Annotated in this window: 39 protein-coding genes and 1 tRNA gene (1 of these 40 running past the window's edge); 20 read left to right on the top strand and 20 right to left on the bottom strand. The window is 64.9% G+C overall.

All coding sequences use genetic code 11. The features are described 5' to 3' along the window. Together B215_RS0114345 and B215_RS0114340 are read left to right on the top strand one after the other, a co-directional pair. A protein-coding gene (locus B215_RS0114345) for a GumC family protein (protein WP_019370339.1) crosses the window boundary here: on the top strand, positions 1 to 1,998 show its 3' portion. It extends 180 nt beyond the left edge of the window; 1,998 of the gene's 2,178 nt are visible here — the last part of the coding sequence; the start codon falls outside the window, past its left edge; its stop codon occupies positions 1,996 to 1,998. Next, on the top strand, positions 1,976 to 2,707 hold the full coding sequence (locus B215_RS0114340; RefSeq protein ID WP_019370338.1) for a hypothetical protein: 732 nt from the start codon (positions 1,976 to 1,978) through the stop codon (positions 2,705 to 2,707). Before B215_RS0114345 ends, B215_RS0114340 begins: the two co-directional genes overlap by 23 nt. Here the strand turns inward: B215_RS0114340 and B215_RS0114335 are convergent. The 10 genes from B215_RS0114335 to B215_RS0114290 all read right to left on the bottom strand — a co-directional run bounded on the left by B215_RS0114335 (position 2,642) and on the right by B215_RS0114290 (position 16,120). Further along, complete coding sequence (locus B215_RS0114335) at positions 2,642 to 3,985, bottom strand: O-antigen ligase family protein (protein WP_019370337.1); 1,344 nt, start codon at positions 3,983 to 3,985, stop codon at positions 2,642 to 2,644. The genes B215_RS0114340 and B215_RS0114335 overlap by 66 nt on opposite strands. A gap of 56 nt (positions 3,986 to 4,041) precedes the next feature. Further along, entirely contained in the window at positions 4,042 to 5,172 is a 1,131-nt protein-coding gene (locus B215_RS0114330) for a glycosyltransferase (protein WP_019370336.1), read from the bottom strand. Positions 5,173 to 5,198: 26 nt separating this feature from the next. Next, complete coding sequence (locus B215_RS0114325; RefSeq protein WP_236704477.1) at positions 5,199 to 5,861, bottom strand: sugar transferase; 663 nt, start codon at positions 5,859 to 5,861, stop codon at positions 5,199 to 5,201. Positions 5,862 to 6,061: 200 nt separating this feature from the next. After that, a complete protein-coding gene (locus B215_RS20190) occupies positions 6,062 to 6,967 on the bottom strand; it encodes a cell wall hydrolase (RefSeq protein ID WP_236704476.1) in 906 nt (301 codons plus the stop codon). Positions 6,968 to 7,135: 168 nt separating this feature from the next. Further along, positions 7,136 to 8,203 (bottom strand): LacI family DNA-binding transcriptional regulator, encoded by a 1,068-nt coding sequence (locus tag B215_RS0114315; protein ID WP_019370333.1) that lies wholly within the window; start codon positions 8,201 to 8,203, stop codon positions 7,136 to 7,138. Positions 8,204 to 8,208: 5 nt separating this feature from the next. Then, entirely contained in the window at positions 8,209 to 9,690 is a 1,482-nt protein-coding gene (locus B215_RS0114310) for a tryptophan halogenase family protein (protein ID WP_019370332.1), read from the bottom strand. Further along, the gene (locus tag B215_RS0114305) at positions 9,687 to 10,721 is read right to left on the bottom strand and encodes a cupin-like domain-containing protein (protein ID WP_019370331.1); all 1,035 of its coding nucleotides are present in this window, start codon (positions 10,719 to 10,721) and stop codon (positions 9,687 to 9,689) included. The genes B215_RS0114310 and B215_RS0114305 overlap by 4 nt, the downstream gene beginning before the upstream one ends. Next, a complete protein-coding gene (locus tag B215_RS0114300) occupies positions 10,714 to 11,433 on the bottom strand; it encodes a SapC family protein (protein ID WP_026009271.1) in 720 nt (239 codons plus the stop codon). The genes B215_RS0114305 and B215_RS0114300 overlap by 8 nt, the downstream gene beginning before the upstream one ends. After that, entirely contained in the window at positions 11,430 to 12,950 is a 1,521-nt protein-coding gene (locus B215_RS0114295) for a tryptophan halogenase family protein (RefSeq protein ID WP_026009270.1), read from the bottom strand. The genes B215_RS0114300 and B215_RS0114295 overlap by 4 nt, the downstream gene beginning before the upstream one ends. Before the next feature lie 134 nt (positions 12,951 to 13,084). Beyond that, complete coding sequence (locus B215_RS0114290) at positions 13,085 to 16,120, bottom strand: TonB-dependent receptor (protein ID WP_019370328.1); 3,036 nt, start codon at positions 16,118 to 16,120, stop codon at positions 13,085 to 13,087. A gap of 226 nt (positions 16,121 to 16,346) precedes the next feature. Here B215_RS0114290 and B215_RS0114285 point away from each other — a divergent pair, with 226 nt between their 5' ends. Then, positions 16,347 to 17,561 carry an MFS transporter gene (locus tag B215_RS0114285; RefSeq protein ID WP_019370327.1) on the top strand — a complete coding sequence of 405 codons (1,215 nt, stop codon included), beginning with the start codon at positions 16,347 to 16,349 and terminating at the stop codon, positions 17,559 to 17,561. Positions 17,562 to 17,609: 48 nt separating this feature from the next. Here the strand turns inward: B215_RS0114285 and B215_RS0114280 are convergent. Further along, positions 17,610 to 17,686 (bottom strand) — tRNA-Pro (locus B215_RS0114280). A 188-nt stretch (positions 17,687 to 17,874) separates the two neighbouring features. On the opposite strand from B215_RS0114280, the gene pnuC reads away from it, so the two are divergent. The 3 genes from pnuC (at position 17,875) to B215_RS0114265 (ending at position 21,422) form a co-directional block, all read left to right on the top strand. Beyond that, a complete protein-coding gene (gene pnuC, locus B215_RS0114275) occupies positions 17,875 to 18,426 on the top strand; it encodes a nicotinamide riboside transporter PnuC (RefSeq protein WP_019370326.1) in 552 nt (183 codons plus the stop codon). Continuing rightward, a complete protein-coding gene (locus tag B215_RS0114270) occupies positions 18,423 to 18,941 on the top strand; it encodes an AAA family ATPase (RefSeq protein ID WP_019370325.1) in 519 nt (172 codons plus the stop codon). The genes pnuC and B215_RS0114270 overlap by 4 nt, the downstream gene beginning before the upstream one ends. A gap of 189 nt (positions 18,942 to 19,130) precedes the next feature. Then, positions 19,131 to 21,422: a TonB-dependent receptor gene (locus B215_RS0114265; RefSeq protein WP_019370324.1), complete on the top strand. Its 2,292-nt coding sequence runs from the start codon at positions 19,131 to 19,133 to the stop codon at positions 21,420 to 21,422. Between the two features lie 94 nt (positions 21,423 to 21,516). On the opposite strand, the gene B215_RS0114260 is transcribed toward B215_RS0114265, so the two are convergent. After that, positions 21,517 to 22,476, bottom strand: a complete 960-nt coding sequence (locus B215_RS0114260) for a CsgG/HfaB family protein (RefSeq protein WP_019370323.1) — start codon at positions 22,474 to 22,476, stop codon at positions 21,517 to 21,519. Between the two features lie 153 nt (positions 22,477 to 22,629). Here B215_RS0114260 and lepA point away from each other — a divergent pair, with 153 nt between their 5' ends. Continuing rightward, positions 22,630 to 24,438, top strand: coding sequence for a translation elongation factor 4 (gene lepA, locus B215_RS0114255; RefSeq protein WP_019370322.1), 1,809 nt, complete (start codon positions 22,630 to 22,632; stop codon positions 24,436 to 24,438). Positions 24,439 to 24,699: 261 nt separating this feature from the next. On the opposite strand, the gene B215_RS0114250 is transcribed toward lepA, so the two are convergent. The 4 genes from B215_RS0114250 to B215_RS0114235 form a co-directional block, all read right to left on the bottom strand. Continuing rightward, positions 24,700 to 24,897 (bottom strand): hypothetical protein, encoded by a 198-nt coding sequence (locus tag B215_RS0114250; protein WP_019370321.1) that lies wholly within the window; start codon positions 24,895 to 24,897, stop codon positions 24,700 to 24,702. Between the two features lie 8 nt (positions 24,898 to 24,905). Next, the gene (locus tag B215_RS20185; protein ID WP_236704475.1) at positions 24,906 to 25,784 is read right to left on the bottom strand and encodes a beta-carotene 15,15'-dioxygenase, Brp/Blh family; all 879 of its coding nucleotides are present in this window, start codon (positions 25,782 to 25,784) and stop codon (positions 24,906 to 24,908) included. Positions 25,785 to 25,870: 86 nt separating this feature from the next. Beyond that, positions 25,871 to 26,641 (bottom strand): bacteriorhodopsin-like, encoded by a 771-nt coding sequence (locus B215_RS0114240; protein ID WP_026009269.1) that lies wholly within the window; start codon positions 26,639 to 26,641, stop codon positions 25,871 to 25,873. A 324-nt stretch (positions 26,642 to 26,965) separates the two neighbouring features. Then, entirely contained in the window at positions 26,966 to 29,443 is a 2,478-nt protein-coding gene (locus tag B215_RS0114235) for a TonB-dependent receptor domain-containing protein (protein WP_019370318.1), read from the bottom strand. 299 nt (positions 29,444 to 29,742) lie between these two features. On the opposite strand from B215_RS0114235, the gene B215_RS0114230 reads away from it, so the two are divergent. The 6 genes from B215_RS0114230 (at position 29,743) to B215_RS0114205 (ending at position 39,356) form a co-directional block, all read left to right on the top strand. Further along, positions 29,743 to 34,614: an autotransporter domain-containing protein gene (locus B215_RS0114230; protein ID WP_019370317.1), complete on the top strand. Its 4,872-nt coding sequence runs from the start codon at positions 29,743 to 29,745 to the stop codon at positions 34,612 to 34,614. A 184-nt stretch (positions 34,615 to 34,798) separates the two neighbouring features. Then, entirely contained in the window at positions 34,799 to 36,058 is a 1,260-nt protein-coding gene (locus B215_RS0114225) for an NF038122 family metalloprotease (RefSeq protein WP_173644881.1), read from the top strand. A 204-nt stretch (positions 36,059 to 36,262) separates the two neighbouring features. Beyond that, positions 36,263 to 37,045, top strand: a complete 783-nt coding sequence (gene modA, locus B215_RS0114220) for a molybdate ABC transporter substrate-binding protein (RefSeq protein WP_019370315.1) — start codon at positions 36,263 to 36,265, stop codon at positions 37,043 to 37,045. After that, positions 37,042 to 37,731 (top strand): molybdate ABC transporter permease subunit, encoded by a 690-nt coding sequence (modB, locus tag B215_RS0114215; RefSeq protein ID WP_019370314.1) that lies wholly within the window; start codon positions 37,042 to 37,044, stop codon positions 37,729 to 37,731. Before modA ends, modB begins: the two co-directional genes overlap by 4 nt. Further along, positions 37,721 to 38,332 carry an ATP-binding cassette domain-containing protein gene (locus B215_RS0114210; protein ID WP_019370313.1) on the top strand — a complete coding sequence of 204 codons (612 nt, stop codon included), beginning with the start codon at positions 37,721 to 37,723 and terminating at the stop codon, positions 38,330 to 38,332. The genes modB and B215_RS0114210 overlap by 11 nt, the downstream gene beginning before the upstream one ends. A gap of 13 nt (positions 38,333 to 38,345) precedes the next feature. Then, positions 38,346 to 39,356, top strand: a complete 1,011-nt coding sequence (locus B215_RS0114205) for a nucleoside hydrolase (protein WP_019370312.1) — start codon at positions 38,346 to 38,348, stop codon at positions 39,354 to 39,356. Positions 39,357 to 39,518: 162 nt separating this feature from the next. On the opposite strand, the gene rpoC is transcribed toward B215_RS0114205, so the two are convergent. Further along, a complete protein-coding gene (gene rpoC, locus B215_RS0114200; RefSeq protein WP_019370311.1) occupies positions 39,519 to 43,802 on the bottom strand; it encodes a DNA-directed RNA polymerase subunit beta' in 4,284 nt (1,427 codons plus the stop codon). A gap of 113 nt (positions 43,803 to 43,915) precedes the next feature. After that, the gene (gene rpoB, locus B215_RS0114195; protein WP_019370310.1) at positions 43,916 to 48,070 is read right to left on the bottom strand and encodes a DNA-directed RNA polymerase subunit beta; all 4,155 of its coding nucleotides are present in this window, start codon (positions 48,068 to 48,070) and stop codon (positions 43,916 to 43,918) included. A 352-nt stretch (positions 48,071 to 48,422) separates the two neighbouring features. On the opposite strand from rpoB, the gene B215_RS0114190 reads away from it, so the two are divergent. From B215_RS0114190 to B215_RS0114180, 3 genes are all read left to right on the top strand, one after another. Then, complete coding sequence (locus B215_RS0114190; protein WP_019370309.1) at positions 48,423 to 50,714, top strand: TonB-dependent receptor; 2,292 nt, start codon at positions 48,423 to 48,425, stop codon at positions 50,712 to 50,714. Between the two features lie 241 nt (positions 50,715 to 50,955). Further along, positions 50,956 to 51,513: a hypothetical protein gene (locus tag B215_RS0114185; RefSeq protein WP_019370308.1), complete on the top strand. Its 558-nt coding sequence runs from the start codon at positions 50,956 to 50,958 to the stop codon at positions 51,511 to 51,513. Between the two features lie 59 nt (positions 51,514 to 51,572). After that, a complete protein-coding gene (locus tag B215_RS0114180; RefSeq protein WP_236704474.1) occupies positions 51,573 to 52,145 on the top strand; it encodes a hypothetical protein in 573 nt (190 codons plus the stop codon). 94 nt (positions 52,146 to 52,239) lie between these two features. On the opposite strand, the gene rplL is transcribed toward B215_RS0114180, so the two are convergent. Together rplL and rplJ are read right to left on the bottom strand one after the other, a co-directional pair. Continuing rightward, positions 52,240 to 52,617: a 50S ribosomal protein L7/L12 gene (gene rplL, locus B215_RS0114175; RefSeq protein WP_019370306.1), complete on the bottom strand. Its 378-nt coding sequence runs from the start codon at positions 52,615 to 52,617 to the stop codon at positions 52,240 to 52,242. A 57-nt stretch (positions 52,618 to 52,674) separates the two neighbouring features. Next, positions 52,675 to 53,190 (bottom strand): 50S ribosomal protein L10, encoded by a 516-nt coding sequence (gene rplJ / locus B215_RS0114170; protein WP_026009268.1) that lies wholly within the window; start codon positions 53,188 to 53,190, stop codon positions 52,675 to 52,677. A 489-nt stretch (positions 53,191 to 53,679) separates the two neighbouring features. Here rplJ and B215_RS20180 point away from each other — a divergent pair, with 489 nt between their 5' ends. The 4 genes from B215_RS20180 (at position 53,680) to B215_RS0114145 (ending at position 57,646) form a co-directional block, all read left to right on the top strand. Further along, complete coding sequence (locus B215_RS20180; protein WP_019370304.1) at positions 53,680 to 54,438, top strand: hypothetical protein; 759 nt, start codon at positions 53,680 to 53,682, stop codon at positions 54,436 to 54,438. A gap of 825 nt (positions 54,439 to 55,263) precedes the next feature. After that, the gene (locus B215_RS21680) at positions 55,264 to 55,518 is read left to right on the top strand and encodes a hypothetical protein (RefSeq protein ID WP_201785392.1); all 255 of its coding nucleotides are present in this window, start codon (positions 55,264 to 55,266) and stop codon (positions 55,516 to 55,518) included. Continuing rightward, positions 55,515 to 55,775: a porin gene (locus B215_RS21575; protein WP_160327956.1), complete on the top strand. Its 261-nt coding sequence runs from the start codon at positions 55,515 to 55,517 to the stop codon at positions 55,773 to 55,775. Before B215_RS21680 ends, B215_RS21575 begins: the two co-directional genes overlap by 4 nt. Before the next feature lie 65 nt (positions 55,776 to 55,840). Then, positions 55,841 to 57,646: a methyl-accepting chemotaxis protein gene (locus B215_RS0114145; RefSeq protein ID WP_019370300.1), complete on the top strand. Its 1,806-nt coding sequence runs from the start codon at positions 55,841 to 55,843 to the stop codon at positions 57,644 to 57,646. Positions 57,647 to 57,671: the final 25 nt, after the last annotated feature.

Raw genomic sequence — 57,671 nt, 5'->3', positions numbered from 1 at the left:
CTCACGCCGCTCTATTCTTCCACCACCCGCCTGCGCATCGTGCCGCGCAGCGCATCGCCGCTCGATTTCGATGCCCGGGCCGATACGCCGCTGGACCAGTCGATCATCGAAACCGAAGTCGCAAGCATCGGCTCACGCGATACCGCGCGCGCGGTGGTGCGCGAACTCGGCCTCCAGTACGACTCGGAATTTCTGTCGCCCGCCTGGCAGAAGCGGCAGCGCGCCGGCGGCACGGCGAACGAAGCGGCGCTGGTGGAACATGCGACGAGCAAGGTGCTCGACCGGCTCTCTGTAGCGCGTCAGGGCAAGAGCTATGTCGTCCAGGTCGGCTTCAGCTCGGAGGACCCGGTAAAGGCCGCGAAGGTCGCCAATGCCCTCGCCAATGCCTATATCAGCCGCAGCGTCGAAACGATTGTCGAAACCGCGTCGCAACAGTCCGCGTCTTTGGGTCAGCGGCTGAGCGAACTCGGCAATGAAGTGCGCGAGGCGGAAAGCAAGGTTGCGCAGTACCGCGCGCAGACCGGCATCGTCGAAGGCGGCGGCGGTACCGTGAGCGACCAGCAGGTAGCGCCGCTCGCGGGGCAACTCGCCACGGCCGAGGCGCAGGCCGCCAGCGCGCGATCCGATCTTGCCGTGGCCGAACGCCAGTCGAGCGGGGGCAGCAGCGATGCGGTGGGCGCGGTACTCGGTTCGACGGTGATCGCCGATCTGCGTCGCCAGCGCAGCGAGGCCGAAAAGGAGTGGGCGGTCGCCAATTCCCGCTACGGCGCCAAGCATCCGCAGGTGATCGGCGCTAACGATCGCATTCAGGCGCTGGACCAGCAGATCCGCCAGGAGCAGGCGCGGATCATCGAAGGCCTCCGCGCGGCATCGCGGGCGGCGGACGCGCGCGTCACCAGCCTGCGAAGCCAGCTGAGTGCGCTGCGGGGCGAGATCTCGCAAAACAACCGCGCCTCGGTGCAGGCGGACAGCCTCGAGCGTGAGGCGGCGGCCAAGCGCGCCGCCTATGAACGGCTGTCGCAAGCCAATCAGCAGAACAACCAGGCCAAGCGCATCGACGATAGTCAGGCGCAGGCCCGGATCATCGAGCGCGCGACGGTTTCCGCCAGCCCGAGCTTCCCCAACAAGAAGGCGATGCTCGCGGCCGGGCTGCTGGTAGGGCTGCTGGTCGGCTTTGGCGGCGTATTGGTGGCGGAAGGCACCCAGTCGCGCGTCCGTACGCCCGAGGATGTCGAGCTGTTGCTGGGGCTGCCGTTCCTCGCCTCGGTGCCCGATCTCGGCCGCCGCCGCTGGGGCTTTGGCGGCGCGCGCGTGTCGCCTGCGACATCGCTCGTCGAGAAGCCTGCCTCCGCCTATGCCGAAAGCTTCCGCACGATCCGGCGTGCCCTGCAGGCGAAGGAGGGCGTGCGCCCGAAGGTAATCGCCATCACCTCGACGCTGCCGGCCGAAGGAAAGACCACGACGGCGCTGTCGCTCGCACGCGTGATGGCGATGAGCGGCGACCGCGTGCTGCTGATCGATTGCGACGTCCGCCGGGCGAGCTTGCTGTCCACGATCGAAACGCCGATCGCGAACGGGCTGGTCGAGCTACTGGAAGGGCGGTGCTCGCTGTCGGAAGCGCTGATGCCCGATGTGGTCGATCAGCTCACGCTCTTGCCGGTTGCTCGCGCCTCGTTCACGCCGGTCGACCTGTTCCATGGGCCGGAAATGGATGCCCTGCTCGCCGCAGTGCGCCGGGACTATGACTATGTCGTGCTCGATACACCGCCACTGCTCGGCGTTGCCGATGCGCGCGCACTCGTGGCGCTTGCAGACACCGCGCTGTTGCTGGTGAAGTGGAACGCCACGTCGGTTGCGGCGATCGACACTTGCCTCGCCGGCGTGGAGCAGGACGGGACGCATGTGGGCGGTGTGGTGATGACCATGGTGGATCGCCGCGCGGAGGCGATGGGCGCGCTCTATTATTCGCATCGCTATGGCAACTATTACCAGAACTGAACGCTCAGCGGCTGCATCGCGACGCGCGACCGCGGCCGGCCGACGCAACGCTGCGCCGCGCTGGCCGGCGATACTGCTCGCCGGCGCGATCGCCGCTGCGACGCTGCGGGGCGCGCCGGTCGCGATAGAGGCCTGGCAGATCGATCGTGCGGCACGGGCGCTTGCCGCCGATCTGGACGCGGCGGAGCAGCTGGCGGCGCGCTATGACGATGCGACCAAGCCTGTACCGCCGCGCCTGGCGCTCGCGCTAGCGGCAGCCTGGAGCCGGTCGGCGGCGGCGTCGCAGGATGGCGCCTATCGCGCGCTGGCTCTGTCCAACGCCGGTGGCTTTCTTGCGCAGGCGCAATCTGCCCGACCCGTGTGGCCATCGTTGCGGGTTGCGGAGGCGTATCAGGCGATGCTGCTTCCAGGGCAACAGCAGAAGGCGCTCACCGCGTTCGCCGCGAGCTATGCCGGCGGCCGGTTCTTGCCGTACGAGGGGCTGTGGCGCGTCGCCTTCGGGGTACGCCACTGGCAGCAACTGGACGCGAAGACCCGCGCGAGCATGCTGGAAGAGGCGGTGCTGCTGACGCGGATGGACGGCGGGCTGCGGCGGCAGATCGAAGCGATCCTGGGAGACAGCCCGGCCGCCGTCGGCTTTCAGCTACGCCTCGCTGCGGCGCGGCGGGACGGCGGTGCGGAGCGCACGGCCCCAGCACAGACCGAATAACAGCGCGGCAAGCGCCGCGATGGCGGGCACATTCAGCGCGATGTCCAGCATCGCGGCGCCGGCCACCAGCGCCAGGGCAAGCAAGGCGGAAAGCGCCGGCAGATCGATTTCGGTCCGCCAGGCGACGCGAACGATCGTCGCGGCCGGGATGACAAGACCCAGGCCAAGGAGCACCACGCAAGGCCAACCGGCTTCGATCGCCAGTTGCAGCACCACATTATGGGCCGCGCCGAACATCCAATAGTCGGCGACGTTGGCGGGGCCCAGATGCTGCTGGTTCCATTCGACAAAGCCCCCCAGCCCATGACCCCAGATCGGCGCCTGCATAGAAGCCGCGCCATAATAGCCAAGCACCTGCATCCGGCCGTCCAAATCGTCGGCGATCAGGCCGGTACGCCCCAGGATCGCGGGGCCGGCAAGCATGCCGAGCACCGCGACAAAGCCGATCCCGATCGTGACCAGGGCCACCACGCGCGCGGTGCGGGGCCAGTGATCGCCATTGCGGCTGAGCGCCGCGAACAGCAGCACAAGCAATGCCGCGATCGTCAGTCCGGTGGAAAGGCGCGACTGCGTCTGTGCGCATAGCACCGCCGCGCAAAGCACCACCATCATGCTGAACGCCACGGAATAGCCCATTCCGATTACCCGACGCCCGAGCCACAGCGCCTCCAGCCGGTCGCCAGCCGTGCCCGCAGCGAGAAGCGCAATCATTCCCAAAGCGGCGCCGGCCGCGTTCCAGTTCCCGATAGTCGCGGCGAACCGTACCTGCCCCTTGGTCGTCAGAAATCCCAGTTCTGCCAGCGCACCGGATTCGCGCAGAATGAGCAGGGCGACGACATAGGCGCCACCGGCGACAACCAGCCAGGCAATCGTTCGCCGCACGGCATGACGGCGATAGCCGAGCGCGGCGGCGGCGAGAAACAGCGCGATGTGCGAGAGCAGCGAGAGCATGGCGCCGTCGAACAGGTCCGGCGCGACGCGATCTGGAATGGCGAATGCCGCGCGCACGGCGGGCGCCATCGGCAATGCCGCCCAGGCAGCCGCTGCTGCGAGGAACAGGAGCGGCAGGGTCGTTCGCCGCCAGAACAACGCATCGATCCGCCCGAAGGCGAAGACCGTGAAGGCGAAGCAGAGATCGGCCATCGCGGCCATGGCGCCATAGCCGGCGGTATTAGCGCCATGAAACGCCAGCTGCCCGATAACCAGGAAAGCGATGACGATCGCTGCCGCTTGCCTGCCGCGTTCCGCCGAGGGCGGCGCGCGAAACTCGACGGTCATGTCTCCGGGCCGGGACGGAAAGGGGGTCCCGAAGCCCGCCGATCGACCGGGTGCGCTCATGCGGCGGCTTCCAGCGATGCCGCAGGTACGGGGCTCTGGTTCAGCTGCTGATGCGCGCGGGCGACGGTGGCCAGGAAGCCGGCACGAAAATTGGCAACGCTGAACCGCGCCGCTTGCGCCACGGCGTCGGCAGGATCGAACCGCGGCAGCCAATCCTCCAAGGTCGCCACCGCCGCTTCGAGCGCGGCGGCGGTCTGTTCACGATAGAAGAGCCCCGTCCGGCCTTCCACCACGGTTTCAAGCGCGCCGCCCCGGCCATAGGCGAGTACCGGCCGGCCGCTTGCCTGCACTTCCACAGGGATCATGCCGAAGTCTTCCTCGGCGGTGAAGACGAGCGCGCGGGCCGTCGCATAGGCCTTGCGCAGCGCATCGAAGTCGAGCCGTTCGGTGAAGCGGATGTTCGGGGAGGCGATCCGCTGCAGCTGCGCGCGCATCGGGCCGTCCCCGACGATGTGGAGCGGGAGGCCGTTGCGGCGGAAAGCCTCCACCGCGAGATCGGGTCGTTTGTACGGTACGAGCTGGCCTGCCCAGAGATAGGCGTCTTCGGGCTCAGCTGGGGCAAACAAGCTGGCGTCGATCGGCGGGTAGACCACGCTCGCTTCGCGACCCCAGAATTTCGCCACGCGCTTTCGCACGAAATGACTGTTCGTCATGATCGCATCGCTGCGCGAGGCACTGACCATGTCCCAGCGGCGCAGTCCCGGCGCCAGCAGCGGCATCGTCCAGCGCGTCAGCAGGCCGCCGGCGTCGCGATACTGGCCATATTGGTCCCAGATGTACCGCATCGGCGAATGGCAATAGGTGACGTGCAGGGCATCCGGCCGCGTGATCACGCCCTTGGCTGGGCCCGCCTCGCAACTGATCACCAGATCATAGGCGCTGAGATCGAGCAGTTCGAGCGCGTGCGGCATCAGCGGCAGATATTTCTGATACTGCTCCTTCGCGAAGGGCAGGCGGCCGATAAAGGTGGTCGTGACCTTACGTTCACGGATCTTCGCCGACATCCGCGTCGGATCATAAACGTGGGTGAAGATATCTGCCTGTGGATACAGATCCAGGATCTGTTCAAGCACGCGCTCGCCGCCGCGCATGGCGACGAGCCAGTAATGGATGATGGCGACACGCATGGCGCAGGCTCAGACGCAGCGCAGCATCAGCACGAGCCGCTCGCGAGAAACACTGCGGGGATCGTGAGAAGCATGATGCGCAAATTGAAGGTCAAGCTGCGGCGGCGAAGGTACAGCAGATCTAACGCTACGCGACGACAATAGCTGGTGTCGTTGCGCCCGCTGACCTGCCAAAGGCCTGTGATTCCAGGCTTCACGCTGCAGTAGGCGGCGAAGTATCGACCATAGCGCGCGATTTCCGAAGTCACGATCGGGCGCGGGCCGACCACACTCATCGTGCCGATCAGCACGTTGGCGAACTGCGGCAGTTCATCGAGGCTGCTCTTTCGCAGGAAGCGGCCCAGCGGCGTGACGCGCGGATCGTTTCGCAACTTGTGGTTCATCATCCATTCGGCGCGCGCTTCGGGGTCTATTTCCAGAAGCTCCGCCAGCCTGGTTTCCGCATTCACCACCATGGTGCGGAACTTGAAGCAGCGAAAATAGATGCCGCCCATCCCGATACGACGATGCGCAAACAAAATCGGACCAGGATCGCTGATAAACACCGCTGCTGCCAGAAAAAGCAGCAGAGGAGAAAGTATAACCAGCGCTACGATCGAGACGATGATGTCTGCGATACGGATCGCGATCTGCGTGGATGTCGCCTGATGACCTTCCATCGGCGCTTGAACCGTTTTCGACAGGTACACGGTTTCCCCCCTCTCGCCAAGCCCCCGGCGAAACACCTCGAATCATGTTGCAGAGCAATGATAGTAAAAACGAGAGTTAATAAAAAGTAGATTCTTGCGAAGATCGCTCTTTATCAATTTCGTTTGTAAACAGTAATAAACCTTTGCTTTCCCAAGGCCGTTGGCGACGCCGCTGGCGGCGCGCGGTGCCAGAACGAAACTCAGTCCTGACCGGGGAGGGGAAGGCGCCGCGTGCTGCGTTGCAGCGGAAATGCCGGAGCCGGCGACGGCTTCGGCGAGGCGGTGGGGGTGGGCAGGGGCATGGGCGCCGTCGCTGCCGTAACTTGCGCCGAGGCCTGTTTTTCGACCGGCGGGTCCGTTTTTGCTGGCGGTGCGGCTGCGGCGGTATCGACCGGCAATGATCCCATGATTGCCGGCAACACCGGCGGCAGAGGTTCGGCAGGACGCGGTGCGCCGAAGATGAACCCCCCATAGGCCTGATGCGGGGCGTAGAAGATGTGCGTGCCGATCATCGCAATCTTGCGCAACTCGGGCGCCCATCGGGCAAAGACATAGGACGCATGATAATGCGTCGATTGGCCGACGGGCGCGGAAACCGCGCCGTGCAGCGCTGCATTGGCGATGGCCCTGGCAATCAACCAGCGCCGCGGCACCGGCGCGCGGGCGAGCGAACCATCGCAGGTAAAGGTGAACTGGCAGCCAGTGCGGCGCTCGGCGCCCTGATACACCACATCGCAGATTCGCTTGGGAAAGCGTGGGTGCCGCACGCGATTGAGCACCACCTGCGCAACTGCCCGCTGGCCCGCCACCGGCTCTGTCGCGGCTTCGTAGTAGATGGCGGCTGCCAGGCAATCGGTTTCCCGCTCCAGTTCGGCGGGCGGTAGCCAGGCGGCATCGAAGGGCGGAGCGGGCGGGCTGAAGCCGCGGTAGAAGGGCAAGGCATGGTTGCGAGCGCGGGCCACGTCCGGCGCGAGATCGAGCTTTTGTTGCGGGAGAAACGCGTCGATCGGCAACAGGGCCGCAGGATCTGCGGGACGCTCGGCAGGCGCATTTGTCGGCACTGGTGCCAGCAATTCGAGCGGCCCGAAACTGGCGAACAGCAGCACCGCCGCTGCCGCCGCCAGAGCCAGCGCGAAACCGAAAATCGCCAGCGAAGAACGCTGTGCGTGCGAGATCATCGCCTTACACCCCCATTCACCGCACTTTCCCCGATGGCCGATTAGGTGCGCCAAGATGAAGGGATGTGCAAGTGCGCAGGGCAAGCTGCGCCCGGATCAGGGCGTGTGGTCGGGCAGTATGGGACCGGTGGACTGGCGGACGACAAGGCTGGCGGGGGTGATGAAAGGGCCATCGGGCACGGGGCGGCCGGATTGTTCGGCGATCAACAGTTCGACCGCGCGTGCCGTCACATCGGCAATCGGCTGGACGATGGCGGTGAGCGGCGGCCGGACGAAGCGCACGATCGGCGTATCGTCGAAGCTGACAAGCGAAAGATCGCCCGGCACGTCCAGCCCCCGCTCATGCGCGAGTTCCAGCGTCGCCAGCGCCATTTGATCGTTGCTGGCGACGATCGCGGTGGGCCGCGGGATTCGGCTCAGCAAGGCGATCGCCGCCGCACGACCCGATGCGAACGTGAAATCCCCCTGTGCCAGCAATCCCTCGCATGCCAGCCCCGCCGCCGCCATCGACGCGCGCCAGCCGGCGACCCGCAGGCCGCTAAGTTCATAGTCATCCGGCCCGGCGATGAAGCCGATGTGGCGATGGCCCAAGGCGGTCAGATGCTCCGTGGCGAGCCGTGCCGCGCCCTCATCATCGATCGATATCGGAAAACCGCTGCCGGGCTTCAGCGATCCGATCCGCGCAAAGCTGATCCCATGCGCCTCCAGCAAGCGGGTGATCAGCGGGTTCTCGGAATGCGGCGGCGTCAGGATCACCCCGTCCGGCTGCAACGCTGCGATCGCGCCGAGCAATTCGCGTTCAATATGGTCGCTGTGCGTGTCGACCAGCTCGACGATCAGGCGATAGCCATATTCGGCGCAGGTCAGCATGCCCCCGAGCAGCATCTGATCCACCCAGTCGGTGCCTTCCCGACTCCGCCACCCGTCGATCGTCCGCTCGCGATCGTTCAGCGCGACGATCAGATAAGAGCGCGATCCCCCCATGCGCTGCGCGGCAATGGAGGGAACATAGCCAAGCTTGAGGATCGACGCCTGCACCCGCTCCATCATTTCGGGGCGAACATTGGGTTCCTTGTTGATCACCCGGCTGACGGTCTGCAGCGACACGCCGGCATCAGCCGCGACATGCCGGATGGTGACGGACTGACGACGGCGGGGCGGCATCGGCGTCAGGCCACCGCGCCGCAGAAGCGCGCGACATAGTCCGCATGGGGCGGCAGGCCGCGCACCGTCGTCGCCACGTTCTGGCGCACGCTCGACAGCAGTTGGGCAAGCTCGCCGTCGGAAAGGCGGGCGGTGATCGGATGGTAGCTTTCCGGCACGATGCCCTGGCCCAGCATCACCTGCACCCAGCTGTTCTCGGCGAATAGTTCGTCGTTGCGGCGAAAGACGCGGGCTGTTTCGCGGAACAGAGCGATCTTGTGTGCCAGGCTTTCGGGTATCTCCATGTCCGCGCATTGCCGCCAAAAGGGAGTGTCGCGACGTTCGGTGACCTTATAGTGCAGGATCAGGAAGTCGCGGATCTGCAGCATGTCCGTCATCTGCTGATCGTTGAACTCGGCAATGTCGTGCGGGCTGACGGGGTCGCCGGGGAGCAGGCGGATCAGGCGCAGGATGGCGCGCTGGATCAGGTGAATGCTGGTCGATTCCAGCGGCTCCAGGAACCCGCCGGAAAGGCCGATCGCGATGCAGTTGCGATGCCATTGCTTGCGCCGAGCGCCGGTGGTGAAGCGCAGCATGTTGGGTTCGGTAAGCACCGTGCCTTCGACGTTTGCGAGCAGCCTCTCCCGCGCGACGTCATGATCAAGGTAGCGGCTGCAATAGACGATGCCGTTGCCGGCGCGGTGCTGGAGCGGAATGCGCCATTGCCAGCCGGACTCATGCGCGATGGCGCGCGTAAAGGGCACGGGCGGGCGCACGCTTTCGGTCTGCACGGCGACGGCGGCGTCGCACGGTAGGTAATGGCTCCAGTCGTCAAACCCGACATGTAGCGCGCGTTCGATCAGCAGCGCGCGGAAGCCGGTGCAATCGATGAACAGGTCGCCCTCGATCCGCTGCCCGTCGTCCAGCACAAGTGCGGCGATGTCGCCGCTTTTCCCGTCGAGTTCTACCCGTTCGATGCGCCCCTCGATGCGAACGGCTCCGTCGCCTTCGGCCATGCGACGCAAGAACCGACCGTACAAGGTCGAATCCAGCTGATAGGCATAGTTCATCCGGTCATCCGGCAGATGCGCGAAGCGGCCTTCGCGCGCGGCCACCAGTTCCAGGCAATAATCGTCATAGGGAGCGTCGTTGCCCCGGGTCCGTCCGTCCAGCCAGAAATGCTGGAAGCCGGCCGCCCAGTGATCCTTGCCGGTCAGGCCGAACGAATGGAAATAGCTGTCCTGCGGGCCCTTCCATCCGTCGAACTGGATGCCGAGCTTGAACGTCGCCTGGGTGGCGGCCATGAACTCGGCTTCGTTGATGCCCAGCAGGCGGTTGAAGGTGATGATCGGCGGGATAGTGGATTCGCCGACCCCGATCGTGCCGATCGCGTCCGACTCCACCAGGGTGACACTGACGGCGCGGCCCAGCGTGCGCGCCAGCGCCGCGGCGGCCATCCAGCCCGCGGTGCCGCCGCCGGCAATGACGATCCGGCGCGGTGCCCTCATCGGCTGAGCGCCTTCATAAGGAACCCGCGCAGGCGGGCCGCCAGCGTCGGCGTCATCGGATCGAGGATGCCGCGGCCGCCCTCCGGAATATGGGCGACGACGCTCTCGTCATTGGCAAAGACGTAGTGATCGAACATGTCGCGCCAATGTGCCTTCTGGTCTGCGGGCAAGTCGCGGATCGCCATCATCGCGTGGTTCAAGGCCTCTTGTGGCTGGCCCATCCATCGGGGTGCGTCGCGCCACCAGTAATTGACCAGCACGTTGAACTTTTCGGTACCCTCGACATGGTGCCACCACAGTGCCGGGATATATACGGCGTCGCCCGCTTGGAGATCGGCGACCTGCGCACTCGCCAGCGCCTCGGCGAAGCGGGGGAAGCGGTCGAGATCCGGCGCATGGAAATCGACCATGCTGATTGCGCGCCCGGCGGGAGTGTTGTCCACCGGACCGAGATACAGGTTGCGGAACTGTTCGCGCGGGAACAGCGTAAAGCGGCGGCGGCCGACCGCGCAAACCGCAAGATTGTGGGGCACGTCGTTGTGCGCGGCGATGCGCGTACGGGTGCCGATCCAAAGGCTGGTGATCAGATCGCGCGTGCCCAGATCGATGTGATTGGCTTCGTGCAGACCCCGAAAATAGGCCATCGCGTCGATGGAGGCGAGATAGATGGAGGGCGCATCGGGTAGCTCGGCGAATTCGGTGATGCGCGCGAAGATTTCCGGGAGCTTCGCCTCCATCATCCGGAAGTTCATCGCCATTGCGTCGTCGTAAAACAGCCGCCCGTCGCTGTTCGGCGCCGTGACCGAAACCGGGAAGGGGCGATCACGATGATGGGCAAGAAGATAGTCTTGTGCAGCAGCGGCGGAGCGGCGGCCGGCGTCGACCAGCGGCCAATCGTCAGCGAGTCCGCGCACGACGAACGGGTGCTCGGCCGTGCGCAGCATGGCGTCCAGCGCGGCCGCATCGGCGACCGTCACTTCGGGCACCGGCGGAAGCGAGGCTAGCAGCCCGTTCGGATCGGCTTCAGCCATAAACGGTCGGCTGGTTGCGCCGGGCGATCAGGGCGCTGAAATTCGCGAGCGACGCGATTGCCATGTAGATAGGCAGCAGGTGCCCGGCGGCGTTCAACTCGCTCAGCACGGCTCCGTCGAGTGACGCCAGGCGATCTTCGTCAATGATGTGGAAACCAACCAGGCGGTTGGTAGAACCGTCCGCCAGCGTGACCTCCAGCGTGAATGGTTCGAGCAGTTCGTAGCGCTGAAGAGCGGCGAAAAAGGCTCCCGCCTCGCGGTAACCATGATCTAGCGCGCCCAGCTGCTCGGCGATGCGTTCAAGATAGGGCGTCGGCTGTCCGTGCGGATCGAAAACGCGTATCCCTTCACCGCCTCGGGCGATGCGCGGCGAGTCCAAGTCAACATGCACCTGTTTTTCGCCATCCTCATCCGGGCCGCCCCCGATCAGGAAAGGCTGGATGTCCATCGCCAGCGGCCGGTAGCGCGCGTCCCAGCGGCCATCCGCCAGGAACAGGTTTTCGCCACTCTCGAAGCCGAACATGGCGAAGGCATGGAACCGATCGCGCTCCTCGTTGAGGCGGAACAGGATCGGATATTCGGCCTGCACCTCGCGAAACTCGGTTGGTACCGTGATGCAGCACATCTGCGCATCACCCAGCGCGGCGTCACGCTGCTCCAGGATGCGCAGGTCACGATGCGCTTCAGCGGTGAGGATGGCATGGCGGGTCATGACGCGCATCTTTCCAGAAAGGGTGGTCGCTCGCCGCGCAGGGCGTCGAGATAGGCACGATTGGTTGGCAGGCTCGCGGCAAGCGCACGGCTGCGCTGGTCGAGCTGCCGCAACTGGTTCGGCAGGTCGGGACGCACCGGCCGTTGCACGGGAGAGGGTTGGGGGAAGGGGAAGCCCATGCCCCACAGGATGTAGCGATAGCTTGCTGCAGGAAACAGCTCATCCTGCATCGGCAGATCCAATGCGGAGGGTGCCCGGTATCGCCATAGCTGTAGCGCCTCGACCAGGCGCTCGGGCATCGTCGCGGCGGCGCGGTGCGCGCGCCAATAGGGTTCTTCGCGGCGGCTGAGCACATAATGGAGCTTCAGGAACTCGACAATGCGTTCCCACCGATAGCAGGCGAGCGCATTGAAGCGGCGCGCCTGTATCGGCATCAGCGCGGGATCAACGGGGAAGTCTTCGAGCAACGCATCCAGCGACAGCTCGATCATCACGATCGCAGAGGCCTCCAGCGGCTCCATGAACCCCGCCGACTGGCCGATCGCGAGGCAATTCGCCTCCCACGGGCGTGCCCGATAGCTTGAACGGAAGCGCAGTGCGCGCGGTGCAGGCATCTCCGGCAAGAACGCGCGGCAATAGTCGGCCAGCACCGCCGTGGCCGCTGCCTCGTCCATGAACGCCGAGGCATAGACGCACCCTATCCCCCGCCGGCTCGGCAGTCCGATGTCCCAGATCCAGCCGGCGGCATGTGCCGTCGCCACGGTCTGCGACGCGATCGGGCTGTCCGGGGCGACGGGCAACTGCACGGCCAAAGCGCGATCGTTGAACAAGGTGGCGGAGGCATCGACCACGTCGACGGCGAGTGTGTCGCCGATCAGCAGCGCCGACTGGCCGGTGCAATCCAGAAACAGGTCGCCTGCGATCCTACCGGTCTCTCGGGTCTGCACCGCCGCGATGCTGCCGTGTTCGGCACGTTCGACACTGAGGACATGATCGCGCACATGCCGTACGCCCAGCCGCGTGGTCGCCTGGCGGGTGAGAAGCACTGCCAGCTTGGCCGCGTCGAGGTGATAGGCATAATTCAGCGCGCCGGCATAGTCGGGCATCGCCCGCTGCCGCGGTGCGAGATCGGCGGCGCACACCTGCGGCTGGGGGCAGGCGGCCACAGCATAGGGGCGACCGCCCGGAAGGTCGGCGGGGTCGAGTTCGAGCGGCGGGACGAAGGGGTGATAATAGCGCTCGTCGGCCGCGCCGGTCGCCCAGCCATCAAACCGCGTCCCCTGTTTGAACGAACCGTCACACGCGAGAAGCAGCTCGGTCTCGGAGATGCCGATCCGCTCCAGGGTTCGGCGGATCGTAGGCCAGGTCCCTTCCCCCACACCGATTGTCGCCACATCGGGGGATTCGATCAATGTCACTGCTATTGCGCCGGCCGTCGCAGCAGCGATGCGACAAGCGGACAGCCAGCCCGCAGTGCCGCCGCCCACGATCACGACATGGCTGATTGCCCTATCCACCGCTCATCCGAATCCCGGTTCTGCCCCAAATGCCTTCCCGGCACACGGTAATCGCATCGGCGGCACGATAATCGGCGAGCCGCTGGAAAGGCCAGCTTTTCCGCAAGGAGAAGCTGGCCTTCCCGGGGGGGAGGTTAGAAGGTGAAGCGCACACCGGCCGAATAGCGTGCATCCTGCTTGGTGACGAACGTCACGTTGCGGTCCGAACGCAGATGGCCGCTCCGGTTTTCGCCCAGCAGGTTGATCGCTTCGGCGAAGATCGCGACGCTCTTGGTCACCGCATAGCTGGCGCTCGCATCGAGCTGGCCATAGGTGTTGATATAGACCGGGTTGATGCCCGCACCTGCCAGATAGCCCTTGCGCCAGTTGTACGCAGCACGCGCCTGAATCCCGAACTTGTCGTAGAACAGCACCGCGTTCGCACTGTCCGACAGGCCGGTAATGGCGAACTGCGACACGCTGGCGGGGAGCGTGTTGTCATAGTCGCGATTGCCGTTGACGATCGTGTAGTTGAGGATCGTGCCGAAGCCGGTGTCCCAGAAATTGTGCTGGATGGCGAATTCGAAGCCGTCGACCGACGCGGTCTGATCGCTGTTGAACGGCGTGCTGACGATGAAATTCACCAGCGGATCGTCCGGCTGCGCCACGATGGTGCCGTTGACCACGCCGCCCGGATAGTTGGCGGCGATATAGTCGCGCACTTGCGCGAAGGTGGCATTCGCACCCAGCGCGTTGATCGCCGCCTGGTAGCGCGGCCCATAGCGCGTGACGCCATTGAACGTGCTGACGGGAGAGGTGACGCCGGGGACGGTGGTGTTGATCTGCGTCTGGCCGATATAGTTCGACACGTCCTTGTGGAAGAAGCCTACGGACAGATAGCTGTCGGACTTGTAATACCATTCCGCCGACAGATCGATGTTCTTCGATTTGTACGGAATGAGATTGGGGTTGCCCACGCCGCCGGTGCCGCCGCCGATCCGGAACAGCTGGTCGAGGCGACGGCCGCCCTGCAGGCTGCCATAATCGGCGCGTGTGATGGTGTGGCTGTACGACGCGCGCAGCTTGACGTTTTCAATCGGCTGGAAGTCGAAGTCGACCGAGGGCAACCAGTTTTCATAGCTTCCCTTGAACGTCGTGAAGCCGCTGCCCGAGAACAGGATGTTGAATTCGTTCTGCGAATTCTGCCGCGCGCCTACCGGCGTCGGTACCAGCGCAGACGCCGACACGTCTGTGTTCTCATAGCGCAGACCCACGATGAAGTGGGCGGGACGCGAGAACAGGTCGAGCTTGCCGTTGAACTGGGCGTAGGGCGCGACGGTCTTTTCGCGGATGCGGGAGTCGGTGTTGTACGGAATCAGGCACTGACCGTTGCCGCCGCAGATATTATAGGCCTTGTCGAGCAGCGAGACCATCGCCGGCACGTCGAAGCCGAAGAAGGACTTGGCGATCGCCGGATCGTCGGCGCCGGTGATGCCGGAGAATTTGTCCGGAATGCTGATCTGGCGGAACAGGCTGTCCGGGATCAGCGCCGCTGCCGCCGCGCGCTGTGCCGGGCTGTCGCCGCCAGTGCCGCCCCAGGTATCGTTCTGCAGTACGCTATAGGCCGACCGCACCTTGTTGTCGGTATAGTCAAAGCCGAGATCCAGGCTGTCGAAGAAGCCGTCTCCATGATCATAATGGCCGCGTAGCTGGACCTGGTTGATCTCGTCCCGGAAATAGGAATTGCGGAACGCACTCCCCGTGGGGACGATGTTCGCAGGATTCATCGGATCGATGCCGGGCTGCATCGCGTACGAGATGATCGGAAACTTCTTGTCGAAATTGATCGTCTGGCTTTGCACGCCGAACACCGCGGCGCCCACCGAGTTGCTGTTGCCATATGGGTTGTCGGGCTTGGACTCGGCGGTCGAGTGGTGGGCGTCGATCGAAACGGTGACGCCGCCCGGTGCCTGCCACGTCAGATTGCCGCCGAGCGACTTGTTCACGCTGCGCGCAGAGGTTTGGGAGGCCGAATAGGAGAGGTCCTTCGTCTCTGCCGCGGTGAAGCGTTCGGTGTAGAACACCGGACCTGCCACGGGACCATCGGTCCACGCGCTCGAGGTGTCGTTGTGGTTGTACCAGATGCCGACATTATTATCGCGAACTTCGAACGTGTTCTGCGAATAGGTGTAGTCGATCGTCGCCGTCAGCGTGTCGACCGGGCGGAATTGCAGCACCGCCTGGCCATTGATGCGCTCGCGCCGGCCGTTGACGATGTTGTAGCTCGCATTCTGCGGCACCTGATATACATCGGTGGCATCGGGGCGGTTCGTGATGTTGGCGTAGCGCGGATCGCCCTGCTGGGCGAGCGAGCCCCAATTGTTCTCCGATCCGAGATAGCCGTCGCGCCAGCCCACATTCGCCTGGTTCGCGCTGAAGTTGCGGCGTTGATAGGCGCCGGTGACGAGGATGCCGACGCGGTCGTCCAGGAAGGTGTTCGAGAAGATGCCCGACACTTCGGGCGTGATGTCGTTCTTGCCGTTCTGCGAGGTGTCGATCACGCCGCGGGCGGACAGCGAGCCGCGCAGACCGGGCTTGTCCAGCGGCCGCGGGGTGCGGATGTTGATGGTCGAACCTATGCCGCCAGACGCCACCGTCGCGCGACCCGACTTGTACACTTCCAGCGCCGCCACGCCTTCGGAGGCAAGATTGGCGAAATCGAAGGAGCGCGATCCCGGCGCGCTGTTGCCGTCGCCGATCGTCGAGGTCGGCATCTGACGACCGTTCAGCGTCACGAGATTATATTCCGGGCCGAAGCCGCGCACGGTGACGAACTGGCCTTCGCCGTTCGACCGATCGATCGACACGCCGGTGATGCGCTGTAGCGACTCAGCGAGGTTCGTATCGGGGAACTTGCCCATGTCTTCGGCGCTGATCGCGTCGATCACGCCCTGGGCGTTGCGCTTCAGGTCGATCGACTGGCGCAGCGACGCGCGGATGCCGGTGACGACGATCTCGCCTTCGGCAGGTGCCTGATCGTCTGGAGCCGCCTGGGGTTCGGCCTGTGCCGGACCCGGATTGCCCATGGTCGCAGCCGCATCCTGGGCCAGCGCGGCGGCCGGCATGGCGAGTGCGGCGGTGGATACGCCGATGGCGAATTTCGAAAGCAGGCGAGCACGAGCGCTGCGCATGGAAACCTCCCCTAATGAGTCCGGCGCGGTTCTGTACGCGCGCTTGAGAACGTTCACTTGCCGAACCCGACAAGGCTGTCAAGATGGCTGACGCCTTGATAACGCTACCTTGTGAACGTTCATTCGATTTATGGTCTTGGCCTGCCGCGCGCTCGCGCCAACGCCGCAAGGAAGGTTTGCTCGGGCAGCCGTTGCCGGGACGACCGATCGCGGGCAGGGAGGGGGCATGCCAGATCCCGCACCGTTCACCTCCGCCGTGGCGCAACGCTGGAGCCGGTCCGTGCTCGCCATTTTCGCGCTTGCATATGCCGGCGGGGTGATCGCCTATCTTCCGCTGCTCAGCCTGTTGCTGCCGATCAAGGTGGAGGCGATCAGCCAGGCCGGCCGGATCGAGCTGCTCTCGCTGATCGCGGTGGCCGGGGCGATCGCTGCCGGTGGCGCCAACATTCTCTTCGGCTGGTTGAGCGACCGATCTCAGCGCGCGGGACATGGGCGGCGGCGCTGGATGGGGGCGGGTATCGCGGCGGTCGGGGCAAGCTATGTGGCGGTGGCCCTGGCTGCGACGCCGATCGCCTTGCTGGCAGCCGTCGTCGTGTTTCAGCTGGCGGTGAATGCGGTGCTGGCGCCGATGATGGCCATTTTGGCGGAGGAGATTCCCGATGCAAAGCGCGGCATCGCGGGAGGTCTGCTGACAATGGGCCAGCCCGCCGCATCGGCGCTATCGGCGGTACTTGTCGGCACCACGGCGCTCACTGAAGGGGCGCAACTCACGGTGATCCTGGCAGTGGCGCTGTTATGCATCCTGCCGATGCTGTTGATGCGGCCAGGCACGCTGGCGGCGACGGCCGCCGAACCTGCGCCCGTGCGTCCGCCCCGCCGCGATTTCCTGGTGGCGAGCGGATCGCGTCTGCTGATTCAGGTCGCCGCCGTCGTCACGCAGCTATACCTTCTCTATTATTTTGAGACGGTGGTGCCGCTTCGCGAGCATGCCGCATTGCCGGGTTGGATCGGCCGAGTCTTCACGATCGCGTTCCTTGTGCCGATGCCGATCGCGCTCCTGCTCGGGAGCATGGCCGATCGGCCGCAGCGGCGGCGATGGGTGTTGCTGGGGGCCGCCGGGCTCGCGGCGGCGGGGCTGTTCGCGATGGCGGCGGCGGACGACCGATGGACCGCGGCCGCGGCGTTCATCCTGTATACCGCGGGATCCTCGGTGTTCGTCGCGCTTCACGCCGGCCTGGCCTTGCAGCTCTTGCCCGATCCCCGCCACCGTGGCCGCGACCTCGGCTTGTTCAACCTGACCAACACGACGCCATCGCTGATTGGCGCCGCACTCACCTGGACCTTCGCGACACCGCATGATTTCGGCCCGATCCTGGCGGTGTTGGGGGGGATGACGCTGTGCGGCGGAGTGCTGATCCTCGGCGTACGGGCGTGGCGCTGACGCCGGGCTGGCTTGGCCGCCGGTATCCAAATCGGCAAATCAAGAAAATGGTCGGGGAGAGAGGATTCGAACCTCCGGCCCCTGCCTCCCGAAGACAGTGCTCTACCAGGCTGAGCTACTCCCCGACGGAGTCCGGTCTACAATGCTTTCGGGAGCAGACCGGCTTGAGCTTGGAGGCGCGCCTATAAGGGCGGCTATGGCCAGCCGTCAAGCGCCTCGACGCAGGGAATTCGGACAGCGGTAGATTTTTTTGGCGGGGCGCTAGTCGCGCGCCTATCGACCCTTGCGCGGCCCGCCGATATGCGCGTCCGCAGTGAACCCCATCGAAGCCGCCGCCGCCCTGCTGGGCGTTGCCAATGTCACGCTCGTCGTTCGGCGCAGCCTGTGGAACTACCCCTTCGCCCTGGCGATGGTCGCGCTTTATGCCTGGGTTTTCTTCCAGCAACGCCTCTACAGCGACGCGCTGCTCCAGCTCTTCTACATCGCCGTGAACCTGTATGGCTGGTGGAACTGGCGAAACGCAAAGCACGGCGGCGTGGTGCCGGTGGTATGGCTGAGCAGCCGCGCACGCGTGGCCTGGAGCGGGGGCGCGGCGCTTGCGGTGCTGGTCTGGGGGGCGGTGATGGCGGCGACTACGGATGCCGATTATCCCTGGTGGGACGGCGCGATTGCCGTGCTGAGCATCGCTGCCCAACTGCTCCAGTCGCGCCGGGTGTGGGAATGCTGGCTGCTGTGGATACTGGTGGACCTGCTCGCCATTCCGCTGTTCGCCGTGAAAGAATTGTGGCTGACCGCGGGGCTGTATGGACTTTTCCTGGCGCTGTCGCTGTGGGGTGCCGTTGACTGGAAAAAAGCGCGCTTATGATACCCCGCACGATTTGCCTCCATGGCCCCGAAAGCACCGGCAAGACGACGATCGCTCCGCGACTGGTCGCGCACTATGGCGGCGCGCTGCTTGACGAATATGGCCGTGAATATGCCGAAGCGCGCGGTACCGACTTCACCATGGCGGATCTGGTGGAGATCGCCAGAACGCATGACGCGGGAACGCGGATGATGCTCGCCACCGGTGCCGATCCGGTGATCCTAGATACCGATCCGCTGATGACGGCGGTGTGGGCGGAAATGCTGTTCGGCGCGCGCGACCCCTGGTTCGATGCCTGGCAAAGCACGGCGGATCTGTACCTGTTGTTCGACATCGATCTGCCTTGGGTTGCCGATGGCACGCGCCTGTTCGGGACGCCGGCGCTACGCCGCCGGTTCTTCGATCTCTCGCGCGCCGAGCTGGAGCGCCGCGGTGTCCGTTGGGCGCTGGTGCAAGGCGAGGGCGAGGCGCGCTTCGCCGCCGCCGTGGCGGCGATCGAGAGCGCGCGCGGCTAGGAAGGTGCAGCTTTCGCGCTGCGGAAACACGCCCGCTTTCGGTCACGCGAAGTTCACAATCGCGGCCTAACGCGCCCCCCGACGGCAAATGGGGGACTGGAATTCAATACCTTGCGAACGCCCGTGCAGGCGGATCGCACTCGGCTGCCGTCACAAGCAAAGCAACAAACATCCATTCGGGGAAAATCCATGCATTACTATGCGCGCAGCAAGCGCAGCATGCTGATCGGCGCCGCCTTCGGCGCGCTGCTGGCCTCCAACGCTGCAATGGCTCAGCAGGCCGACGACGAGTCGGGGCTGAACGAGATCGTCGTGACGGCGGAGCGTCGTCCGGAAAACCAGCAGAATGTGCCGCTATCGGTGGCCGTGATCCCCGCAGGGCTGGCTCGTGAGTATACCGCGTCGGGCGATGACACGCTGCTCGCGCTGTCCGGCAAGGTGCCCGGCCTCTATGTCGAGTCCTCAACCGGCCGCATCTTCCCGCGCTTCTATATCCGCGGCTTGGGCAACGTTGATTTCTATCTCGGCGCATCGCAGCCGGTTTCGATCATCCATGACGATATCGTGCTGGAACATGTGGTGCTGAAGTCGAACCCGGTGTTCGACGTGAACCAGATCGAAGTGCTCCGGGGGCCGCAGGGATCGCTGTTCGGCCGCAATACCACGGCGGGCATCATCAAGTTCGACACGGTGCGCCCGTCGCAAACCTATCAGGGCCGCGCGACGGCGAGCTACGGCAGCTTCAACAGCGTCAATATCGACGCCGGCGTTGGCGGGCCGATCATTCAGGACAAGCTGGCCTTCCGCATTTCCGGGCTCTATCAGCACCGCGACAATTACATCGACAACAGCTATGCGGGCCCGAGCGCGGACGGAACGGTCACACCGAAGAAGAACGCCGCCGGGGGCTTCAACGAGCGCGACGTGCGCCTGCAACTGCTGGCAACGCCCACTGAAACCCTGTCCATCCTCGCCTCGGGCCATGCCCGCTGGTATGACGGCACCGCCACCGTGTTCCGCCGCGGGGCGCTCAACCTGGGTTCCAACAAGATCAACGGCGTGCAGTTTACGCGTGCGCGCTGGGACGAGGGCGCCGATAATCCGCAAGACTATAACACCGCGGGCGGATCGCTCCATGTGAACTGGGATCTGGCGGGCGTGACGCTCACTTCGATCACCGGCTATGAAACGCTTTCGGGGTACAGCCGTGGAGACACGGACGGCGGCGCTGCTGCCGATTTCGGCAATGCCGGCTTCGGTGAGTCCATGGGCCGGGTGCGCGGGCTGGACCAGTGGAGCGAGGAACTGCGCCTGGCAAGCAGCGGCGAGGGGCCGCTGAAGTGGCAGGTCGGCGCCATGTATTTCGATACGCGCGACATCACCGAATTCTATCAGCGCGCATACTTCTTGAGCGGTGCCGCCCGGAACCCGAACAATTGGGTTCGTCTGCACAACGTGAACACGAGCTGGGCGGTGTTCGGCCAGGCGAGCTATGATCTCACGCCGAAGCTGACCCTCACTGCCGGCGGCCGCGTGACCGAGGACACGAAGACCACGGACCTGCTCAAGACGGCGGACACCGCGGCGGGTGCCGTCACCTATCCCGGCCGTCGCCATGTGCGGCTGTCGGATACCCAGCCGAGCTGGGACCTGAGCGCACGCTATGCAGTGAGCCCGGACGTCAGCGTCTACGCCCGCGTGGCCAAGGGCTTCCGCGGACCGACGATCCAGGGACGCTCGGCGGTGTTCAATTCGGATTTCACCACCGCCAACTCCGAGAAGATCCTGTCGTGGGAAGCGGGCATCAAGACGCAGCTTGATCGCACCGTGCGCTTCAACCTTTCCGGCTTCTACTACACGCTCGACGACATCCAGCTGAACGGCAACGATGCCAACGGCAACGGTGTTCTGCTGAACGCGAACAAGGCCAAGGCCTATGGCGCCGAAGCCGAGCTGGACTGGCGGCCGACGCGCAACCTGTCGCTGCAGATGGGCCTGAGCCTGCTGCACAGCGAGATCGACGACAGCAAGGTGGAAGTGCAGACCTGCGCCTTTGCCGGTCGCCTGACCTGCACCGTGCTGGACCCGGTTCGGCAGATCACGCTGTTCGGCGCCCCCGCCTTCCTGGCGAAGATCGACGGCAACCCGCTGCCGAACGCGCCGGAGTATAACTTCAACGTCAATGCGCGCTACGACATCCCGATGGACATCGGCGGGAAGCTGTTCGTCGCCACCGACTGGAACGTGCAGGGCTACACCAATTTCGTGCTCTACGAGACGAAGGAGTTCACCGCGAACGGCAACTTCGAAGGCGGCCTGAAGATCGGCTACACCGCGCCGAACGATGCCTGGGAGATCGCCGGGTTCGTTCGCAACATCACCGGGGAGAAGAACCTGAAGGGCGTGATCGAGAATTATCGCGCTGCCGTGCTCAACGAACCGCGCGTGTTCGGCGTGTCGCTGAGCGGCAAGTTCAACTAAGCGGATCCTGTCCGTCCTCCCTGCGGAGGGAGGAGAGAAAAAAGGGCCGTCGCAACATTCTTGCGACGGCCCTTTCTTTTGCCGGCTCCGAACCTCAGTTCGAAGGTGCGAGCTTGGTGTTCAGCACCCAGCCGACATTGTCGTTCTCGTCGGCCACTTCCCACCACAGGCCATTCTTGTTGCCGGTGGGATAGACGATCGCACCGACGGGCAATGTGCGGATCACCTTGCCGGAAGCGGCGGCGGTGGTGCGCATCGCCACCGGCGCCTGGGCGGTGAAGGTCTTGGCCGGTGCCGCCTGCGCCGTGCCCTCGTCGCCGGGGCGCAGCAGGCCGAGGCCGTCGACCATCTTCGCATAGGCATCGATGAACGCCAACGTCACGATCCGGCCGATATCGGTGTTGTCATATCCGCCGCCCACCGCGCCGAGCCCGCCGCCGATGAAGCCCACGCCGCCGCCGGCACCCCAGGAGACGCTGTTCTTCGAGGCATAACCTTCCTCGGTCGCGACCGTCTCCGTCGTGCGGACATTGGTGAGCGAAAGGACGGTGTTCGCTTCCATCTTGCGCGACTTGAGACCGCCCAGCAGCCCGCCGATCGGCCCGCCGACCACGGCGCCCGCCGCACCGAAAGCGTTGCCGCCGGCATTGCGGTTCGCCGCCTGCACTTCGGCGACGAGCACGTAATCGGCCGCCTTGATCTGGCCCTGGCCGACGTTCGAGCCGCGCTGCAGGCCCAGATTGCCGCCGATGTTGCGCTCCTTCTCCGCCGCCTGCAGGCCCGAGCCGCGATCGACGAGATTGAAGCAGCCCGAACGCTGGACCAGCACCTTGAGCAGCTTCTGCGGCGGCGCCAGCGAATATTGCGTCCAGCCGCGGGGATCGTCCCCGTCGACGATGGAGAGCGTGCCGAGCTTGCGCGCACAGCGCGGCACGTCCTGCACGGCCTGCTCCTGGGTGCGCTGCGTCTTGGTCGGCTTGCTCTGGGCAAGCGCGGGCGCGGCGCCCACGCACAATGCCATCGCCCCGGCGGCGCCGAGCAACTGCTTCATCATCGTACTGAAACCTCCCTGTACAACCAGGCGGTCCGATGTGGGAAAGACCGCCCCCCGCCCGCGTCCGTAACAGAATGGATCGCCCCGGCCTAGCGATGCCGTACAATCGGGTACTTTGGCTTTTCCCGCCAAGCTGCTAACGCGCGCGGAATCATGGCAACCGACATCACCAAGATCCGCAACTTCTCGATCATCGCGCATATCGACCATGGCAAGTCTACGCTTGCCGATCGGTTGATCCAGCGCACCGGCGGCCTCACCGCCCGCGAGATGTCCGAGCAAGTCCTTGATAACATGGACATCGAGAAGGAACGCGGGATCACCATCAAGGCGCAGACCGTGCGCCTGGAATGGAAGGGCCATGTCCTCAACCTGATGGACACGCCGGGCCATGTCGACTTCGCCTACGAGGTGAGCCGCAGCCTCGCCGCATGCGAAGGCGCGCTGCTCGTCGTCGACGCCGCCCAGGGCGTGGAGGCGCAGACGCTCGCCAATGTCTACCAGTCGATCGAGCACGACCACGAGATCATCCCCGTGATCAACAAGATCGACCTGCCCTCGGCCGAGCCCGAAAAGGTCCGCACCGAGATTGAGGACGTGATCGGCCTCGACGCCTCCAACGCCGTGCTCGCCAGCGCCAAGAGCGGCATCGGCATCGACGAGATCCTCGACGCGATCGTCGAGCGAATTCCTGCGCCTAAGGGCGATCCCGAGGCGCCGCTCAAGGCAATGCTGGTCGATAGCTGGTACGATCCGTATCTCGGCGTCGTCATTCTCGTTCGCGTGATCGACGGCTCGATCCGGAAGGGCCAGCAAGTCAAGTTCATGCAGACCGGAACGACCCATCTGGTCGACCGCGTCGGCGCCTTCCGCCCCAAGATCGAGCAGCTGCCCGATCTCGGCCCGGGCGAGATCGGCTTCATCACCGCGCAGATCAAGGAAGTGGCCCAGGCGCGCGTCGGCGATACGCTGACCGACGCCAAGAAGCCCGCCCTGGAAGCGCTGCCGGGCTTCAAGGAAGTCCAGCCGGTGGTATTCTGCGGCTTGTTCCCGGTCGACGCGGCGGACTTCGAGAAGCTGCGCGAAAGCATCTCCAAGCTGCGCCTCAACGACGCGTCGTTCAGCTTCGAGATGGAGACCTCGGCCGCGCTCGGCTTCGGCTTCCGCTGCGGCTTCCTCGGCCTCTTGCACCTGGAGATCATCCAGGAGCGGCTGATGCGCGAGTATGACCTCGATCTCATCACCACCGCGCCCAGCGTGGTGTACAAGATGCGCCTGACCAAGGCGGCGGGCGAGGCGGTGGCGCAGGAGATCGAGCTCCACAACCCCGCCGACATGCCCGATCCCAACCGGATCGAGGAAATCGAGGAGCCCTGGATCCAGGCGGTGATCTATGTGCCTGACGAATATCTCGGCCCCATCCTCAAGCTCTGCCAGGATCGCCGCGGCATCCAGAAGAACCTCACCTATGTCGGCGGTCGCGCCCAGGTGACGTATGAGCTGCCGCTCAACGAAGTGGTGTTCGACTTCTACGATCGCCTCAAGTCGATCAGCCGCGGCTACGCGAGCTTCGACTATGAGCAGATTGGCCACCGCGAGGGCGACCTCGTCAAGATGAGCATCCTCGTCAACAACGAGCCGGTCGACGCGTTGAGCATGATCGTCCACCGCTCGACCGCCGAGAGCCGCGGCCGCGGCATGTGCGAGCGCCTGAAGGACCTGATCCCGCGCCATCTGTTCAAGATTCCGATCCAGGCGGCGATCGGCGGCAAGGTGATCGCCCGCGAGACGATCGCCGCGCTGCGCAAGGACGTCACCGCCAAATGCTATGGCGGCGACATCAGCCGCAAGCGCAAGCTTCTGGAAAAGCAGAAGGAAGGCAAGAAGCGGATGCGCGAATATGGCAGCGTGCAGATCCCGCAGGAGGCGTTCATCGCTGCCCTCCGGATGGGCGAGGAGTAAGCGGGCACGGATCTCGGCCCGGCAAGGCAGTAAACCTGGTAAGGCCGCAACGCTCCCTGAACGGGCAGCGTCGCGCAAATTCCTCCCCGTCTCGGTAAAGGGGACCATGTGCGTAGCACATGGTGGCAGGGCCGCCGTGCACGCGGCGGTGCTCCGACGGTCGAGTGCGCGCGGCGCCTACAGCGCGGCCTCTCCACGCCTTCGCGCCCGGGAGGAAAAGCAATGGACGCTCCCGGTCCGCGCATGCGCAGGAACGGGCGTTTAGCGCGTCTTGATACGTCGTGCTGCCAATACGATCGCGGCGGAGCCCAACAGCGACGCCGTGACGATGGCTGCAACGGCGAGCAGGCCGGTGGTGGTGATCTGCGCTTCGAGCGCAACGGTGTCGCCGATGCGGAGCGTGGCATGCGCGCCGGGTAGGCCCGGGCGCGGGGCGGGCAGGGAGTCGCGGTTCGTCATGTGGCTTTTTATGCCGGGCGCGGCGCTGCGGCTACCGGTCGACGGAAAAGCGTGCCCATCGCGTCAAAGATCAGGTGTGGCACGGCCACGACGGACAGTAGCTGAAAGGCTAGTGCGGGATCAATCCCGCGCGCCAGATCGATGAAGCGCGGGCTGAACAATGCCCAGCCGGTGCAAGCCAGTAGCGCAAGCAGCACGGCGGCCAGTCGGGGATGCGAGAAGGAGCGGCCGCCTGCGCCGAATTCGTCGAGGATCGCCACGACATGGCGGCGCGAATGGAGCAGGGCGAAATAGGTGGGGAAGGCGAGCGTGGGCGGGGCGAGCGCCAGCAGCGCAAGCGCGGCTGCTTGCGCGGCGGCCCAGCGGCGCGATCCGCCCTGCCACGCCAATGTGATGGCGACGGCGGCAACGAGCAGCGCGACGGGTGACACCAGCGTCACCAGCGCTACGGCGAGCCGGCCGGTTGCCGGATCGGTCATCGCTACGAACAGCTGCGACACCCGCTCCGGCTGGCCCAGCACGGCCGCCGCGATCGGCGCCAGCCCTGCGGCGGTGCGGAGCAGGCTGTCCTGCGGCAGGTCCCAGTCTTCGGAGAAATGCCAGGCCGCGAGCGCGAGAAAGCCGAGCATCGCCGCCAGCGGCATGGCCCACCAGGCCAGCGCCATCGTGGCGGCGGCGGCCACGTAGCACGCAAGGAACAGCGCGAGCGTCGGGCCCTGCATGCGCCAGAGCGTGCGCGCAACCATCAGGTCATGGCCGCCATGCGGCAGACCGCCGGCGAGCATCAGCAGCATGCCTGCCTGCGTCGCCCAGGGCGCGTGCCAGTCCAGGCCGAGCGGCCGCAGCAGGCAGATCAGCATCGCCGCGCCCCAGAAAAGGCCGGGCACCGCCCGATCCTGCGCAAGGGCGGAGGATCGGACGGTGCCTTGGGCCATGGCCCGCGGGAGGGGGGGTATACGGGCCACTGGCCGGTTCAGGCGGCGTGCGGGACGCCGTGTCCTTCAACTTCCGACTTGCGCGATGCGATCGCGAAGATCAGCAGGCCCACGCCCGCCTTCGCGACCAGATCGGCGATGGTGTAGCCGACCTGGATCACGGTCTCCACGTCCGGCCCGGCAAGGTTCGCATAGGGCGCCATATAGACGATCGGGTAGAAACCCCAGGAGGCGAAGGTGAGCAGGCGCGCCTGCTTCACCAGGCCCCGCACCGATTCCGGTTGGCGCTCGATCGACTTGCCAAGGCCGCTGAACAGTTCCCAGACGATGTAGAGGAACGGAATTGCCGAAAGCGTACCCCATAGCGCTCGCGTGGGGATGTCGCTGGCGATTTCGCCGGGATAGCCGAGCACGATCATCAGCGCCGCCGCCAGGCCCAGCCGCCAGCATTTCTGCACCGTTTCCTCGCGAGTGAGCCGCATCACCAGCACCAGCTCGATCAGCAGCAGCGGAACGGTGAGCAGCCAATCGACATATCGATAGGCATCGTTGAAGGCGACGCCAGTGGCAGATACCACGCCATCGACATAGTGATAGGCCGATTCCCAGCTCTCGAAGATCCGAAGATAATGATAGGCCGCAATCGCGGTGACCAGGCCAGATATCGTCACGGCATTCCTGTACGCGGCCGACACCTGTGATCGGCCGAACCACAGAAATACGGTGGTCGCTGCCATGGTGGCGAACGTAAACGAGAAGGCGTTGTAGATGAGCGAATATTGGAACGGAGTTACGACTGCGGTTTCCATCAGAAACTCTCCTAGGATCGCTCTGATCTTGCCGGGTGGTACGCTCAGAACACAGGATCCCGGGACCAGCGCGTTGTTGGTGCAAAATAACGCACAAGCTTCCATGCCGAAAAAGATCAGATGAAGCTGCTGGACGTCGGGCATACGCATGCCGGCGTACAAACTCTGTCTAACCATTTTCTGAGGAGATAATGTTACTGATTGGCGTAGGAGTCGACCTGTACATTAGGGTGGTTATTTTCGCTACCGTCACGAACAACATGGAAAACGCCGGCCGCGGGAAGGTCCGCGACCGGCGTCCTGGGGTTCGACAGGTGTGTGCGATCAGAAGTTGAAGCGCACCGAGGCGGCCAGCGTGCGTCCCTGCACCGATCGTGCCCAGCCGATGCCGGTTGTCGGCATCGTGCTCTGGCTGATGTCTAGGAAGCCCTTGGCGTTGAACAGGTTGGTACCGGTCAGCGCGACATCGATGGCCTTGGTGGGATGCAGGATCACGAAGCCGCCGACGGTGGTGAAGCCGGGCATCTTGAGCTGGTTCACGTCCTGCGCATAGCTGCTGGTGATCGTCACCACGCTGGCGCCGATGGTTGCATATTTGGTGTCGACCTGCGGCGTCGCCTGCAGCGTCCAGGCCGGCTGGTGGCGCGGTTCCTTGCCGGTGAGCGTCGGATCGATCTTGTCCTCGGTGATCTTTGCCTTGGTGTAGGTCGCGCCCGCGACCATGCTGAACGGACCGCGACGGATGCCGCCTTCCAGTTCGAGGCCGTAGGTGCGGTAAGTGCGGTAGGTCCAGGTCGCCGTCGCGTTCAGCTGGTTGTGATCGTCGGCATAAGCCAGGAAGCTCGTCGCGTTCAGCGTGATGCCGTTCTTGCGGAACTTCAGCCCGCCTTCGAGCTGGCGGACGATGTCGAAGCCGTGTTCGGAGGCGGTCAGCTTGCCGGTGCCGTTGTCGATCGCGCTGGTGAACAGGATCTTGTCCGCATTCGCGCGGCCGCCTCGGCTGTAGCGGGCGAAGAAGGCGAGCGGCTCGGCGGCGCGATAGTTGATGCCGGCCGAATAGCTGAGATATTTGAAGTTGTAGTTCACCGGTGCCGGGCGCCCGAGCGGCAGGGCCGAGACGCGGGTTTCGGGCGCGCTGATCCGGCCATCGCCGTTCATGTCGTAGCTGACCGTACCGTTGCGACCGTCGCCGAGATCGGCCCCGACCATCCAGCCGCGGGCGCTGCCGGTATCGTAGCGCAGGCTGCCGCCGATCGCGATCTTGCCGATATGGTAGTTCACCGAGGCATAGGGCGCGAAGAAGCTGTAGTCGACGTCGAACGAGCGGCGCAGGCGCGGTCCGTTGCGGCTATAAGCGTAGATGCCGTCCTGCGTCTGGGCGACGCCGGCGGCGCTGGTGAGGTTGACAAGCGAGCCCTGGCCGCCGCCGACGACATCGGTAACCATCGAGATCTGTAGCGCCTCGACCGCGATCGTCTGCGACGCGACATAGAGGCCGCCGGTGACCGTCAGATCGCCCTGACCGACCTTCCACACGCGTGTTCCGCGGAAGTCGTTGGCGAAATGGTTGCCGTTGCGCAAGTTGTAGGTGTTGACGAAAAAGTTGGCCAGCAGACCATTCCCATTCGCACTCCCCGGCACCGCCTTGCCGGCGTTCGGGCCGGTCGCGTAGGTGGCGGTCGCACCCGCGCCTGCCAGCGAAGCGGCAAGCGTCGCCATCGGGGCGACCGTGCTCGGGAAACCGCGCAGGAACTCGCCCGAGGTGTCAGCGTAGCGCATCCTGTTCGTGAGCGTCCAGCCGCCGAGATCGAACTGCGCTTCCAGGCCCAACGACTTGGACTGGGGGTTTTGGCCGTTCTTTACCGGATAGCGCGCCGGCTGGTTGTTGCCGTCGAGCGTGATCATCGCGCTGACGTTCGGTGAGAACATCGTGTCCTTCAGAATGTCGAACCCGGCGATGTTACCGATCACCGGCTTGTCGTTGGTGCCGGTGATCGTCACCGGATAGGTGGCATAGCTGGGCGCGCGATCGTCGAGCAGCTTGGCATAGGCCCTAATATAGCCGTTGGAGAACTGCTTTGTGACGTTCAGCTTGAGTTGGCCGCCCTTGAACGATGTCATGCCGGTAGCGCGCGGGCCTTCGCCGACCCGATAAAAGCCGCCGACATGGAAGCGCAGGCTGTCGCTGAGCTTGGCGCCATAATCGAAGTCAATGCGCTTCAGGTCGTAATCGAGGCCCGCCGTCATCTGGATCGAGCCGCCCTCGACGTCGCCCGTTTTGGAGATGAGGTTGATCAGGCCGCCGGGCGACCCGGTCGCGAAGGTGGAGGCGGAGCCGCCGCGGATCGTTTCGATCTGGGCGATCGTGAAGTCGGCGCGGACGAAGGAGTCGCCGGCCATGTTGAAGATGTCGTTGAATTCGACGACGGGCAGGCCGTCTTCCTCAATTTGGACATATTTGGAGCCGCCCGATCCGATCGGCAGGCCGCGCACGGTATAGTTGTTGTTGCCTTCGCTGATGCCGTTCTCCACCCGGATGCCCGCCATGGTACGCAGGATGTCGGCGAGGCCGACTGGGCCCAACTTCTGTGCCTCAATGCCCTTGAGGGAGCTTGTGGAGGTGGCGCTATCCAAGCGATCGCGTCCCTTGGCCACGCCAGTGGAGAAGACTTCCTTTTCTTCGACTGGGCGAACTTGTTCTTGAGTTTCCTTGCTCTGCGCGTCGGCATTGGACTGCGCCAGTGCCGGTGTCGCAAGTGCGCTGGTGGCAATCAGGCTTAGAAGGACAGTTCGACTGTTCACGGGTCACCCTGCTCGTGTCTGGAGTAGCGAGAGATGCTTTCGTTATAGAAACAATGGCTGCCTCGCGGGGCATGGCGCGGGCGATTTATCTTGTATAAACAGGAGTATAGGTGTTTATACGGAAGCCGACCGGAAGGCGAGGTGTTGCTGTTGCGCGGTCATTCTGAAAGTAGACACCCCCATTTTTCTGCGACATAGGCGCGAATGCGCAAGTTCTTGCGCGAAATGGGGGACTACAAGAGATGGCCGGTATTCTGCGTCCGTTGCTGCGTGTGCAGCGACGCTCCGTTCGTTTTTGCATGAGCGCAAGCATGGCTGCGCTGGTGGTTGGGCTTGCGCATCCGGCGGCGGCGCAGTGCACAACCACGACAAACGGCCAGACAACGACGACGTGCACCGGCATGGTGGCTGGCGGCCTTAATGTTTCGACATTTCAGCAGCAGGTGACGATCGCTCAAGGCGCGACGATCGGCGCAGGCAGCGATGCGGCGGTGGTAAATTCGGCCCTTTCCACGAACATTGCGGTCAAGGGTTCGGTGGATGGCGGGACCAAGACGGGCGTGCTCGTCCGGGGCGGCGATCTCGTCTACATCCCGTTCGATCCTTATGCCGGCGCAAGCGTACCAGTGTGGCCCTGGCCGGCGCCGGGCACGCTGGTGCCTAGCTATACGAGTAGCAGCAGCACGATCACCGTAAGCGAAGGTGCCAGCGTCACCGGCAGCACCGGCATCCAGTTTGCCAGAAGTTCGACGAGCGGCAGCGCCTATGGCTCGGTTGACAATGCCGGAACCGTCACGGCGTCGTCCGGCGCTGCAATCGTGGCTACTTCCGGTGCGTACATCTCGGGCGTGGTCAATCGTTCCAGCGGCGTGATCGGCGGCATTGCCGGGCGAGTTACCAATGTCGACAATCGAGGGATGATTGATGGCGGCAGTGCTGCCGCAGTGGGGGTGACCGGCACCGCAGTGACGTTGACGAACAGCGGTACGATTCAGTCCAACAGCTCCGCTGAGGCGGTTTCCGCCGACGGCATCTACGGCAACAACAGCGGCACGATTCGCAATGTTGGCAGCGGTGCCGCCCTGGCATCGACCGGCTATCTCAGCCTTTCGAACGCAGCGACGGGCGTGATCGCCAGCGGGGGCGTGGTTGCGATCCGTTCCGGGAGTGCAATTTCGCTGTCCAACCAGGGGGCGATCGTCGGCTCCGTTGTGGCTACGAGCGGCGTGTTCGCAAGTACAGTCGACACCCGCAAAGGGACGATCCAGGGCGATGTGCTGCTCGGCGCAAGCGATGATACGCTGAGCGCGCATTATGATGTAGCGACGGGAAGGATCGACAGCATAACCGGCACCGTCGACCTAGGCGCGGGCAACAACCAGCTGCAACTCGCGGTGGATGGAAATGGAACGCTCACGCGCGCGGGGCTGCCGAGCAACGTCGGGCGGCTCGGGGTCGAAGTGGGGCAGGGCGCGCAGATTACGGTTGCGGCCGATTTTAGTGGTCTCGCTGGGCTCACCGCGAGCGGAACCGGCGTGCTGGTCAACGAAGCATCAATGTCGGTCGGCGCCAACGCCTATGCGGCGGCGCTCATGACCAACTACGGTGCATACCAGCAGCGCCTGGACGTGGAGAATCGCGGTACGCTGCGTTCGGAGGCCTCTTACTACGCGGCGGCGATCATCTATTCCGGATCGTTTACCAACAGCGGGTTGATCGAAGGCAGCTATGCCGGCGTAGACATGTCCAACTACGCTTCCTCGGTTTCGGGGGATGCGGTCTCGCTCACCAACAACGGCACCATCCGCGGACGGACCTCGGGCGTGCGCGCAAGCTACGTCCCGCTGATCAACACGGGCACGATCGGCGCCAGCGCAGGCATTGGCGCGGTGCTGGAGGCTGGGTACAGCGTTAGCTCGGTCGGTGCATCGCGGAACAGCGGAACGATCACCGGCACCACGAGCGGCGTCAGCATCAGCGGCGCGCGCTTGAGCAACAGCGGAACCATCACTGGCGGTACGGCAGGTATCACCGTCAACAGCGGTGGCACGATCGACAATCTCGCAGACGGGGTGATTGGCGGCGTCATCGGCATCGATGCGCGCAACGGAAGCCAGGCTACCGTGCGCAACGCCGGGACGATCAATGGCGACGTCCGTTTCAACAGCCAGAGCTATAGTACTTCTGCGGATGTGTTCATCGATGCCGGGGGCAGCGTGAATGGCGCGCTATCCCTTGGTTCTGGGGACGACCTGGTGGTCGTCCGGTTGGACGCCGCCACATCGCGTCCGCTGGCTGGGGTAACGGGCGGAATCGATGCCGGAGACGGAATCGACACCATCCGCTACCTTGTAGACGCTGACACGACCACGGTCACTGCTGCGCATACCGGATTCGAACGGACGGCCTATGAAGTGCAGAACGGGGCGAAGCTCACTCTTTCCGAGGCGGCACTTGGCCAGCGCTTGGGGCTGGTCGGCACCGGCACTGTAGATGTGCGCGCCGACATCACTGTAGGCAGCGGTCCGGCTATCGACCTGACCGGCGCAACCGTCGAAGGCTTGTTGACGAACGGCGGAGCCTACGGAACGGGTGCCAACACCGGCTTGACCGTGATCAGTCGCGGGACGATCACGGCAACTGCTCTGGGCAACGACTATCCCTATTGGAACAGCAACGGATCGTGCGGCGTCGCCGCCGGCGGCGCGAACTTCGAGAACGCCGGGACGATCACCGCAGCGGCCAGCGTGAACAACTATGGCGCGACCGCGATCTGCGGCGGCACGAGTGTCACCAACAGCGGCACCATCCGCATGGCGAGCAACGGCACCGCCATTGGTGGGGCGACGACGCTGATCAACACCGGCTCGATCATCGGCGATGCCGGCAAGGCGGTCGATGGAGGATATGTCCAGACACTGGTCAACAGCGGGCAGATCATCGTCGACGGCACGGCATTCTACACGTCGTTGCAAGGTGGTGGCAGCGTTACCAACAGCGGTATTCTGGAAAGCCGCAAGGGGAGCGCAGTCGAACTGAGCAGCCGAAGCATCCTGGTCAACGAGGCGACCGGCACCATTAAAGGCGCCGGCGTGGCGGTCTATGGTGCCAATGCGGATATCGTCAATCGCGGCAGCATCACCGGCGACGTGTGGCTGGGCGAATCCTTGTTCGGTGATGGAAACCGCTTTGTCTCCGATGGCGGTACCGTCACGGGCAACATCTACTTCAGCTATGGCGACGACGTGTTCGTGCAGCGCGGGATGAAGACGGGCGTGAGCGGCCTGATCAACGGCTGGCAAGGCACCGATACGGTCGTATTGAGCGGTCCGAACGGCGGCACCTTCAGCGGCGCGGTAGACTTCGAGCGACTGGTCGTGGAGGTCGGCAGCTGGACGCTGGCAACGCCCGCCAATTTCAGCGAGGGGACGGCTATCGCGGCGGGCGCCACCTTGATCGGCGACACCAACAAGCTGTTGGGCGCCATCCGTACCGACGGTACCCTGCAGATCGACCAGAATTTCGACGGCCGGTTCGAAGGGACGTTAAGCGGTACGGGTATCCTCGCAAAGTCCGGTACCGGGAGCGTGGCGCTGGCTGCGCAGCCCGGCTTTAGCGGCACGGTGCGCATCCTGGGAGGCAGCTTGGCGTTTGATGGCGATGCGGCGTTCGCGTTGTCGATTGCCAGTGGCAGCTTCACCGGCACTGGTCGCGTGGCGGCGCTTTCGCTGGCTGCAGGCGGTGTCGTCTCGCCCGGTGGCAGCGGTGGCGCCACGGTGCTGGCGGTGCCGGCGGCCGGCGCGACCGCCACGGCTCCAAATGTCGGCACGCTGACCGTAACGGGTGCCTTCTTCCAAGGGCAGGGCAGCACTTATCTCGCGACGATCGCTGCCAACGGAGCGTCTGACCTGATCGCGGTAGGCGGCGCTGCGGCGATCGCGCCGGGTGCGCGCCTGCAGCTTGCGGGTACGCGCGGCGGGATTGGCATGCGCTATACACTGCTGACCGCAGCCGGCGGACTTACCGGCACCTATGCTACGGTGGACCAAGTGGCAGGCAATACTGAACTGCGGCTTGCCTATGCCGCCGATCGCCTGTTCGCGGATGTGGTACGCAGCCGTGTCGGGCTGGTTCGCATCGCGGGGACGGGCAACCAGCGGGCGACCGCGAGCGGCCTGGGCGCGCTCGGCACCGCAAATGCGGCGTATAGCGCGATTACGACACTAGCGGATGACGGCGCAACCCGAGCAGGCCTCGATGCGCTGTCTGGACAGGTCTATGGATCGCTCGGCGCGGTTACCGTGCAAGATGCGCAGCAGGTGCAGAATGCGGTGGAGGCGCACCTGCGAGGGTCCGATGGACGATATGGTGTTTGGGGCAACTATGTCAGCGGCGCCGGCACCAATGACGGCGACGTCGAGGCAATGGCAACGCGACGTTCAACGATCGGCGGCGTTGGCGGTATCGATCGCAGCTTCGGCACCGTGCGTGCCGGCATCGCGGCGGGCTATACCCGTACCAAGCTGCGTATGAGCGGCTTGGCACGCGACGCGCAGGCGCGCACCGTCCACCTGCTCGCCGCCGCTGGCGTGCAGGCGGGGCCGTTCGATGTGCGAGCCGGCATCGGCTATGGCTGGACCCGTAACCGAACCGATCGCGTGGTCGCGATTGCCTCGTTCCGCGACTCGCTACGGGCGGACTACGATACGACCACGCTGCACGGCTTTGCGGAGGTGCAGCGCCCGTTCGCACTGGCCGGGGGCACGGTGTCGCCATTCGTCGGCATGGCCCATTACCGGCTGCATGGCGTAGGCTTTGCGGAGAAGGGCGGGGCGGCGGCGTTGCGTGGGACGGCGCAGTTGCAGAGCTTCACCTTCGCCCGCGGTGGCATTCGCGTGGAAACGCCCATGGCGCGGGGCTTCTCGGTCCGCGGCACCGGCGCGTGGGTTCGGCGAATCGAGGGCGCTGCACCGAACGCTACGGTGCAGTTCGATGCCGGCCCCGTCTTCTCGGTTTCCGGTACGCCGCTGTCTCGCGACGCTGCCACTGGCACGCTGGACCTCGTCTGGGCGCCAACGGAGCGGGTGCGGCTAAGTGCCGGCTATGCTGGAACGATCGGTAGCCGGAACGACGACAATGGCGTACGGATCGCGGCGTCACTCGGCTTCTGAGGGCACGCGGCACGATCGTGCCTCTAACACGATCGTGCCGCGAACGTTTCAATGTGTGACATTTTTGCTCATTTTTTTCTAAATATGTGTCCCGTTTTCTGTCGCTCTTGACGTTAACGCGTAATAAACCGTTAATTCTCTCATGAAGGCCGACAGCTCGGTCTGCTGAAAAGTGGGGGAATTCATGGCATTACGTAAGGTCTTGCGGATTCTGATGGCGAGCGCCGTGTTGGGCGGCGCCGCATTTGCCGTGCCGGCGCAGGCGCAGCTTAAGATCAACCTCATCGACAATGGCGGCGTCACCGGGAGCCAGGCGGAACTCGGGTTCAAGATCGCGGCTGCCTACTGGGAAAGCGTGATCTCCACCAACGTCACCGTGAATCTCGGCGTGGGCTACAGCGCCCTGCGCGAAGGCGTGATCGGATCGACCGCCAGCACCCGCTATGGCGTGGCGACCGAGGACGTAATCGGGGCGCTGGGGGATGTCGGCAATTCGGCGCTGGATCTGTCCGCCGTGCTGCCGGTGCTGTCGCAAACCACCTTTAACGATCCGTTGTTCGGCCCCATCCGTGGCATTTCGATGGTGCGCAACGCGCCGTTGAACGGCAATCTGGGTATCAACCTCAATTCCTCGCAATATGACACATCGATTGGCACCAACAATGCCCGCCTGTCGGTGACATCGGCCAATCTAAAGGCGCTGGGCTATACCGGCCTGAGCGGGGCAGATGCGAACATCACCTTCAGCTCGGCCTTCGCGTTCGACTTCAATCCGATGAACGGCATTTCCGCCAACCAGATGGACTTCATCGGCGTCGCCATCCACGAGATCGGCCATGCGCTGGGCTTCACCAGCGGCGTGGATCTGTACGATCAGTATTCGGGCGTCGGCCCGAACGCCACGACTGGCAATAGCATCAACTGGAACAATCAGTCGGCGGGATCGGTGCTCGACCTGTTCCGCTACAGCAGCGATCCGCGCAATGTCGCGCCCGGCAGCGGCCCGGTGCTCGACTGGTCGGTGGGCACGGCCTCTTATTTCTCGCTGGACGGCGGCCTCACGCAGTTCAACAATCGCTCGCTGATGTCGACGGGCGCGTATAATGGCGACGGCCGCCAGGCGTCGCATTTCAAGGACACGCCGAGCAACGCCGGCGGCTGCGATGGTTATAACCAGATCGGCGTGATGGATCCGACCTTCTGCTATGGCGAGATGGGAGTGATTACTTCCACCGATCTGGCGGCGTTCGATGCTATCGGCTGGAACCTCAACCTCGATGTGCTGGCGAATACCAATTACACGATCGACTCCACCGCCATCTATCGTTCGGTGACGGCCGTGCCGGAGCCGATGAGCTGGGTGACGATCCTGTTCGGTTTCGGATTCGCCGGTGCGGCGCTGCGCCGCCGCGGTGGGATAACCATGGCGGTGCGCGCCGCCTGAATGCCAGTGCGGGCCTTCGGGCGGGCTCCGCACGGCGCAGATGTTCCAAGGCTCGCCAGGGCCTTGGGATAACAGGGGAGGGGCCGGCCGGGGGCAATCCGCCGGCCCTTTTCCGTTGCACTCGGTCCGTTCCAGGCCAGCGCTTGACACTCTCGCGGCAAGCCGCGAACCCCGTGGCTTCCGCTGCAACAGGTACCGCCGACAATGTCTCGCCCGATCCAGCCCCTAAGCCGCCGCGCGCTGATCGGGACGTTTGTCGTGATGTCGCTGGCCCTGTCCGGCTGCTCGGCGCCGCAACCGCCATTGGTACTCGCGCCTGCGAGCCTGCAGGAATCGATGACGGCCGCCGCCGATGCCTGGGCGGCCCTGGGCCATCCGCGCCCGGTGTTGTCCTTTGCGGCCTCGTCCTCGCTGGCGCGGCAGATCGTCGCGGGCGCGCCGGCGGATCTATTCGTTTCCGCCGACCTGCCCTGGATGGATACGGTGGAAAGAGCGGGGCGGCTGGCGCCCGGATCGCGGGCAGTGCTGCTGGGGAACCGGCTGGTTCTCGTCGCCGCAGCCGCTGACCGACGGAGCGTCCCGTTGAACAACGCGGCACCGCTGCTCGAGGCGCTTGGCGGCGAAAGGCTGGCTATGGCCGATCCGGATGTCGTGCCGGCCGGCATATACGGGAAGGCCGCGTTGCAGGCGATCGGGGCGTGGGAGCGGATTGCGCCACGATTGGCGCGAGCGGAAAATGTGCGTGCGGCGCTGGCAATGGTGGAACGCGGAGGGGCGCCGTTCGGCATCGTCTACGCGACCGATGCTCGCGCTTCCGCCCGGGTGCGGGTGGTGGGCAGTTTTCCGGAGAATAGCCATCCGGCCATTCAATATCCCGTGGCACGGCTGGCCGGCGCGGCCAGCCTCGACGCGGAACCGTTCCGCCAGTTCCTTCTCAGCCCCGCGGGCAAGGCAATCTTCGCCCGCTATGGCTTCACGCCGCAATGATGACGCCCGCCGAGTGGAGCATCGTTGCGCTGTCGCTAAAGGTAGGCGGGGTGGCGGTTCTCGCGGTGCTGCCGGTGGCGTTCGGGCTCGCGTGGCTGCTCGCGCGCACGCGCTTTCCGGGCAAGCTGCTGCTCGACGCGCTGGTGCACCTGCCGCTGGTGGTGCCGCCGGTGGTGACCGGATGGCTGCTGCTGCTGGCCTTCGCGCCGGCGGGCCCGATCGGCGGCCTGCTGGCGCGCTGGTTCGGTGCGACCGTGTTGTTCCACTGGAGCGGCGCCGCCATTGCCGCGGCGCTTATGGCACTACCGCTGATGGTCCGAGCGATCCGGCTGTCGCTGGAGGGCGTCGATCGGCGGCTCGAACAGGCCGCGCGGAGCCTGGGCGCATCGCCGTTACGGGTTTTCGCCACGATCACCGTGCCGCTGGCGCTTCCCGGCGTGATCGCAGGAGTGGTGCTGGGGTTTGCCAGGGCGCTGGGCGAGTTCGGTGCGACGATCACCTTCGTGTCCAATGTTCCGGGCCAGACGCAGACGCTGCCGCTCGCCATATATGCCGCGTTGCAGGCGCCGGGCGGGGAGGGGCAGGTGTTGCGGCTTGCCGGCATTTCGGTGGCGATCGCCTTCGCTGCGCTGGTCGCCTCCGAACTGGTGGCGCGGCGCACGGGGCGGGGCACCCATGTCCTTTGACATCGACGTCCGGCGACGGATCGGCGATGCGGACGTCGCCTGCCGCATCGCGCCCGGTGCGGGCGTGACGGTATTGTTCGGCCCTTCCGGCGCCGGCAAGACGAGCGTGCTGAACATGGTTGCCGGATTGCTGCGGCCAGACGCGGGGCATATCCGCGTTGCCGAGCGGACGCTGTTCGACGGATCTACCGGGATAGACCTGCCGCCAGAGGCGCGGCGCGCGGGCTATGTGTTCCAGGATGCGCGGCTGTTCCCGCACCTGCGGGTGCGCGCCAACCTGCTCTATGCATGGCGGAAGGGCGCTGCGGCGGATGTGGGCGATGTGATCGGCCTGCTCGGCATCGCGCCGCTACTCGATCGCTGGCCGCGCACCCTTTCCGGCGGCGAGGCGAAGCGCGTTTCGATCGGCCGCGCCCTGCTGTCCGATCCCGACTTCTTGTTGCTGGACGAGCCGCTCGCCTCGCTTGATCGGGCTCGGCGTGAGGAAATCCTTGCGCTGCTGGAACGCCTGCGGGATCAACTGCGCCTGCCTATCTTGCTGGTGACACACGACCACAGCGAGGCGGAACGGCTGGGCGATTGCATCGTGCCATTCGATTGAGGGAGAGGAACAGATGATCGAGCCGAAACCCGGCCGGCGCGCGGTGCTGGCTGGCGCTGCAGGACTGGCCTTAATCACGCTCGCGCCGCCGGTCCGGGCAGCCCAGCCGCCCCGCGCCCGCGTAATCCTCGACAACGACTATTCGGGCGATCCGGACGGGCTGTTCCAGCTTGCCCATCACCTGCTTTCGCCATCAGTGACGATCCCACTGGTGATCGGATCGCATATCCATGTCGGCGACTTTATGGACGGCTCGGCTCGCCAGGCGGACAATGCCGCCGAAGCTGCCCGCTCGCTGGCGGGGCTGTTGGGGGTGCCCGTCCCGCCGATCCTCGCCGGGCGGAATACGGCGCCGGCGCATGGCGCCCCGCCGCAGCGCACGCCCGCAGTCGATCGCATTCTTGCCGAAGCGCTGCGCACCGATACCAATCTGCCGCTCTATTACTGTGCCGGGGCAGGGCTTACGGAACTGGCCGAAGCGGTGCGCATCGCCCCGGAGATCGGGCGGCGGATAACGCTGATCTGGATCGGCGGATCGGAATGGCCCGATCTCAATCCCGAGTTGCCCGCGCGGACCGACGCCGAGTATAACTTGACCATCGATGCGGCTGCGGTGGAAACGCTGTTCAACGCCAGTGACGTGACGATCTGGCAGGTGCCGCGCAACGCCTATCGCCAACTGACTATCGGCATGGCCGAACTGGAGGCCGAACTGGCCTCAGGTGGTCCGGCGGGGGCCTATCTGCTCGACGCGTTGCAGCGAGTGCGCGCGCGCTTCCCCGATCGGCTTGGTGAAACCTATATTTTGGGCGACAGTCCGCTGGTGACGCTAACCGCGCTGCAGACCCCCTACGAGCCGGACAGCGCTTCCAGCCTCTATGTCATCCGTCCCACGCCCATGCTAGGGAAAGACGGGAGCTATAGGCCCGATCCGAAAGGTCGGCCGATGCGGGTTTATCGCACGATCGATACCCGCCTGACCTTCACGGACCTGTTCGCCAAGCTCCGCGCCGCTGCCAGATAACATCAAAAGGGCATCCTTGCCTTTGCCTGCAGCACCGGAAGGCACGGCGGGCCCGCCACGGAGCTTCGGCATAAGCGCAAAAAAAACCACCGCCCGGGATGCCGGGCGGTGGCTCTTTTCTTGGTACGTCCGGTCAGGCGGCGAGCCCCCGAACGGGGGAGATCACTCCGCCTCGTTCAGGTATTCGCCGGCATCCGCGTCGGTGCCGTGGCCTGAAGGCGCCACTTCCGCCAGCGGATCGCTGCCGGTGCCGCCCGCATCCCGCGGGCTGCGGGCCAGCTCGGCGGCATGCTCTTCGGCCGCACTTGCTGGGGCAATCAGCGACACTTCCTGCATCCGGCGCTGGGCGACGCGGAGCGCCGCATCGCGCGAGGAGGCGGCAACGCGCAGACGGTTCATGCCCGCACCGGTACCGGCGGGGATGAGCCGGCCGACGATCACATTCTCCTTCAGGCCCTGCAGCGTGTCCATCTTGCCCTGGACGGCCGCTTCGGTGAGCACGCGGGTGGTCTCCTGGAACGACGCGGCCGAGATGAAGCTGCGGGTCTGCAGCGACGCCTTGGTGATGCCGAGCAGGATCGGCTTGCCCATCGCGGGCTGCTGGCCCGGCTGGAGCTTCGCGTTGTGCTCGTCCATCTCGTCGCGATCGACCTGCTCGCCCGCCAGCAGCGTGGTGTCGCCGCCGTCGGTGATCTCGACCTTCTGCAGCATCTGGCGAACGATCACCTCGATGTGCTTGTCGTTGATCTTCACGCCCTGCAGTCGATAGACTTCCTGGATTTCGCTCACCAGATATTCGGCCAGCGGCTCGATGCCGAGCACTTCCAGAATGTCGTGCGGATCCGGCGAACCGCCGATCAGGTTGTCGCCACGCTTGACGTAGTCGCCTTCCTGAACGTCGATTACCTTCGACTTCGGGACCAGATACTCCACGACCTCGCCGCCATCCTCGGGCTGGATGCCGATCTTGCGCTTGGCCTTATAGTCCTTGCCGAACACCACGCGACCCGAGACCTTCGCGATGATGGCATTTTCCTTGGGCTTACGCGCTTCGAACAGCTCGGCGACGCGCGGCAGACCGCCGGTGATGTCGCGGGTCTTGGCGGATTCGCGGGCCACACGGGCCAGAACGTCACCACCCTGCACCGTGGCACCGTCCTCGACCGAGATCACCGCGCCCGGCGCCAGCATGTAGCGGGCGGCTTCGGCGGCAGCTTCGCCGGTGAGGGTCAGGCGAGGACGCAGGTCCTCCTTCTTACCCGCACCGCGATATTCGGTGACGACGCGCTGGGCGATACCCGTCGCTTCGTCGACCTGCTCGGTCATGGTCTTGCCTTCGATGACGTCCTGATACTTCACGACACCACCGGTTTCGGTGATCACCGGCATGGTGAACGGATCCCATTCCGCCATGCGATCGCCGGCGCTGACCAAGTGGCCGTCGTCGAACATCACATAGGCACCGTACGGGATCTTGTGCACGGCCAGCTCGCGGCCATCCATGTCCATGATCGCGATTTCGCCCGAGCGGCTGAGCACCACGCGGCGGCCGCGCTGATCTTCGATCAGGCGCAGGTCGCGGAACTCGGCCTTGCCGTCCACCGGCGCTTCGAGGTTCGACTGCTCGTTGAGCTGCGCGGCGCCGCCGATGTGGAAGGTACGCATCGTCAGCTGCGTGCCCGGCTCGCCGATCGACTGCGCCGCGATGACGCCTACTGCTTCGCCGATGTTCACCGGGGTACCGCGGGCGAGATCGCGCCCGTAGCACTTGGCGCACACGCCGAGCTTGGCTTCGCAGACCAGCGGGCTGCGGATCTTCACCGCCGGCACGCTGAGCGCTTCGATCTGCGCGATCATCGGCTCGTCGAGCAGGGTGCCGATCGGGATCGCCACCTGGCCCGTCTTCGCATCGACGATATCCTCGGCCGTGGTGCGGCCCAGGATGCGCTCGCCGAGCGACGCGATGACCGAACCGCCCTGCACGATCGCCTTCATCTCAAGCGCGCGCTCGGTACCGCAATCGTCTTCCATGACGACGCAATCCTGCGACACGTCGACCAGACGACGGGTCAGGTACCCCGAGTTCGCCGTCTTCAACGCGGTGTCCGCGAGGCCCTTACGGGCGCCGTGGGTCGAGTTGAAGTATTCAAGAACGGTCAGACCTTCCTTGAAGTTCGAGATGATCGGCGTTTCGATGATCTCGCCCGACGGCTTGGCCATCAGGCCGCGCATGCCGGCGAGCTGCTTGATCTGCGCCGCCGAACCACGGGCACCCGAGTGGGCCATCATGTAGATGGCGTTGTCGGGCATCTGACGGCCGGTCGTCTCGTCGAACTTAACCGACTTGATCTCGTCCATCATCGCCGCGGCTACCTGGTCGCCGCAACGGCTCCAGGCGTCGATCACCTTGTTGTACTTTTCCTGCTGCGTGATCAGACCGTCCTGATACTGCTGCTCATAATCCTTCACGAGCGCGCGGGTCTCGTCGACCAGGCCCACCTTCGCGTCCGGAATGATCATGTCGTCCTTGCCGAACGAGATACCGGCCTTGAATGCGTGGCGGAAGCCGAGGCTCATGATCGCGTCGGCGAACAGCACGGTCTCTTTCTGGCCAGTGTGACGATAGACCTCGTCGATCACGTCGCCCACGTCCTTCTTCGTGAGCAGGCGATTGACGACGTCGAACGGCACCTTGTGGCTCTTCGGCAGGCACTCGCCGAGCAGCATGCGGCCCGGCGTGGTCTGATAGCGCTTCAGGTAGGTCTGGCCGTTTTCGTCGGTCTGCGGCACGCGGCTGGTGATCTTGGTGTGCAGCGTCACCGCTCCGGCGTTCAGTGCCTGGTGCACTTCGGCCATGTCGGCGAGCAGCATACCCTGACCCGGCTCGTTCTCCTTCTCCATCGTGATGTAGTAGAGACCGAGGACCATGTCCTGCGACGGCACGATGATCGGCTTGCCGTTGGCGGGGGACAGGATGTTGTTGGTGGACATCATCAGCACGCGCGCTTCCAGCTGCGCCTCAAGGCTCAGCGGAACGTGGACGGCCATCTGGTCACCATCGAAGTCTGCGTTGAACGCCGAGCAGACCAGCGGGTGCAGCTGGATCGCCTTGCCTTCGATCAGCACCGGCTCGAACGCCTGGATGCCCAGACGGTGGAGCGTCGGCGCGCGGTTCAGCAGAACCGGGTGCTCGCGGATCACTTCGTCCAGGATGTCCCAGACTTCCTTGCGCTCCTTCTCGACCCACTTCTTCGCCTGCTTCAGGGTCATGGACAGACCCTTGGCATCGAGACGGGCATAGATGAACGGCTTGAACAGCTCGAGCGCCATCTTCTTCGGCAAGCCGCACTGGTGCAGCTTGAGTTCCGGACCGGTCACGATGACCGAACGGCCCGAATAGTCGACGCGCTTGCCGAGCAGGTTCTGACGGAAGCGGCCCTGCTTGCCCTTGAGCATGTCGGACAGCGACTTGAGCGGACGCTTGTTGGCACCGGTGATGGTGCGGCCGCGGCGACCGTTGTCGAACAGCGCGTCGACGGCTTCCTGCAGCATGCGCTTTTCGTTGCGGACGATGATGTCCGGCGCGCGCAGCTCCATCAGCCGCTTGAGGCGGTTGTTACGGTTGATCACGCGACGATACAGATCGTTCAGATCCGATGTCGCGAAGCGGCCGCCGTCCAGCGGCACCAGCGGGCGCAGCTCGGGCGGGATCACCGGCACGACGTCCAGGATCATCCATTCCGGGCGGTTGCCGGATTCGATGAAGCTCTCGACGACCTTCAGGCGCTTGATGATCTTCTTGGGCTTCAGCTCCGACTTAGTGACTGCCAGTTCTTCCAGCAGTTCCTTGCGTTCGCCCTCGAGGTCGAGATCCATGAGCATGATCTTGACCGCTTCCGCGCCGATACCGGCGGAGAAGGCGTCTTCGCCATACTCATCCTGCGCGTCGAGCAGTTCGTCCTCGGTGAGGAGCTGGAACTTCTCGAGCGGGGTGAGGCCCGGCTCGGTGACGATGTAGCTCTCGAAGTACAGCACGCGCTCGAGCTGCTTCAGCTGCATGTCGAGCAGCAGGCCGATGCGGCTTGGCAGCGACTTCAGGAACCAGATGTGCGCGACCGGGGCAGCCAGTTCGATATGGCCCATGCGCTCGCGGCGGACCTTCGATACGGTCACTTCCACGCCGCACTTTTCGCAGACGATGCCCTTGTACTTCATGCGCTTGTACTTGCCGCACAGGCATTCGTAATCCTTAATCGGACCGAAGATGCGCGCGCAGAACAGGCCGTCACGCTCGGGCTTGAACGTGCGGTAGTTGATCGTCTCGGGCTTCTTGATTTCGCCGAACGACCAGCTGCGGATACGGTCCGGCGACGCGATCCCGATCTGGATCTGGTCAAAGGTTTCCGGCTTGGCGAGCGGGTTCGCGAAGTTCGTCAGTTCGTTCATTTCTTCACTCCATCGCCCTCCCGCGAACGGGAGGGGCTAGGGGAGGGGATGTCTTTTCGGCGGCAGGTGACTGGCGGCCCCACTTGCCCGAAGGAAGGTGGGGCGCCGGTTCCTTACTCCGCTGCGATCTGCACGCCGTCGTCGTCGAAGCCGAGTTCGGCCGTCTTCAACTCGACGTTCAGGCCCAGCGAGCGCATTTCCTTGACGAGCACGTTGAAGCTCTCCGGAATGCCGGCCTCGAAGGTGTCGTCGCCCTTGACGATCGCTTCGTAGACCTTGGTGCGGCCGACCACGTCGTCCGACTTCACCGTCAGCATTTCCTGGAGCGTATACGCCGCGCCATAGGCCTGGAGCGCCCACACTTCCATTTCACCGAAGCGCTGGCCGCCGAACTGCGCCTTACCGCCCAGCGGCTGCTGGGTGACGAGGCTGTACGGCCCGATCGAACGCGCGTGGATCTTGTCGTCGACCAAGTGGTGCAGCTTGAGCACGTACTTGTACCCCACCGTCACCTTGCGATCGAACGCCTCGCCCGTACGGCCGTCGAACAGCGTCACCTGGCCGGATTCGTCCAGGCCCGCCATCCGCAGCATCGCCGAAACGTCGGCTTCCACGGCGCCGTCGAACACCGGGGTGGCCATCGGCACGCCCGAGCGGACGTTCTGCGCCAGGTCGACCAGCTGCTCGGTCGAGCGGCGGTTCAACTCGTCCTTGTAGTTGTCGCCATAGACCGTGCCGAGCAGCTCCTTGACCGCTTCCGGCGCTTCGCCGGCCTGCGGGTTGGGGTTGGCTGCACGCCATGCATCGAGCGCATCGCCGATCTTCCGGCCCAGACCGCGCGCGGCCCAGCCTAGATGGGTCTCGAAGATCTGCCCGACGTTCATGCGGCTCGGCACGCCCAGCGGGTTGAGCACGAAGTCGACCGGCGTACCGTCCTCCAGGAACGGCATGTCTTCCTGCGGCAGGATGCGGCTGATGATGCCCTTGTTGCCGTGGCGGCCGGCCATCTTGTCGCCCGGCTGCAGCTTGCGCTTCACTGCGACGAACACCTTGACCATCTTCAGCACGCCCGGCGGCAGCTCGTCGCCCCGCTCCAGCTTCTCGCGGCGGTCTTCGAACTTGTCCTTGATGCGCTTCACGGCCTCGTCATACTGGCCCTTCACCGCTTCCAGGTTGCCCTGCATCGCGTCGTCCTGAACGGCGAACTTCCACCACTCGTGGCGGTCGACGCTGTCCAGCAACTCCTCGTCGATCGTGACGCCCTTCTTCAGGCCCTTCGGCGCGCCGGTGGCGACCTGACCCAGCAGCATCTCGCGTAGGCGCGACCAGGTCGCGCGGTTGAGAATGTTGCGTTCGTCGTCGGCATCCTTGCGCAGGCGCTCGATTTCCTCGCGTTCGATCGCCAGGGCGCGCTCGTCCTTGTCGATGCCATGACGGTTGAACACGCGGACGTCGACGATCGTGCCCGAAACACCCGGCGGCAGACGCAGCGACGTGTCGCGCACGTCGCTGGCCTTTTCGCCGAAGATGGCGCGGAGGAGCTTTTCTTCCGGCGTCATCGGGCTTTCGCCCTTCGGGGTGATCTTGCCGACCAGGATGTCGCCCGGCTCCACTTCGGCGCCGACATAGACGATGCCTGCTTCGTCGAGGTTGCGCAGCGCTTCCTCGCCGACGTTCGGGATGTCGCGGGTGATGTCTTCCGGCCCGAGCTTCGTGTCGCGCGCCATCACCTCGAACTCATCGATGTGGATCGACGTGAACACGTCGTCCTTCACGATGCGCTCGTTGATCAGGATCGAGTCCTCGTAGTTGTAACCGTTCCACGGCATGAACGCGACGAGCACGTTGCGGCCCAGCGCCAGCTCGCCGAACTCGGTCGAGGGGCCGTCGGCGATCACGTCGCCGGCCTGCACGATGTCGCCAACCTTCACCAGCGGACGCTGGTTGATGCAGGTCGACTGGTTCGAGCGCTGGAACTTCATCAGCGTGTAGATGTCGACGCCGCTCTCGCTGGCGTCCACGTCACCCGTCGCGCGGACGACGATACGGGTCGCGTCGACCTGGTCTACCACGCCCGAACGCTTGGCGGCGATCGCGGCCCCGGAATCGCGGGCCACGGTCGCTTCCATGCCGGTGCCGACGAACGGCGCTTCCGCCTTCACCAGCGGCACGGCCTGACGCTGCATGTTCGAGCCCATCAGCGCGCGGTTTGCGTCGTCCTTCTCGAGGAAGGGGATCAGCGACGCGGCGACCGAAACGAGCTGCTTTGGCGATACGTCCATCAGCGTCACCTGATCGCGCAGCGCCATCAGGAATTCGCCGCCCTGGCGGGCCGAGACGAGATCGTCGACGAACGCACCGGTTTCATCGAGCTCGGCCGATGCCTGTGCGATCGTGTGCTTCTGCTCTTCCATCGCCGACAGATAGACGACGTCGTTCGTCACCTTGCCGTCGATGATCTTGCGGTACGGCGTTTCGATGAAGCCGTACTTGTTGACGCGGCTGAAGGTCGCGAGGCTGTTGATCAGACCGATGTTCGGGCCTTCCGGCGTTTCGATCGGGCAGATACGGCCATAATGGGTCGGGTGAACGTCGCGGACTTCGAAGCCTGCGCGCTCACGCGTCAGACCACCCGGCCCGAGCGCCGAAACGCGGCGCTTGTGTGTCACTTCGGAAAGCGGGTTGGTCTGATCCATGAACTGCGACAGCTGCGACGAACCGAAGAATTCGCGCACCGCGGCGACGGCGGGCTTGGCGTTGATCAGGTCGTTCGGCATCACCGTCGACACGTCGACCGACGACATGCGCTCCTTCACGGCGCGCTCCATGCGGAGCAGGCCGACGCGGTACTGGTTCTCGAGCAACTCGCCCACCGAACGAACGCGACGGTTGCCGAGATTGTCGATGTCGTCGACTTCGCCCTTGCCGTCCTTAAGGTTCACGAGCGTCTTGACGACTTCGAGAATGTCCTCGGTGCGCAGCGTGGTCACGGTGTCCGGCGTGTCGAGGCCCAGGCGCATGTTGAGCTTAACGCGGCCCACGGCCGAGAGATCATAGCGCTCCGGATCGAAGAACAGGCCGGCAAACAGCGATTCCGCGGTCTCTAGCGTCGGCGGTTCGCCAGGACGCATCACGCGGTAGATGTCGGCCAGCGCCTGCTCGCGCTCCTCGGCCTTGTCCACCTTTAGCGTGTTGCGGATCCACGGACCGGTGGTGATGTGATCGATGTCGAGCAGTTCGAGCCGATCGATGCCGGCCTTGTCGAGCTTCTCGAGATTCTCGGCCGACACTTCGTCGCCGGCTTCGATGTAGATCTCGCCGGTCTGCTCGTTGATCAGGTCATAGGCGCTGTAGCGGCCGAAGACTTCCTCGGTCGGGATCAGCAGCGTGGCGAGGCCGTCCTTCGCCGCCTTGTTCGCCGCGCGCGGGCTGATCTTCTGCCCGGCGGGGAACACGACTTCGCCCGATGCGGCATCGACGATGTCGAACATCGGCTTCTGGCCGCGCCAGTTCTCGGCCTGGAAGGGGATCTGCCAGCCGTTCGGGCCGCGGACATAGGTCACGCGGTTGTAGAACTGGTTGAGGATGTCTTCGCTGTTCAGGCCGAGCGCGTATAGCAGGCTGGTGACCGGCAGCTTGCGCTTGCGGTCGATGCGGACGTTGACAATGTCCTTGGCGTCGAACTCGAAGTCCAGCCACGAACCGCGATACGGGATCACGCGCGCGGCGAACAGATACTTGCCCGAAGCATGGGTCTTGCCGCGGTCATGGTCGAACAGCACGCCCGGCGAACGGTGCATCTGGCTGACGATGACGCGCTCGGTGCCGTTGATGAAAAACGTGCCGTTCTCAGTCATGAGCGGCATGTCGCCCATGTACACGTCCTGCTCCTTGATATCGAGCACCGACCGGGCTTCCGTATCGGGATCGACCTCGAACACGATGAGGCGTAGGGTAACGCGCATCGGCGCCGCATAGGTGATGCCGCGCTGGCGGCACTCGTCCACGTCGAACTTCGGATCCTCGAGCTCGTAGGTCACGAAGTCGAGTTCGGCGGTGCCGGCGAAGTCGCGGATCGGGAACACGCTGCGGAGCGTCTTCTCGAGGCCGGAGACATAGCCGATCGAGGGGTCCGACCGCAGGAACTGTTCGTAGGATTCGCGCTGAACCTCGATCAGGTTCGGCATCTGCACCACTTCGTGGATGTCGCCGAACACCTTGCGGATGCGGCGCTTCAGCGTGCCGCCCTCGATTGCCTTGGTAGCCATAGGTGTGTGTTGCCTCGTCAGCCGTAAACTCGCTGCCCCTGTCCGGGAGCCAGGACGTGCAAAGCGACGCCAAAAGGCTGCGCGACCCCCGATCTTCGGGATTCGGCAGCTTCATGGCGTCTAATGGCCATTCCGATCCATACGTTCGGTGCGCTGCGCGACGGCGTACCATTTCCCGATCGAAGGGCCAGGGCGGGGATATAGGCGCCGGGGAAGGGGATGTCAAAGGGCGTGGCGTCAGGAAGCGGGGGTAGTGGCCAAGCGATTACTGGGTGGAAACAATTCTGTCGTCGGGGTGCAGTGAAGCCTTAACAATCTCCCGCCAACCGGCCTTCCGAACAAGGGAGGCATTATGAACTACAAGAAATCGGGTCTGCTTGCCGCGTTGCTCGCGACCGTCTCGGCCACGGCGGTACAGGCGCAGGACGCGGCGCAGGGCGAGGGGCCGGGTGGGGACATCATCGTTACGGCGCAGAAGGTCGAGCAGAAGCTCAGCGAGGTGCCGATCACGATCACCGCCGTGACGCAGGAGCAAATGCGCCGGATCGGCGTCAGCGATCTTGATGAGCTTTCGAACTATGTGCCCGGCCTTAACATCCAGGAGCAGAGCGCCAACAATCCCGGCATCGTGATCCGCGGCATCACATCGGACAGCGGATCGGCGCAGCAGGCGGCGCGCGTTACGCTCTACTATAACGGCATCGATATCTCGCGCTCGCGTGGCGCATATCAGGCGATCTATGACGTCGACCGGATCGAAGTGGTGAAGGGGCCACAGGCGACGCTGTTCGGCACCGCATCGACGATCGGCGCCGTCAGCATCCTCTCCGCGCGGCCGAAGGCCGGCGTGTCCGGCCAGCTGACTGCCGGCTATGGCAACTACAACGCCTATCTAGTGAGCGGCCACCTCAACATCGGCAATGACGTGATCGCTGCGCGCGTCGCCGGCGAGTGGAAGAAGCGCGATGGTTATGTGGAGAACCTGTCCCCGACGCAGGACGATCTGTACGCGCAGAACCAGCTCGGCCTGCGCGCGTCGCTGCGCTACACGCCGGACGATGCGCTGGCCATCGACCTGATCGGCACCTATGACCGGCAGCGCAATAGCGGCACGCCGTTCATCTCGCGGCGCTTCGCCACGTCTGCCGGGCCGGCCGATCCGTTCGGGGCGGCCAATCTTTCCGGCTCGCCTTTCTCGGCAACGGCGCTGGGCGCCGACAAGCTCGGGCTGACGCGCGACGTGTACGACGTCAATCTGACCGCCAGCTATGACTTTGGCGAGGGCTGGAGTTTCACGACCGTCAACGGGTATCGAGCGTTCAACTCGCTCGAGATTTTCGACGCGGACGGATCGGCTGCCTGGTGGCTCGAATTCGCCGAGGGCGCCTATGGCTCGCAGATCAGCCACGAAGGCCGCTTCGCCTATTCCGACGATCATGTCCGCACCAGCTTCGGCTGGAACGTGTTTCACGAGAACAGCCGTCAGGAAGTGCCGTTCTCGACCGAGGAGGGCATCTACATCCAGTGCGCGTCGAACGTGATCCCCGCGCTGGGCTGCGTCTCTTCCACTGGCGTGGTTACCGCCGCACAAGCCACCCCGCTGCTCACGCGCGGCGCATTGACGCAAATCCCCTACCGCTCCATCTTCACCAACAAGGGCATCAATGATCAATATTCGATGTTCGGCGAAGCAACCTGGATGCCGACCCAGCGCCTTGAACTGACGGCGGGCATTCGAGCGCTAATCGAACAGCGCAAGTCGGGCTTCGTTTCGATAGCGCCGCGATCGCTGCTGAGTGGGGCGGCGCTCATCCCCGGGCAGGCGACTACCAACGGCACGCTCTGGGCGCAGGACAGCTTCCAGGCCTTTCTGCCGCGCTTCAACGTCCTGTATCGCTTGACCGACGCGGTGAATCTGTACGCCACCGTATCCAAGGGGCGGCGGTCTCCCACGGTGAACCAGGGCGCGACCTCGCTGTCGGTGATCCCGGAAGAGACGGTGTGGAACTATGAAGGCGGTGTGAAGCTGGCCCGCAGCATGTTTACCGGCTCGCTCGGCGTCTATTATCAGAAGTACAAGAACTTCCAGATCAACCGTACCGTTACCGAAGCCAACGATCCCTCTGGCCGTCCGGTAGGTTCCACCGTTACCGAAAGCGCCGGCACCGCCAGCAACTTGGGTTTCGAGGCCGAGGGCCAACTACGCCCGACTAATTGGCTGACGCTGTTCGGCAATGCCGGCTTCATCGATGGCGGCGTCGACAAGGACCGGTCGAACGGCATCTATGCGGGCAACCGCTTCCGCCTGCAGCCGCGGCTGCAATGGGCGGCGGGCTTCACCGTCGATGCGCCGGTGGCCAACGGGGTGCGCCTGTTCGCAACGCCGAGCGTTACCTATCGCAGCAAAATCTTCTTCGAAATCCCTAACCGGGAGGCGATCTCGCAGGACAAGGTAACGCTGGTGAACGTGCGGGCGGGGCTCAGCTTCGCCGAAGGACGGTATGAAGTTGCGGGCTATGTCCGCAATGCCACTAACGAGCGGTACCTGCTCGATGCCGGCAACACTGGCGGGGGCTTCAATAACCCCACCTATATTCCTGCCGAACCGCGCTTTTACGGTGTTCAGCTAACCGGCAGGTTCTAACCGAAACGACGTGCGGGGGTGGGCAGCGGCTCGGCGCCCACCTCACATGTTTTCGGCGCATTCAATAAACGCCGATCGCGTGTATCGCGCACGAGATCAGTATAATTCCCGAAGCGATAACCTTGGTGTCTGCATAATTCGTTAAGTCTGATGATGTTGAGTGGCAGCGAAGCCGGAGACGGCGTCGTTTGGGGCTCGATGGCAGTTTTGCGGAGCTGCCAGCTTGCCGTGGAGCAGGGCCATGAACATCGCTACGATCCGAAGATACTTCTACGAAGCGATCGAATTCCTCACCTATTTCGTTTTCATGACGGTACTTGGTGCGGCGATGTACACGCTGGTCGAATATGCTCCGCAGGCAAATGCGAAGTGGTACATTAATACCTGCATTGCCATGGCGATCTTCACGGGCGTATATGCGCTGCGGATGTACAGCCGCTATCGGCGGTGGCGGAAGCGGCTGAGCGCGGCAGGCCTGTCGCTGGAGCCCGCACCCGAGCCGCTTCCGGAGGTGTCGGCTGAGGAACGGCGGACGCTGCGCTGGTCCGAACGAATTGCGGCTGAGCGGCTGGAGGCGCAGGGCGGCGATCCGGCTCGGGTGAAGCTGCTCGAAGAGCTTGAGGCGGTCGAGAGGGAATATCGGGCGAAGCGGATTGCGCTCGGTGAAGATCCCGACTCCGAAGATCCGGATTTCGAGATCGATCCCAGCATGTCGCTGGAGGCGATTCGCTTGCGCATCGCCGATCGGATGGCGCGGGAAGCTATCGAGGAAGAAGAATCTCGACGCATTTTTCGGTAGCGGGGCGGGGTTGCCGCTAAGCATTTCCTAACGATTTTCGTTGATGAAGCAGGTGCGAAATGGGCGAGCAGCGCGCCTCTGCGGCTTTTTGCGCCAGTCGCGGGGGCTTGCGTACCATGAACTCTGAATCCGTTCGTCGATATCTTCTGCTGTCCGTCGAATTCGGCGCGTATTGCGCGCTGATGATGCTGCTCAGCTACCTGATGGTGCTGATCGTCCTTGAAGCACCGCAGCCCGGCAGCACGGTCTACATCACTGCGGGCGTCCTCGCGGCGCTGTTCACGGGCGTGCATTCGGCGCGGATGTTTCATGTCTATCGTGCGGCGCTGCGGCGAGCACACCTTGCCCGCAGCAAGCCCCGCGAGCGCCCGCGGCACTGGTCCGATCGCATCGCCGCGACGGAGCGGGTGAACAAGCACGACTTGCTTCGCACGAACAATGCGGTGGAAGATGCGTCACCCGAATTGGAAGCGATCCGGCTGCGCATTGCTGAGCGTATGGCGCGCGAGGATCGCGAACAGAGCGAGCAGGAGCGCCAGGAGCGCGAAGCGGTCGACCGCGAGCGTCTGGAGCGTGCGAGAAATGCCCGCATCCGCGCGGAGGCGGAGCGAAGGGTACGCCAGCGACAGTAACGGCTTCAACAGGTCGGCACCGGTCACGCAAAAAGGCGGCTCGTTCCCGAGCCGCCTTTCCGTTTCGCAAGCCTTGAAGGCCGGCGCAGAAGCCTTACTTGACCTCGACGGTCGCGCCGGCTTCTTCAAGCTGCTTCTTGATCTTCTCGGCTTCGTCCTTGGACACGCCTTCCTTGACCGGCTTCGGAGCGCCTTCGACCAGGGCCTTGGCTTCAGTGAGGCCGAGGTTGGTGATGGCGCGGACTTCCTTGATGACGTTGATCTTCTTGCCACCGTCGCCGGTGAGGATCACGTCGAATTCGGTCTTCTCTTCAGCGGCCGGGGCAGCGGCGCCACCAGCGGCCGGGCCAGCAACGGCGACGGCAGCGGCGGCCGAGACGCCCCACTTCTCTTCGAGCAGCTTCGACAGCTCGGCTGCTTCGAGAACGGTCAGCGCGGAAAGCTGTTCGACGATTGCGTTAAGGTCAGCCATGATACACTCCAGTTAAATCAAAAGTTCGGGATAAAAGTCGCAACTGCCGACAAGGTGTCAGGCAGCTTCCTTCTCGCTGTACGCTGCAAGCACGCGCGCGATCTGCGCCGCGGGCGCCTGGGCGATCGTGGCGAGCTTGGTCGCGGGCGCCACGATGAGCCCCACGAGCTTGCCGCGCAGCTCGTCCAGCGACGGCAGCGAGGCCAGTGCCTGAACGCCGGCGGCATCCAGCAGCAGCCCGCCCATGGCCCCGCCGACGATCTCGATCTTGTCGTTCGTCTTGGCGAAGTCCGCGACCACCTTGGCCGCAGCCACGGGATCCACGGAAGTGGCGAGCGCCGTCGGACCCGTCAGCAGATCCGCGAGCACCGCATAATCGGTGCCCTGGGCAGCGATCTTGGCGAGCTTGTTCTTCGAGACCTTGTAGCTCGCACCGGCTTCGCGCATCTTGTTGCGGAGGTCCGTCGACTGCTTGACGGTCATCCCGAGGTTGCGGGTGATGACCACCACGCCGACCTCGTTGAAAGTGCGGTTCAGCTCGGCAACGGCGTCGGCCTTCTGGGAACGATCCATGCCGGTTTCCTCATACATGAGGCTCCCCTGCGACAGGGAGCCCCGGTTACGACCCGCCAAAGCGGGCCAGGCTCTCAAATGTCCGAGGGGGTGGATCGTCAGCGGCCGGGGAAATCCCTGGGCGTGACCCGAACGCAGCACCCGCACAAGGGCGGGCCGCATCGGAAAAATCGTTCCCCGTCTAGGCGAGAGATCAAGACCGGCAGATTCCGGTCGCTCGCTGTCTCGGACGGATTCCTCCCGAAAGAGGAAGCGCGCACATAGCGGATTCGGCAGGGGAGTCAATGGTCGAGAGGGCGGGCGCGGGAGAGGGGCAGGGCAATGATGGGCTCACCCTCACCCTCCCATCGCTCGCGCAATGGGGCTCTTTCCTCGCCCACAGGGTGCGGGGTCGACGTCTCTCGGCCTGCGGGAGGGTTGAGGGTCTTGAAGAACAAAAAAGGAACAGCCATCTTCGCGCCGACATGGGCAGCAGGCGGGGGCAGCGCGATGCGGGGCACGACGAACGATCGGGCGCGGGAGAACCGGCGGTTCCTGCAGGCGCTGCGCCGCACCGCCAATGTGACGCTGGCTGCCGAGGCGGTGGGGCTGACGCGCAAGACCTTCCAGAAGCGCCGCGCCCGCAACCCAGATTTCGCCGCCGAATGGGATGCGGCCCTCGCCTATGGCCAGGCGCAGCTCGCCGCCGGGCGGGCAGGGGCACCGGCGGGCGACGACCCCACCGTGACCAGGGGCGGCGAATATAGCGTGCGCGGATCGCGCGGGCGGCGAATCCAGGTGCGGCGAAGCCCCAAGGGCGCGCTGACCGTGGACGGCGAGCGCCGCTTCCTCGCGCACCTCGCCGCCACGGCCAATGTGCGGCTCTCCGCTCAGGCGGCTGGCGTCGGCTATAACGCCATCTATACCCGCCGCCAGAACTCCCCCGCCTTCGCCGCCGCGATGCGCATGGCGCTGCAGGAAGGCTATGACCGGCTGGAACTGGCGCTGCTCGCCCACGCGATCGACTCGCTCGCGCCCGACGGCGCGCCGCTGGAGGACTGGCAGGACATTGCCGACATGCCCGAGCCGCTGGAACGGATGACTCCACAGGAGGGGGTGCTGCTGCTGCGATCCCGCCGCCCGCACATCGAAGCCGGCCTGCGCCCCACCCACCACCCACTGCCCCGCTGCGACCGCGGGCAGGCGCTCGCCCGGCTGGAGCGCGAACTCGACAAGCTGGAACGGCGGAAGCGACGGGACGAGGGATAGCAGCGACGCGCCGGACGCGGCGCGTCGCTGCTCCGGCAATGCCGCAGGGGCCCACTTGCGAGTGGTGCGGCATTGCCGGTTATTTTGCGAGAGGGCGACCGTGCAATCGGTTCAACCTGATTGCGGCGCCGTCCGTTCCTGGTTGAGTGCGACCAGGCGAGCGAAGATTTCGTCCCCGTCCAGCCGCCCGGCGCGCCAGTCCTCGCCCCCGGCATAGGCGTAGGCGACCGCTGCATCGAACGCGGCCTACGCATTTGCCAGCCGTTGCGGGCAGGCGTTGTAGAGGTTGGTCAGCGTGCGCTTTTTCAGCTACTTCCCCGGCGCCTTGTCGCGCGGCAGGAAGCGATTGGGATAGCCGGGCACGACCTTTGGCTCGGGCATCACCAGATCACCAAGCCTTGCGATACGGCAGCCTGATCTCCGTCCGCATGATCTGATTGTCCGTTCCCGCGGCGGGGTTGCCCCTCCACTGCCTGCGGCGGCGGTCCTGCTCCCTCTCTGGGAAAGAACACAGACAGGTGCCGCGCGCCATGCCAGCGGCGGAATCGAACAATGCGAACTAAGTCATTACGATTGTTCCGTACTATTACATATCCCCGCCGAAACCGAACGTTTGCACCAATCCTCCTCTAGAATATGTCCAAGGCGTGTCGGTTCTCTGGGCAAGGGGCTCAGCCCGCGTTCGGGAACGATATAGAAATGGGTCTTGCGCAATTGTGTGCCGGCCTGCTGCTTGTCAGCGGGCCGGTGTCCAGCATCTCCGATTCCTCGAGCGCCGGTGGGGGCGGCGCGGCGCCTGGCTTGCCGGCCGTCGCGCCTGCGTCCGTGTCCGTCCCCGCGTCTGCGCCCGCGCCGACGTCTGCGGCTGCCGAGGCGTCGGGTGCGCCGGGGGGCGTGGTCGTGCAGGCGCAGCGTTTACCGCCGATCCAGTGGCGCAACGGCTCGCCGGTGCTGGTCTCTGCCGATGGCGGCACCAGCTTTCGCCCGCTGGGGCAGATGATCGTCGATACCACCCGCACCCGCGGCGCGCGCGATTGCCCTATGCGGCCGCGACCGGCGGCATCGGGCGTCCGGTGGTGAAGCGATCGGTGTTCCAGGGAGGCCGCGGTCCGGTGGAACTCACCGCGCGCTACCAGGAACTCATCGTCCGCACGCCCGGCACGCGGGGCACCGGCTCCACGCTGACCGCCGGCGTCAACTGGTATCTGAGCAGCCTGATGCGGGTGATGGCCAATACTTCTGCCTGGCGGCTGAACCCCGCCAGCCTGCCGGGCGGCACCGCCGCACGCACCGATCGTGGCACGACGTTGGTGCTGCGCGCGCAATTCGTTTTTTGAACTCCGACTGACGAGAGGGTCCTTGCATGTCAGCGATACGTAATCTGCGATTGTCTGGGAAACTGATGGCCGCTTTTGCCGCGGTGATCCTGGTGGTGATCGCCTCGGGCAGCTACACCTATCTGAGCCTGAGCCGGCTGGCCGCCGTGTCCGACGCCAATGTGAACAGCATCCATGTCGCTCAGCAGGGCGAGGCGATGCTGGCCGCGATCATCCAGCAGGAAAACGCGCTGCGCGGCTTCGCCATGCTGGGGCGCGAGGAACTGCTCGGCGAATATGCCGAGAATATGAAGGCTTTCGAAAAGGCTTCGAGCGCGTTCGAAAGCGCGACCAAGCTGCCCGAACAGCTGGAACGGCTGCGGGCGCTGCGCGCCGAAGTGGCGGACCTGAACGACCGCCGCTTTGCCGAGCTGATCAAGCTGGCGCGCAACCCGGCCACGCGGGGGCGGGCGCAGGAAATCTCGGGCATGAAGCAGCTGCCCAAGGTGCGCGCGCTGACCGCCGAGATCGCCGCGGCACAGCAGCAGAAGATCAGCGAACAGCGCGCCGAAATGGCGGCCGCAAAGAACGGCGCGATGCTGGCCGTGGTGGTGGGCGGCGTGATCGCCACGCTGATCGCGGGGATGATGGCATGGCTGCTCTCGGGCGCGATCGTGCGGCCGCTGGCGGGCATGACCCGGACGATGACGCGGCTGGCCGATGGCGACACCAAGGTCGACGTGCCCGCCGCCGACCGCGGCGACGAAGTGGGCGAGATGGCGAAGGCGGTGCTCGTCTTCCGCGAGAACGCCCGCCAGAAGCAGATCGCCGATGCCGAAGCGGCCAAGGCGGTGGAGGAGCAGAATTTCGTCACCGCGACGATCTCGCAGAACCTCGACAAGGTTTCGCATGGCGATCTGACCGCGAGCATCACCGAGGCGTTTCCGCCGGCCTATGCGGCGCTGCGCCAGAACTTCAACGAGGCGATCGCCAATCTGCGCGAGCTGATCGGATCGGTGATCGAATCCGCCGCCGCAATCCGCACCGGATCGAGCGAGATCGCCCAGGCCAGCGAAGATTTGGCCCGGCGGACCGAAGGCAACGCCGCCAGCCTGGAGGAGACCTCCGCCGCGATCGCCCAGATGGACCACCGGTTGAAGGCGACCGCGATGGCCGCCACCAGCACGCTGGATCGTGCAGACGGCGCCATCTCCACCGTCTCCGGCGGCCGCTCGATCGCCGACGAGGCGGTGCAGGCAATGACCCGCGTGGCAGACAGCGCCAAGGGCATCGACAGCGTGATCGAGGGGCTGGACAAGATCGCCTTCCAGACGCGGGTGCTTGCGATGAACGCCGCCGTCGAGGCGGGCCGTGCGGGCGAGGCGGGCCGCGGCTTCGCGGTGGTCGCCGATCTGGTCTCCGCGCTGGCGATGCGCGCCGAGGAAGAGGCCGGCCGCGCCCGCGACCAGCTGACCGCGACGCAGAACGATATCGGCGCAGCGGTGAGCATGGTGCAGCGGGTCGATGGCGCCCTGGCCAATATCAGCGGCGATGTGGGTGAGGTGCATTCGCTGCTGAGCAGCATCGCGACCGACAACCAGGCCCAGGCCTCGGCGGTGACGCAGATCTCGGCGGCGATTTCCGCCATGGACACCGCCACCCAGCAGAATGCGGCGATGGTGGAGGAAACCTCCGCCGCGGCGCGGACGCTCAATTCGGAAGTGACGACGCTGGCCGATCAGGCGCAGCGCTTCAGCATCGGTTCGAGCAAGACCGCCGCAGCCGCGCGCGCCAGCACCATCGCCAGCATGGGCGCCGGCCAGCGACGGGCGAAGGTGTCGGCGGTGCCGGTGAGGCAGATGGCCGACGCCGACGAGTGGACGACATTCTGACCGGCTCCCCAGGCCGCGGGCGGGG

The sequence above is a fragment of the Sphingomonas sp. ATCC 31555 genome (assembly GCF_000282895.1).
GTDB lineage: Bacteria > Pseudomonadota > Alphaproteobacteria > Sphingomonadales > Sphingomonadaceae > Sphingomonas.
Note: the sequence above shows the minus strand (reverse complement) of the source record. Positions and strands in the feature narration are given on the sequence as shown.

Bases quoted from the DNA above. Each gene is read 5' to 3' on its own strand.
- B215_RS0114340 (WP_019370338.1), top strand. From the start codon at position 1,976: ATGGCAACTATTACCAGAACTGAACGCTCAGCGGCTGCATCGCGACGC.
- B215_RS0114335 (WP_019370337.1), bottom strand. From the start codon at position 3,985: ATGACCGTCGAGTTTCGCGCGCCGCCCTCGGCGGAACGCGGCAGGCAA.
- B215_RS0114330 (WP_019370336.1), bottom strand. From the start codon at position 5,172: ATGCGTGTCGCCATCATCCATTACTGGCTCGTCGCCATGCGCGGCGGC.
- B215_RS0114315 (WP_019370333.1), bottom strand. From the start codon at position 8,203: ATGCCGCCCCGCCGTCGTCAGTCCGTCACCATCCGGCATGTCGCGGCT.
- B215_RS0114310 (WP_019370332.1), bottom strand. From the start codon at position 9,690: ATGAGGGCACCGCGCCGGATCGTCATTGCCGGCGGCGGCACCGCGGGC.
- B215_RS0114305 (WP_019370331.1), bottom strand. From the start codon at position 10,721: ATGGCTGAAGCCGATCCGAACGGGCTGCTAGCCTCGCTTCCGCCGGTG.
- B215_RS0114300 (WP_026009271.1), bottom strand. From the start codon at position 11,433: ATGACCCGCCATGCCATCCTCACCGCTGAAGCGCATCGTGACCTGCGC.
- B215_RS0114290 (WP_019370328.1), bottom strand. From the start codon at position 16,120: ATGCGCAGCGCTCGTGCTCGCCTGCTTTCGAAATTCGCCATCGGCGTA.
- B215_RS0114285 (WP_019370327.1), top strand. From the start codon at position 16,347: ATGCCAGATCCCGCACCGTTCACCTCCGCCGTGGCGCAACGCTGGAGC.
- B215_RS0114270 (WP_019370325.1), top strand. From the start codon at position 18,423: ATGATACCCCGCACGATTTGCCTCCATGGCCCCGAAAGCACCGGCAAG.
- B215_RS0114265 (WP_019370324.1), top strand. From the start codon at position 19,131: ATGCATTACTATGCGCGCAGCAAGCGCAGCATGCTGATCGGCGCCGCC.
- B215_RS0114260 (WP_019370323.1), bottom strand. From the start codon at position 22,476: ATGATGAAGCAGTTGCTCGGCGCCGCCGGGGCGATGGCATTGTGCGTG.
- lepA (WP_019370322.1), top strand. From the start codon at position 22,630: ATGGCAACCGACATCACCAAGATCCGCAACTTCTCGATCATCGCGCAT.
- B215_RS0114250 (WP_019370321.1), bottom strand. From the start codon at position 24,897: ATGACGAACCGCGACTCCCTGCCCGCCCCGCGCCCGGGCCTACCCGGC.
- B215_RS0114240 (WP_026009269.1), bottom strand. From the start codon at position 26,641: ATGGAAACCGCAGTCGTAACTCCGTTCCAATATTCGCTCATCTACAAC.
- B215_RS0114230 (WP_019370317.1), top strand. From the start codon at position 29,743: ATGAGCGCAAGCATGGCTGCGCTGGTGGTTGGGCTTGCGCATCCGGCG.
- B215_RS0114225 (WP_173644881.1), top strand. From the start codon at position 34,799: ATGGCATTACGTAAGGTCTTGCGGATTCTGATGGCGAGCGCCGTGTTG.
- modA (WP_019370315.1), top strand. From the start codon at position 36,263: ATGTCTCGCCCGATCCAGCCCCTAAGCCGCCGCGCGCTGATCGGGACG.
- modB (WP_019370314.1), top strand. From the start codon at position 37,042: ATGATGACGCCCGCCGAGTGGAGCATCGTTGCGCTGTCGCTAAAGGTA.
- B215_RS0114210 (WP_019370313.1), top strand. From the start codon at position 37,721: ATGTCCTTTGACATCGACGTCCGGCGACGGATCGGCGATGCGGACGTC.
- B215_RS0114205 (WP_019370312.1), top strand. From the start codon at position 38,346: ATGATCGAGCCGAAACCCGGCCGGCGCGCGGTGCTGGCTGGCGCTGCA.
- rpoC (WP_019370311.1), bottom strand. From the start codon at position 43,802: ATGAACGAACTGACGAACTTCGCGAACCCGCTCGCCAAGCCGGAAACC.
- rpoB (WP_019370310.1), bottom strand. From the start codon at position 48,070: ATGGCTACCAAGGCAATCGAGGGCGGCACGCTGAAGCGCCGCATCCGC.
- B215_RS0114190 (WP_019370309.1), top strand. From the start codon at position 48,423: ATGAACTACAAGAAATCGGGTCTGCTTGCCGCGTTGCTCGCGACCGTC.
- B215_RS0114185 (WP_019370308.1), top strand. From the start codon at position 50,956: ATGAACATCGCTACGATCCGAAGATACTTCTACGAAGCGATCGAATTC.
- B215_RS0114180 (WP_236704474.1), top strand. From the start codon at position 51,573: ATGGGCGAGCAGCGCGCCTCTGCGGCTTTTTGCGCCAGTCGCGGGGGC.
- rplL (WP_019370306.1), bottom strand. From the start codon at position 52,617: ATGGCTGACCTTAACGCAATCGTCGAACAGCTTTCCGCGCTGACCGTT.
- rplJ (WP_026009268.1), bottom strand. From the start codon at position 53,190: ATGGATCGTTCCCAGAAGGCCGACGCCGTTGCCGAGCTGAACCGCACT.
- B215_RS20180 (WP_019370304.1), top strand. From the start codon at position 53,680: ATGCGGGGCACGACGAACGATCGGGCGCGGGAGAACCGGCGGTTCCTG.
- B215_RS0114145 (WP_019370300.1), top strand. From the start codon at position 55,841: ATGGCCGCTTTTGCCGCGGTGATCCTGGTGGTGATCGCCTCGGGCAGC.